The 56,666-nt window shown below is 54.2% G+C and carries 55 protein-coding genes and 3 tRNA genes (1 of these 58 running past the window's edge); 28 read left to right on the top strand and 30 right to left on the bottom strand.

The annotated features are described in order from the left end of the window. Positions 1-1,271: the 3' portion of a methyl-accepting chemotaxis protein gene (tsr, locus tag ACRCWW_RS18895; RefSeq protein WP_438683759.1), read on the top strand. 400 nt of this gene lie to the left of the window's left edge; only the last 1,271 of its 1,671 coding nucleotides appear in the window; its start codon lies beyond the left edge, outside the window; it ends in the stop codon at positions 1,269-1,271. Positions 1,272-1,341: 70 nt separating this feature from the next. Here the strand turns inward: tsr and opgB are convergent, their stop codons facing one another. From opgB to ACRCWW_RS18865, 6 genes are all read right to left on the bottom strand, one after another. Continuing rightward, positions 1,342-3,633 (bottom strand): phosphatidylglycerol--membrane-oligosaccharide glycerophosphotransferase, encoded by a 2,292-nt coding sequence (gene opgB / locus ACRCWW_RS18890; RefSeq protein ID WP_438683758.1) that lies wholly within the window; start codon positions 3,631-3,633, stop codon positions 1,342-1,344. Positions 3,634-3,818: 185 nt separating this feature from the next. Continuing rightward, positions 3,819-4,307 (bottom strand): DUF2501 domain-containing protein, encoded by a 489-nt coding sequence (locus tag ACRCWW_RS18885; protein WP_438683757.1) that lies wholly within the window; start codon positions 4,305-4,307, stop codon positions 3,819-3,821. Positions 4,308-4,367: 60 nt separating this feature from the next. Further along, complete coding sequence (gene dnaC, locus ACRCWW_RS18880; protein WP_438683756.1) at positions 4,368-5,105, bottom strand: DNA replication protein DnaC; 738 nt, start codon at positions 5,103-5,105, stop codon at positions 4,368-4,370. Positions 5,106-5,107: 2 nt separating this feature from the next. Further along, a complete protein-coding gene (dnaT, locus tag ACRCWW_RS18875; RefSeq protein ID WP_438683755.1) occupies positions 5,108-5,647 on the bottom strand; it encodes a primosomal protein DnaT in 540 nt (179 codons plus the stop codon). Positions 5,648-5,747: 100 nt separating this feature from the next. After that, on the bottom strand, positions 5,748-6,221 hold the full coding sequence (locus ACRCWW_RS18870; RefSeq protein WP_438683754.1) for a threonine/serine exporter: 474 nt from the start codon (positions 6,219-6,221) through the stop codon (positions 5,748-5,750). Next, entirely contained in the window at positions 6,212-6,970 is a 759-nt protein-coding gene (locus ACRCWW_RS18865) for a threonine/serine ThrE exporter family protein (RefSeq protein WP_438683765.1), read from the bottom strand. Before ACRCWW_RS18865 ends, ACRCWW_RS18870 begins: the two co-directional genes overlap by 10 nt. 294 nt (positions 6,971-7,264) lie before the next feature. Here ACRCWW_RS18865 and pobA point away from each other — a divergent pair, with 294 nt between their 5' ends. From pobA to bglJ, 4 genes are all read left to right on the top strand, one after another. Beyond that, on the top strand, positions 7,265-8,449 hold the full coding sequence (gene pobA, locus ACRCWW_RS18860; RefSeq protein ID WP_438683753.1) for a 4-hydroxybenzoate 3-monooxygenase: 1,185 nt from the start codon (positions 7,265-7,267) through the stop codon (positions 8,447-8,449). A gap of 15 nt (positions 8,450-8,464) precedes the next feature. Next, complete coding sequence (locus ACRCWW_RS18855; protein ID WP_438683752.1) at positions 8,465-9,337, top strand: helix-turn-helix domain-containing protein; 873 nt, start codon at positions 8,465-8,467, stop codon at positions 9,335-9,337. Positions 9,338-9,583: 246 nt separating this feature from the next. Beyond that, positions 9,584-10,303: a LuxR C-terminal-related transcriptional regulator gene (locus ACRCWW_RS18850; protein WP_438683751.1), complete on the top strand. Its 720-nt coding sequence runs from the start codon at positions 9,584-9,586 to the stop codon at positions 10,301-10,303. Beyond that, positions 10,267-10,923 (top strand): DNA-binding transcriptional activator BglJ, encoded by a 657-nt coding sequence (bglJ, locus tag ACRCWW_RS18845; protein WP_438683750.1) that lies wholly within the window; start codon positions 10,267-10,269, stop codon positions 10,921-10,923. Before ACRCWW_RS18850 ends, bglJ begins: the two co-directional genes overlap by 37 nt. Here the strand turns inward: bglJ and ACRCWW_RS18840 are convergent. After that, on the bottom strand, positions 10,920-11,378 hold the full coding sequence (locus ACRCWW_RS18840) for a YbaK/EbsC family protein (RefSeq protein ID WP_438683749.1): 459 nt from the start codon (positions 11,376-11,378) through the stop codon (positions 10,920-10,922). The genes bglJ and ACRCWW_RS18840 overlap by 4 nt on opposite strands. 341 nt (positions 11,379-11,719) lie before the next feature. Here ACRCWW_RS18840 and ACRCWW_RS18835 point away from each other — a divergent pair, with 341 nt between their 5' ends. Continuing rightward, positions 11,720-13,063, top strand: coding sequence for a PTS sugar transporter subunit IIC (locus ACRCWW_RS18835; protein ID WP_438683748.1), 1,344 nt, complete (start codon positions 11,720-11,722; stop codon positions 13,061-13,063). Positions 13,064-13,128: 65 nt separating this feature from the next. Here ACRCWW_RS18835 and fhuF read toward each other — a convergent pair whose 3' ends face one another. Together fhuF and ACRCWW_RS18825 are read right to left on the bottom strand one after the other, a co-directional pair. Further along, complete coding sequence (gene fhuF / locus ACRCWW_RS18830; protein WP_438683747.1) at positions 13,129-13,917, bottom strand: siderophore-iron reductase FhuF; 789 nt, start codon at positions 13,915-13,917, stop codon at positions 13,129-13,131. A gap of 95 nt (positions 13,918-14,012) precedes the next feature. Further along, the gene (locus tag ACRCWW_RS18825; protein ID WP_438683746.1) at positions 14,013-15,077 is read right to left on the bottom strand and encodes a GGDEF domain-containing protein; all 1,065 of its coding nucleotides are present in this window, start codon (positions 15,075-15,077) and stop codon (positions 14,013-14,015) included. A gap of 217 nt (positions 15,078-15,294) precedes the next feature. Here ACRCWW_RS18825 and ACRCWW_RS18820 point away from each other — a divergent pair, with 217 nt between their 5' ends. Beyond that, on the top strand, positions 15,295-15,573 hold the full coding sequence (locus ACRCWW_RS18820; protein ID WP_438683745.1) for a DUF1435 domain-containing protein: 279 nt from the start codon (positions 15,295-15,297) through the stop codon (positions 15,571-15,573). 38 nt (positions 15,574-15,611) lie between these two features. Here ACRCWW_RS18820 and ACRCWW_RS18815 read toward each other — a convergent pair. The 4 genes from ACRCWW_RS18815 to rsmC all read right to left on the bottom strand — a co-directional run bounded on the left by ACRCWW_RS18815 (position 15,612) and on the right by rsmC (position 17,126). Beyond that, positions 15,612-15,697, bottom strand: a tRNA-Leu gene (locus ACRCWW_RS18815). Positions 15,698-15,727: 30 nt separating this feature from the next. Next, a tRNA-Leu gene (locus ACRCWW_RS18810) sits at positions 15,728-15,814 on the bottom strand. A 28-nt stretch (positions 15,815-15,842) separates the two neighbouring features. Then, a tRNA-Leu gene (locus tag ACRCWW_RS18805) sits at positions 15,843-15,928 on the bottom strand. Between the two features lie 169 nt (positions 15,929-16,097). Then, on the bottom strand, positions 16,098-17,126 hold the full coding sequence (gene rsmC, locus ACRCWW_RS18800) for a 16S rRNA (guanine(1207)-N(2))-methyltransferase RsmC (protein WP_438683744.1): 1,029 nt from the start codon (positions 17,124-17,126) through the stop codon (positions 16,098-16,100). A 129-nt stretch (positions 17,127-17,255) separates the two neighbouring features. On the opposite strand from rsmC, the gene ACRCWW_RS18795 reads away from it, so the two are divergent. The 7 genes from ACRCWW_RS18795 (at position 17,256) to ACRCWW_RS18765 (ending at position 22,869) form a co-directional block, all read left to right on the top strand. Next, entirely contained in the window at positions 17,256-17,669 is a 414-nt protein-coding gene (locus ACRCWW_RS18795) for a DNA polymerase III subunit psi (protein ID WP_438683743.1), read from the top strand. Beyond that, entirely contained in the window at positions 17,638-18,084 is a 447-nt protein-coding gene (gene rimI, locus ACRCWW_RS18790) for a ribosomal protein S18-alanine N-acetyltransferase (RefSeq protein WP_438683742.1), read from the top strand. The genes ACRCWW_RS18795 and rimI overlap by 32 nt, the downstream gene beginning before the upstream one ends. Positions 18,085-18,098: 14 nt before the next feature. Next, complete coding sequence (gene yjjG, locus ACRCWW_RS18785) at positions 18,099-18,779, top strand: pyrimidine 5'-nucleotidase (protein WP_438683741.1); 681 nt, start codon at positions 18,099-18,101, stop codon at positions 18,777-18,779. A gap of 90 nt (positions 18,780-18,869) precedes the next feature. Next, positions 18,870-20,459, top strand: a complete 1,590-nt coding sequence (gene prfC / locus ACRCWW_RS18780) for a peptide chain release factor 3 (RefSeq protein WP_330982195.1) — start codon at positions 18,870-18,872, stop codon at positions 20,457-20,459. Between the two features lie 340 nt (positions 20,460-20,799). Continuing rightward, a complete protein-coding gene (gene osmY / locus ACRCWW_RS18775; RefSeq protein ID WP_438683740.1) occupies positions 20,800-21,408 on the top strand; it encodes a molecular chaperone OsmY in 609 nt (202 codons plus the stop codon). Positions 21,409-21,519: 111 nt separating this feature from the next. Next, positions 21,520-21,681 (top strand): DUF1328 domain-containing protein, encoded by a 162-nt coding sequence (locus ACRCWW_RS18770; protein ID WP_071777480.1) that lies wholly within the window; start codon positions 21,520-21,522, stop codon positions 21,679-21,681. A 114-nt stretch (positions 21,682-21,795) separates the two neighbouring features. After that, on the top strand, positions 21,796-22,869 hold the full coding sequence (locus tag ACRCWW_RS18765; protein WP_438683739.1) for a patatin-like phospholipase family protein: 1,074 nt from the start codon (positions 21,796-21,798) through the stop codon (positions 22,867-22,869). A 27-nt stretch (positions 22,870-22,896) separates the two neighbouring features. Here the strand turns inward: ACRCWW_RS18765 and ACRCWW_RS18760 are convergent, their stop codons facing one another. From ACRCWW_RS18760 to ACRCWW_RS18720, 9 genes are all read right to left on the bottom strand, one after another. Then, on the bottom strand, positions 22,897-23,964 hold the full coding sequence (locus ACRCWW_RS18760; RefSeq protein ID WP_438683738.1) for a fimbrial protein: 1,068 nt from the start codon (positions 23,962-23,964) through the stop codon (positions 22,897-22,899). Positions 23,965-24,007: 43 nt separating this feature from the next. Beyond that, on the bottom strand, positions 24,008-25,726 hold the full coding sequence (locus ACRCWW_RS18755; RefSeq protein WP_438683737.1) for an O-antigen ligase family protein: 1,719 nt from the start codon (positions 25,724-25,726) through the stop codon (positions 24,008-24,010). 4 nt (positions 25,727-25,730) lie between these two features. After that, entirely contained in the window at positions 25,731-26,432 is a 702-nt protein-coding gene (locus ACRCWW_RS18750) for a fimbria/pilus periplasmic chaperone (protein ID WP_438683736.1), read from the bottom strand. Further along, the gene (locus ACRCWW_RS18745) at positions 26,425-26,952 is read right to left on the bottom strand and encodes a fimbrial protein (RefSeq protein ID WP_438683735.1); all 528 of its coding nucleotides are present in this window, start codon (positions 26,950-26,952) and stop codon (positions 26,425-26,427) included. Before ACRCWW_RS18745 ends, ACRCWW_RS18750 begins: the two co-directional genes overlap by 8 nt. A 9-nt stretch (positions 26,953-26,961) precedes the next feature. Continuing rightward, positions 26,962-27,504 carry a fimbrial protein gene (locus tag ACRCWW_RS18740; protein ID WP_438683734.1) on the bottom strand — a complete coding sequence of 181 codons (543 nt, stop codon included), beginning with the start codon at positions 27,502-27,504 and terminating at the stop codon, positions 26,962-26,964. Next, entirely contained in the window at positions 27,501-30,083 is a 2,583-nt protein-coding gene (locus ACRCWW_RS18735; RefSeq protein ID WP_438683733.1) for a fimbrial biogenesis usher protein, read from the bottom strand. Before ACRCWW_RS18735 ends, ACRCWW_RS18740 begins: the two co-directional genes overlap by 4 nt. A gap of 94 nt (positions 30,084-30,177) precedes the next feature. Continuing rightward, the gene (locus ACRCWW_RS18730) at positions 30,178-30,882 is read right to left on the bottom strand and encodes a fimbria/pilus periplasmic chaperone (RefSeq protein WP_438683732.1); all 705 of its coding nucleotides are present in this window, start codon (positions 30,880-30,882) and stop codon (positions 30,178-30,180) included. A 59-nt stretch (positions 30,883-30,941) separates the two neighbouring features. After that, entirely contained in the window at positions 30,942-31,502 is a 561-nt protein-coding gene (locus tag ACRCWW_RS18725) for a fimbrial protein (RefSeq protein ID WP_438683731.1), read from the bottom strand. A 76-nt stretch (positions 31,503-31,578) separates the two neighbouring features. Continuing rightward, positions 31,579-32,133: a fimbrial protein gene (locus ACRCWW_RS18720; protein WP_438683730.1), complete on the bottom strand. Its 555-nt coding sequence runs from the start codon at positions 32,131-32,133 to the stop codon at positions 31,579-31,581. 436 nt (positions 32,134-32,569) lie between these two features. Here ACRCWW_RS18720 and ACRCWW_RS18715 point away from each other — a divergent pair, with 436 nt between their 5' ends. Together ACRCWW_RS18715 and ACRCWW_RS18710 are read left to right on the top strand one after the other, a co-directional pair. Then, on the top strand, positions 32,570-33,349 hold the full coding sequence (locus ACRCWW_RS18715) for a TatD family hydrolase (RefSeq protein ID WP_438683729.1): 780 nt from the start codon (positions 32,570-32,572) through the stop codon (positions 33,347-33,349). 161 nt (positions 33,350-33,510) lie between these two features. Next, a complete protein-coding gene (locus ACRCWW_RS18710; RefSeq protein WP_438683728.1) occupies positions 33,511-34,788 on the top strand; it encodes a NupC/NupG family nucleoside CNT transporter in 1,278 nt (425 codons plus the stop codon). On the opposite strand, the gene ACRCWW_RS18705 is transcribed toward ACRCWW_RS18710, so the two are convergent. Together ACRCWW_RS18705 and ACRCWW_RS18700 are read right to left on the bottom strand one after the other, a co-directional pair. Then, complete coding sequence (locus tag ACRCWW_RS18705) at positions 34,783-35,646, bottom strand: YjjW family glycine radical enzyme activase (RefSeq protein ID WP_438683727.1); 864 nt, start codon at positions 35,644-35,646, stop codon at positions 34,783-34,785. The genes ACRCWW_RS18710 and ACRCWW_RS18705 overlap by 6 nt on opposite strands. Next, entirely contained in the window at positions 35,618-37,156 is a 1,539-nt protein-coding gene (locus ACRCWW_RS18700; RefSeq protein WP_438683726.1) for a YjjI family glycine radical enzyme, read from the bottom strand. The genes ACRCWW_RS18705 and ACRCWW_RS18700 overlap by 29 nt, the downstream gene beginning before the upstream one ends. 228 nt (positions 37,157-37,384) lie before the next feature. Here ACRCWW_RS18700 and deoC point away from each other — a divergent pair, with 228 nt between their 5' ends. The 5 genes from deoC (at position 37,385) to yjjJ (ending at position 43,191) form a co-directional block, all read left to right on the top strand. After that, the gene (deoC, locus tag ACRCWW_RS18695; RefSeq protein ID WP_438683725.1) at positions 37,385-38,164 is read left to right on the top strand and encodes a deoxyribose-phosphate aldolase; all 780 of its coding nucleotides are present in this window, start codon (positions 37,385-37,387) and stop codon (positions 38,162-38,164) included. Positions 38,165-38,285: 121 nt separating this feature from the next. Next, entirely contained in the window at positions 38,286-39,608 is a 1,323-nt protein-coding gene (gene deoA / locus ACRCWW_RS18690; RefSeq protein WP_438683724.1) for a thymidine phosphorylase, read from the top strand. Between the two features lie 54 nt (positions 39,609-39,662). Then, a complete protein-coding gene (gene deoB, locus ACRCWW_RS18685) occupies positions 39,663-40,886 on the top strand; it encodes a phosphopentomutase (protein WP_330982204.1) in 1,224 nt (407 codons plus the stop codon). A 104-nt stretch (positions 40,887-40,990) separates the two neighbouring features. Beyond that, positions 40,991-41,713, top strand: coding sequence for a purine-nucleoside phosphorylase (gene deoD, locus ACRCWW_RS18680; protein ID WP_095280675.1), 723 nt, complete (start codon positions 40,991-40,993; stop codon positions 41,711-41,713). A gap of 149 nt (positions 41,714-41,862) precedes the next feature. Continuing rightward, positions 41,863-43,191 carry a type II toxin-antitoxin system HipA family toxin YjjJ gene (yjjJ, locus tag ACRCWW_RS18675; protein ID WP_438683723.1) on the top strand — a complete coding sequence of 443 codons (1,329 nt, stop codon included), beginning with the start codon at positions 41,863-41,865 and terminating at the stop codon, positions 43,189-43,191. Here the strand turns inward: yjjJ and lplA are convergent, their stop codons facing one another. Beyond that, on the bottom strand, positions 43,192-44,208 hold the full coding sequence (gene lplA, locus ACRCWW_RS18670) for a lipoate--protein ligase LplA (protein WP_438683722.1): 1,017 nt from the start codon (positions 44,206-44,208) through the stop codon (positions 43,192-43,194). 36 nt (positions 44,209-44,244) lie between these two features. Next, positions 44,245-44,892, bottom strand: a complete 648-nt coding sequence (locus ACRCWW_RS18665; protein WP_404657673.1) for a YtjB family periplasmic protein — start codon at positions 44,890-44,892, stop codon at positions 44,245-44,247. A gap of 104 nt (positions 44,893-44,996) precedes the next feature. Here ACRCWW_RS18665 and serB point away from each other — a divergent pair, with 104 nt between their 5' ends. The 3 genes from serB (at position 44,997) to nadR (ending at position 48,699) form a co-directional block, all read left to right on the top strand. After that, on the top strand, positions 44,997-45,968 hold the full coding sequence (serB, locus tag ACRCWW_RS18660) for a phosphoserine phosphatase (protein WP_438683721.1): 972 nt from the start codon (positions 44,997-44,999) through the stop codon (positions 45,966-45,968). A gap of 12 nt (positions 45,969-45,980) precedes the next feature. After that, positions 45,981-47,363: a DNA repair protein RadA gene (gene radA / locus ACRCWW_RS18655; protein WP_438683720.1), complete on the top strand. Its 1,383-nt coding sequence runs from the start codon at positions 45,981-45,983 to the stop codon at positions 47,361-47,363. A 103-nt stretch (positions 47,364-47,466) separates the two neighbouring features. Then, complete coding sequence (gene nadR / locus ACRCWW_RS18650; protein ID WP_438683719.1) at positions 47,467-48,699, top strand: multifunctional transcriptional regulator/nicotinamide-nucleotide adenylyltransferase/ribosylnicotinamide kinase NadR; 1,233 nt, start codon at positions 47,467-47,469, stop codon at positions 48,697-48,699. A 169-nt stretch (positions 48,700-48,868) separates the two neighbouring features. On the opposite strand, the gene ettA is transcribed toward nadR, so the two are convergent. After that, complete coding sequence (ettA, locus tag ACRCWW_RS18645) at positions 48,869-50,536, bottom strand: energy-dependent translational throttle protein EttA (RefSeq protein WP_438683718.1); 1,668 nt, start codon at positions 50,534-50,536, stop codon at positions 48,869-48,871. A 250-nt stretch (positions 50,537-50,786) separates the two neighbouring features. Between ettA and sltY the strand changes: the two genes are divergently transcribed. After that, a complete protein-coding gene (sltY, locus tag ACRCWW_RS18640; protein ID WP_438683717.1) occupies positions 50,787-52,724 on the top strand; it encodes a murein transglycosylase in 1,938 nt (645 codons plus the stop codon). Between the two features lie 88 nt (positions 52,725-52,812). Next, positions 52,813-53,142, top strand: coding sequence for a trp operon repressor (gene trpR / locus ACRCWW_RS18635; protein ID WP_404657667.1), 330 nt, complete (start codon positions 52,813-52,815; stop codon positions 53,140-53,142). Here trpR and yjjX read toward each other — a convergent pair. Continuing rightward, entirely contained in the window at positions 53,133-53,648 is a 516-nt protein-coding gene (gene yjjX / locus ACRCWW_RS18630) for an inosine/xanthosine triphosphatase (RefSeq protein WP_438683716.1), read from the bottom strand. The genes trpR and yjjX overlap by 10 nt on opposite strands. Before the next feature lie 53 nt (positions 53,649-53,701). Between yjjX and gpmB the strand changes: the two genes are divergently transcribed. Next, positions 53,702-54,349, top strand: coding sequence for a 2,3-diphosphoglycerate-dependent phosphoglycerate mutase GpmB (gpmB, locus tag ACRCWW_RS18625; protein ID WP_438683715.1), 648 nt, complete (start codon positions 53,702-53,704; stop codon positions 54,347-54,349). Here gpmB and robA read toward each other — a convergent pair. Then, positions 54,346-55,215: an MDR efflux pump AcrAB transcriptional activator RobA gene (gene robA, locus ACRCWW_RS18620; protein WP_438683714.1), complete on the bottom strand. Its 870-nt coding sequence runs from the start codon at positions 55,213-55,215 to the stop codon at positions 54,346-54,348. The two genes, gpmB and robA, sit on opposite strands and share 4 nt — an antisense overlap. A 208-nt stretch (positions 55,216-55,423) precedes the next feature. On the opposite strand from robA, the gene creA reads away from it, so the two are divergent. Further along, complete coding sequence (gene creA, locus ACRCWW_RS18615; protein WP_438683713.1) at positions 55,424-55,897, top strand: protein CreA; 474 nt, start codon at positions 55,424-55,426, stop codon at positions 55,895-55,897. Positions 55,898-55,947: 50 nt separating this feature from the next. Here creA and arcA read toward each other — a convergent pair whose 3' ends face one another. Continuing rightward, positions 55,948-56,664, bottom strand: coding sequence for a two-component system response regulator ArcA (arcA, locus tag ACRCWW_RS18610; protein ID WP_312626023.1), 717 nt, complete (start codon positions 56,662-56,664; stop codon positions 55,948-55,950). Positions 56,665-56,666: the final 2 nt, after the last annotated feature.

Here is a 56,666-nt window from a genome sequence, read left to right as displayed (position 1 = left end):
GTGCGCTGGCGGAGCTTATCCAGCTGCTGGGCGCGGGCAAGATCAACGATTTCTTCGATCAGCCAACGCAGAGCTATCAGGATGGGTTTGAGAAAGCGTACGTGAGCTACTTCCAGCAAAACGATCATCTATATGAAGTTGCTGTGGCGGATAACAGCAGTTCTTACAATCAGGCGATCTGGGTGCTGACCAGCGTTCTGCTGGCGGTGCTGGTGGTGATCGTTGGCGTCTGGGTGGGGATCCACAAGGCGCTGATCGGCCCGCTGAATCGCGTGATCGAAAGCATTCGTCATATTGCAGGCGGCGATCTGCTCAAGCCGATCGACGTGCAGGGCAGCAATGAGATGGGCCAGCTGGCGGATTCTCTGCGCCACATGCAGGGCGAGCTGGTGCGTACCGTGGGCGAAGTGCGTAACGGCGCGGATGCCATTTACAGCGGCGCCAGCGAAATCGCGATGGGTAACAACGATCTCTCTTCCCGTACCGAACAGCAGGCGGCTTCTCTGGAAGAAACCGCTGCGAGCATGGAAGAGCTGACGGCGACGGTGAAACAGAACGCCGAGAACGCCCGCCAGGCCAGCCATCTGGCGCTGAGCGCTTCAGAAACCGCTCAGAAGGGCGGCAAAGTGGTCGATAACGTGGTGCAGACCATGCGTGATATCGCGGGCAGTTCGCAGAAAATTGCCGACATTATCAGCGTTATCGACGGCATTGCTTTCCAGACCAATATTCTGGCACTGAACGCCGCAGTTGAAGCCGCGCGTGCAGGTGAGCAGGGCCGTGGATTTGCTGTGGTTGCGGGCGAGGTGCGTAACCTTGCACAGCGCAGTGCTCAGGCGGCACGTGAGATCAAGAGTCTGATTGAAGATTCCGTAAGCCGTGTTGAAGTGGGTTCTACGCTGGTTGAAAGCGCGGGCGAAACCATGGATGAGATCGTGAACGCGGTGACTCGCGTGACTGACATCATGGGTGAGATTGCTTCTGCGTCTGACGAGCAGAGCCGCGGTATCGACCAGGTTGGTCTCGCAGTGGCTGAAATGGACCGTGTGACTCAGCAGAACGCCTCGCTGGTGGAAGAGTCTGCTTCTGCTGCCGCCGCGCTGGAAGAACAAGCCAGCCGCCTGACGCAGGCCGTTGCGGTGTTCCGCATTCAGCAATCACAGCTGGCGGCGAAGCGTGAACAGGCTAGTGTTAAAACGTCTTCTCAGGCTCCAGCCACACTGCGTAAAGCGGCGGTGACGGACAACGGCGATAACTGGGAAACGTTCTGACGTCTGACTAATATGCCCGGCGGCGCTTGCCGGGCCTACAACATCCTATAAATCCTGATGTTATTCCGATTTACCCTTCCGATTTCACCACTTTAATTTCCACCATCCCAATCCCCAGCTGGCGCGGCGAGTGGCCGAGAATATTGCCTTCGTTGGTGGATTGCGGGTCCGGTGGTGCGATGGTCAGCAGGTTACTGCCGGTTGGGTTATCAAAATGCAGCGTGGTGGTGCTGATATCGTTGCTCAGCGTCAGCGTCTGCTCGCTATTACCGACGCGAACCGGGATCGGTTTATTCGCGTTCGGGCCAAAGGCTTTCGCGGTGATCACCAGATCGAACTTCGGTGGCAGCGGCGCTTTGTATTCGATTTTCACTTCGTTCCCGAGCTGCGCATTCGACCAGCGCCCCCAGTTTTCAGGACGTGAAATCCCGCTGAACTGCTTCACCTCTTCTGGCGCGCCCGCGACGTTGAAAATAAAGCTGTCGGCTTTGTAGCGGATATCGTTATCCACCACTTTCAGCGTGTCGACATTACCTTTATAGCGTTCCATGTCGATAATCGTGTCTTTAAAGGCGGCTTTGCCTTTCCATTGCGCTTTATCGACGTGCTGAACGGTTTGCTGCCCGCCAAGCTGGCCCTGAGAGACACACCAGTCCGTGGAGAGCGCCAGTTCCGGCTCCCACAGCTGGCCCATCTTGTAGCAACGGTCAATCCACATGAAGTTGTCGCGAGGGGCGAAATCTGCCAGCTGATAGCGCAGTGGCGCGGAGTATTCGCTTTCCGGCAGTGGTTCGACGCGGTTGTCGGAAACACGCAGCAGCAGCGGCAGGCGGAAGTGCGAGCCGGAAAACGCAATCATGTTTTTCTGCTCGTCGATGGTGAAGTCCTTGATGGTTTTCGGGAAGTTCCACAGACGAATGATGTCGGGTTTCCACGCCAGCACTTTCTCTTTCATATTGAGGAAGATCTCCGCCAGCGACTGCCCGGAAAGGCTGCTTCGGCCAAGGCCGATGTAGTTGTCGCCGCCGAGAATATCGAGCACCGTCGCGCCGTTATCCATGGTGCTGCGCTTGGTGGCCATCACTTCCTGCTGCGGCTTATCGCCACGGATCACGAAGAACAGGTTGCTGCGATCCTGTTTGTTGAGATAGTCCCAGGCGGTGTTTTTCATCGCCAGATGATCGGAAGAGACCACGATCACCGTGTTTTTGAAATATGGCGAGGCTTTGATTTTTTCGATAAGCGCAGCAACGTGTTCCTGGCTACAGGTGACGGCGCTGAATGACTGGTTAACCTTGCCGTCGATTTCATACTTTTTACGGTCGCAGGTGCGTGAGACAAAGCCATCAGGGTGGTGCGTGTCCACGGTTAAGGTGAACAGCGAGAAACGCTGGCCGGATTTCGACAGATCCTCGTATTTTTTCCACACTTCATCGAGCACGGTATCGTCGTAGAAACCCCAGTCGTTACGGTAGGTTGGGTCTGCTACGGTGGTCTTTAGCTCTTCGGAACCGTACAAATTGTCGAAGCCGTGGGATTTCAGGAACACATCTTTTCCGGCAAAGCGCAGGTTTGCGCCCTGCACGAAGTAGTTCTGGTAGCCGGAGTTTTTCAGGATATCGCCCAGGCAGATATTCTGCGGGAAGAAGCTCGACACCGACGCGGAGGCGTTACCTTCGAATGGCGCAAACAGCGGGATGCCGCACTGTGAGGCGACCATGCCCGCGATGGTGTAATCGGTGCCCGGCAGCTGCATGGTGTGGCTGAAATCGATACTTTCGTTTTTCAGTTTGCCCAGTTCTGGCGTGAGGTTGGGGAACGCCTCGTTATCAAAATAGGTGCGTTCCAGACTTTCGCCGTAGATATACACCAGGTTGAGTTTGGGGTTCGGGATAGTCTTCGACGGCTCTTTGTAATAGGCGGCAAAATCAGGATCGCCATCGCGAGACTGGGATTTGACCAGCTCCGTTATCTGGCGGAATGCCGGGCTGGCATCCACGGACGCCAGCGCCAGCACCAGCGCCAGCACGCTGTAGCCGAAATGATGAGGATGATGGCGACGGCGACGCAAGACCCAACCCAGGCCACCAAAAACCAGCACCAGCGCCAGCACAAGGCCCACCCCGGGAAGAATGTATTTGCTGACACCCGCACCGGTCAGGCTGTTGGTCAGGGTGTAGAGCACGGCGTCATTAATGCCGTCACCGGTGAAATAATCGCTGGCGTAGAGCGTCAGGTTCAGAACCACAAATAGGCCGAGCACCGTCAGGGTGGAGGCGAACCACCAGGTGTTTCGGCCCGCTTTCCATGCGTAGATCACCACAGAAGCGAGAAACAGAGCGATAGAAACAAGCTCGGACACAGCACATCCTCAGTTACTCTGGCCATCCGTTGACCAGCGATTCATTTTTCGACCGTACACTGTAATTGCAGTGCAATATTGCTGCAATTGTAGCGTCAAAAAAATGTGCTGTGTTTCAGAATTGTATTGAAAGTGAGTGTTTTTTGACCCGCTCACAGCCCCGGTGGGCGGGTCTTTGCGGGGGATCAGGAGAGGAAATTAAGGCCTTGTTTCATGACCAGATCGCAAGCCTTGGTTTTCACTTGTTTTCCTGACTCGGAGTCGCCCAGCGTGGTCAGATTAAGCTGCTGACCGTTTTGCGCATTGAGCAGGCCCTGAATACCGTCCATATAGTTGGTATCCGCTTTCTGTTCAGTCGGGGTATCGAGGCCGAGCTTGCCCAGCACCTGATTTTTGACGTTTTCGGCGTCCGTTGCGGAAGCCAGCTTCTGCTTAGCGCAGTATTGCAGGATCCCGGCGGCGTTGTTCATGTTGTCCGCGCTTAACGACTGGCTGTTGCCGAGCAGGCTGGTCAGGGAAGAGAGCGAAGGGCCGCCCTGAGTGCTTCCGCTCTGGCCGCTAAGCTGGCTTGCCGCGCTGGAGAGCGTGTCGGTGAGCGACACGGCAAAGACGCTGGTGGAAAGCAGGGCGCTGGTCAGCGCCGTTGTGCAAAGAAGGTGTTTAGCTGTTTTCATGAGATCGACTCTGTTGAACGAAACCCGCTCAGTATAACGCTGTGCGCGGTCGGAATCGTCTTAATACTCTTTGCCGGTCACGCGGCTACGGTAACTGTCCCAGTTGAAAATCACCCACAGGCTGTTGCCCAGACGCATACGATCCATGACGCGCTCGCCGAGCAGTTTGTTCATTTCGTCCATATTACTGTTGGTCAGCATCCCAGTCGGGCGTTTGGAGGACGAGCGCCGATCGACGATCTGGTTGATGATCACTTTTTCATAGCGGGATTCGGTTTGCACGCCGATCTCGTCGATCACCAACAGATCAACATTGCTCAGATCGTTCAGCAGCTGTTCTTCGCTGGTTTCGCGGTTGCTGAAGGTGTCCTTCATGGCGGACATGATGTCGGCCACGGTGATGATCAGCACGGACTTCCCGCGCAGCAGTAACTCATTACAGATGGCGGCGGCCAGATGGTTTTTGCCGGTACCCGGTTTACCGGAGAAGATAAAGCTCGCGATGTTGCCGTCGAACTCTTCGACATACTGGCGCGCTTTGGACAGGGCATTCATTTGACCGTCGCTTTCAACGCGATAGTTATCAAATGAGCAGTTTTGATGCAGCGGGCGAATGCCGGAGCGGTTAAACGTGCGCTGCATTTTCATCGCTCTGTTTTCACGTTCGAGCGATTCGGATCGCAGTTTTCCTTGCTCCTTTTGCCAGGCCAGCAGTTCTTCACCCGTTTTGAATGCCGGTTCGACATGTTTCGGCATCATTTTTTGCAGACGCTGCATCAGTGAAGCAACATTTTTCATCGTTAACCTCGGAATCCCGGCGGAATTTGACTGTCTGGCTCGGAAAGCGAATTCAGGTCGCGTCTTGGCTGCCCGCCGTTACTCGCACGCCCCATCTGCACGCTTCGCGCCAGTTTCTGCTGCCACTGAACGTGATGGAACACTTTGCCTTCCGCCTGCCAGTACGCCGTAAACGCGGCCAGTTCTTCTGGCGTGACGGGCTGGGTCAGGGCGATACCCCAGAGTGCTGCCATGCGCTGAAAATCTTCATCAGGCCGCCAGTCGGCATACATCGGAAATTTACCCATCGGCACGGCAATCGGCGTGGCCACGGGTTCCTCAAAGAATTGCCCGTCGAGCATGACGTCACTGCCTGGGCGAGCCAGATTTGCTTCCAGCGCCAGCAGCTGTTCCAGACGTTCAGGGGTCAGCGCATAAAACGCCGGGGCGTTGTTGGCGAATACCGCGATAGCACCGTTATCGGCGTTTTTTAGCACACCCTCGGGATCGCGCAGGAGCGCATCAATGCCGATAACACTGGACGTTAAGACTCTGGAAGACATGGCAGTTACTCAATAAAACGGGACAGGCAGAACATGGCCTGATAGTAGCACAGAGTGCGTCGCGGGAGGAGATTCCCGGCAGAGGCTCTGCCGGGCGGAGTCAGACGCGAGGGCGCTTGCGGTAGAGCCATAAACCGGGGATCGACAGGCCGACAGAAAGCGCGCCCACGATCGAGGTGGCTTTCAGGAAATTCTCCAGCAGCGTGACCATCAGCGCTTCGCTGTAGCCGAGGTGACTGATTTTTACGGCTGAAATCATGGCGGTATAGGCCGAAATTCCCGGAAACATGGGGATAACGGCGGCAACCGTGAAGATTTTCGGATGCGCCAGATACCAGCGCGACCACTGAATGCCAATGCTGCCTACCAGCAGAGAGGCGATAAACGTCGCCCATTCGATGTTCATGCCCGCCATCATCATGGCCATTCTTGAGCTGTGACCGATGGCGCCCAGCAATGCACACCATGGCAAAGCGCGCTGTGGCACGTTAAATACCATGGCGAAGCCGACGGCAGGAATGGCTGACAGAACCGCGTCCTGAATCAGCGCCAGGAAGAAGTGTATTACGCCCATCCTCGTAACCCCCATAACGTCATGGCCATCACGACGCCAATGCAGGTCGCGAGCGTCAGCAAACTGGCTATCGCCCAGCGAGCCAGGCCGGTATTGATATGGCCTTTGAACATATCGGCGACGGCGTTAATCAGCGGAAAACCAGGTACCAGCAACAGCACGCTGGCGGCCATCGCCACGGTTGAGGTTTGTTCAAAGTTGGGCAGGCGTAGCATCAGGCCTGAAACGGTCGTTGCCACAAAGGCCGTGATACAGAAGTTAATTTGTGGATGCATTGAGCGATGCGTCAGGATCTGGCGAATATACATCGCCAGCGTGCTGGCGCAGAGAGTGACAAACGCGCCATCCCAGCCGCCGTTATTGAGTTTGCAGAAACACGCACACGACAGGCCAACCAGCGTGACAACCAGCCAGCGCGGGTAGCGCAGGGGTTTTATTTGCGAGAAGCGTTTTTCAACATCATGGGCATCCAGCAACTTATGTTCAGCCATGATCACGATGTGCTGCACTTCAGTGACCACATGCATGTTGATGCCGCGATCGTTGTTTTTCCGCGTTGTGGTCAGGCATTCGCCCTGATGCAGCGTCGTGAGCACGATGGCGTTTGAGGAGATGGCACTTTCGACGCTGTCCATGCCGAGCGCTAAACCCAGACGCGTGGAGAGTTCATCCACCAGGGCGCTTTCTGCGCCGTGCTGCAACAACAGCAACGCGCACTGAACACACAGCCGCGTCACTTTTCGTTGTATGGCTTGTTCTGCTTCCCTCACTTCCCGCAAATCCCCGATAACTGTGTTTAAAACACCGTTGTACCTGAAGCCCGCGCCAGCCATGGCCCGGCGAGATCAAACAACCGACGGATAGGAAATTGCACGAGTGGCTGTTTTTTGAACTGCCGCACACTTTCGCAAGATCGTTGAAAAGTGCAGGTTTTGCTCTTTTTATGCCCTTCTTTTTCACGCTCTGCTTATCAAAAATGCATGAAGACACTTTATGGAAACATAAAACAAACAAATAATTAACCATTCTGGAGCGAAGCCATCATGAAAACTCAGGTTGCCATTATCGGCGCGGGCCCGTCAGGACTGTTGTTAGGGCAACTGTTGCATAACGCGGGGATTGCTACCGTTATCCTCGAACGCCAGACACCCGAGTATGTTTTGGGTCGCATTCGTGCGGGGATTCTGGAAAGTGGAACCGTCGATTTACTGCGTCAGGCCGGTGTCGCTAAAAGGATGGATGCGGAAGGGCTGGTGCATCACGGCGTGGAGTTTTTGTTTGATGGCGTGCGCATTCCCGTCCCGCTGAGCGAGCTGACGGAAGGCAAGAGCGTGATGGTTTACGGACAGACTGAAGTGACCCGTGATCTGATGGAAGCGCGTGCCAGCAGCGGAGCGCAGATCATCTATGGCGTGAGCAACGTTGAGCTGCACGACATGAAAACGGACAAGCCATCTGTGACCTTTGAAAAAGAAGGCGAAGTTTGTCGGCTGGAGTGTGACTTTATCGCGGGCTGCGACGGTTTTCACGGGGTAGCGCGGCAAAGCATCCCGAAATCCGTCCTGCGGGAATACGAAAGCGTCTGGCCGTTTGGCTGGCTGGGATTGTTGTCGGATACGCCTCCGGTCAATCCTGAGCTGATTTACGCCCATCACGAGCGCGGGTTCGTCCTTTGTAGTCAGCGCTCGCTAACCAGGAGTCGCTACTATTTGCAGGTGCCGCTGAGCGAAAGCGTGGAGGCCTGGAGCGATGAACGTTTCTGGCAGGAGTTAAAATGCCGCCTGCCAGAGGATCTGGCGAGTAAGTTAGTGACTGGTCACTCGCTTGAAAAAAGCATCGCCCCATTGCGCAGCTATGTGGTTGAGCCAATGCAATATGGCAGGCTGTTCCTGGTCGGTGACGCGGCGCATATCGTGCCGCCAACGGGCGCAAAAGGGCTGAATCTGGCGGCGTCAGATGTGAACTATTTATGGCGCGTGCTGTGCCAGTTTTACCATCACGGGCGCGAAGATTTGCTGGCGAGCTATTCCAGCTATGCATTGAATCGCGTCTGGAAAGGTGAACGGTTTAGCTGGTTCATGACGCACCTGCTGCATGATTTTCATGACAAGAGTCCGTTTGACCGAAAAATGCAGGAGGCCGATCGTCGCTACTATCTTGGTTCGCGAGCAGGGCTGACGACCATTGCCGAAAACTATGTCGGTCTGCCCTACGAGACCGTCCGCTAACCGCGCAGGAGAGTTATGGCGCAGCACAATATCGTTCCTGTTTTTAAGCTTTATGGCGAGCAGATGGGCTGGCCAACGCCTGAATTGCTGCATTGTGAGTCCATTCACCAGCGCAGCAGCCTCTATGAGTGGCATATCCGCGTGCATCAGCATGCGGAGCTGGTACAAATTCTCTATCTGCATAAAGGGCAGGCTGAGATTGAGGTCGAGGGCGAAAAAACCGTGGTCACCGAGGCCAGTATTCAGGTTGTCCCTTCGCTGTGTGTCCACGGTTTCCGCTTTTCGCCAGGCACGCAAGGCTATGTGCTTTCTCTGGCGCTACCCCTGTTAACCCGCTTTGAAGCCGAGTTTGGCCGCCAGATGGCCGTGCTCAGTCGACCACATTGCATCGCGGTGAAACACTCCCGTATGCACATTCGCACGCTTTTTTCGACGCTGCTGGATGAGTATCAGCAGGACAACGATGCGCGTGAACTGATGTTACATGCGATGCTGAGCGCGCTTCTGGTCTGGCTGAATCGTCAGGTTCAGGGCGCTTTGCCCGTTGAGGATAAAGCAGAGCGCAGGCGTTCAGTTATGCGGCAGTTTGCCCGCCAGATTGAAAGCCACTATCGCGAACATCTTCCTTTGTCTGATTACGCACAGGCTGTGGGGCTGTCTGTGACTCATCTCAACTATTTGTGCCACGAATTTTATGATTGCAGTGCATTGAACGTGTTACATCAACGATTAATGCTGGAAGCGAAACGCAGCCTGCAATACACCAGCATGACGGTTACTCAACTCTCTGATTATTTGGGATTTAGTGATGCAACGTATTTCTCCCGTTTCTTCAGGCGCTATGCGGGTGTCTCACCAAAAATATTCAGGGAAAATATGAAAAAATAATATTGTAGATAATAAAATAATAAGTGCGGTTATTACGTGTTCTTCCCTCAGGTATGGGTGATGGCGTGTTTATTTATTGTATGGTACTGTGAATATTCCTTATTCTCTTCGGCGTTGACTCGATCCTAAAAGGGATATTTCCGTTTTCTGAATAGATTAAATAAACAATGCCAGAAATAATTCAATGCGTGATTAATAAGTTCCGATTGTTTCAATAACCATCCAGCATAGTGCAAGGGAGGTGTTATGCGTGCGGTAGGCCGGAAGTCCTGTGTCATAATAAGCCGGTTGCCTGTTTACCAGTCAGGTATGACCACCATCCTGAAGGAAAATTTTCCTGAGTATAAGGTGATGGTCCACCGGAAAATCGATGAGCTGACGCTATTTCAACTGGATAACACAAATCTGATAATAATTGATTTGCCTGCGGAGTATTCACAGGGAAAAGCACTTTGTGAGAAGTATTCGGCGCTAATGAATCGCTATAAGAAAACCCGCTGGATATATATGGTTAATCAGGCGTTGTACCCGTTAGCGATTGAATACTTATTGCGCCCGGAAAGTACGCTGTTGTCCGATGCGGAATCTGTCTCTGATCTGATATATGCCATCCGCAGCAAAGGGAAACAAAGAGAAAGTATCAGCACCAGCCTTCTGTTTCCTGCCTCATTTTCGGCAAGCACAGGTGAAGAAACGTCGATCGCCTTGACCCGCTCCGAACGCCAGGTCCTCCGCCTGTTGGCGCAAGGCTGGACCGTCAATCAGAGTGCTGTCCTGCTTGGAAAGAGCAACAAAACGATAAGCGCCCAAAAGAACAGCGCGATGCGGCGTCTGGCCCTGCGGGGAAATTCAGAGTTGTATGCCTGGTTCTGCACGGCCCAGGGTATGAAGGAACTTAACCTTCTTCCTGCAGGGGGGGAACCAGCGCAATGGATAAGTCCTCAGACGACAAGCATGTCGCTGTGATAGATAACTGTGCGATGACGATCATCGGGTTTCAGCAGTTGCTGCGTCACGGTACGGCGTATTCCTGCCGGTTGTATTCATTCAGTGATAGCGACCAGTGGTTCGCCCAGGGGGCTCACCCCTTCTATGCGGTCGTGATTTATTCTGTGGCAGATACGCGTGGTTCCCGGCAGGCGTGTATCGAGTTCCTGGCGCACCTGGCGAAAACAGAACCCGGCACCGCCCGAATATTGCTGGCGGAGGATGAGCGTCAGGCGAGGCTGATTCAGCATTTGTCGCCGGTTTTACTTCACTGCGTGCTGGCGAAAACGATGGACGTTGATGAGCTGCTCAGCCAGTTAACGGTGCTGCTGGAGCGTACCCCGCAGCAGAATGCCTCCGCTTTGATTGGGCGGGTGATGTGCCTGAGCCCGACGGAGCGGATGCTGCTTCACTATATGGGAAGAGGGCTGTCAATCCCTGAAATCGCCGTGCAAATGGAGAGGAGCACCAAAACCATTCGCACGCATAAGTTTAATGCGATGGCGAAACTGGGGGTCAATAACGATACCGGTTTGCTGTGTGCGGCAGATATTCTTCGTTATCTGCCACTTCATAACCCTTTAGTCACAAGGCTCTAAAGGCAAACGTCAATCCAGGTCGCCTCGGCCAATTCCGCGAGTCTGTCAGGGGAGAGGCGAACAGCGCTATGCGTCGCGCCTGCGGCAGGCAATACCTCCGGGAAATCCTTTAGGGAAATATCGCAATAGACAGTCAGCGGATTTTCCAGGCCGAAAGGGCAGACGCCACCGACAGGATGCCCTGTCCATGTCACCACTTCGTCGCTGCTTAGCATACGAGCTTTCGCCCCGAACGCGGTTTTCAGCTTTTTATTGTCGAGGCGTGCGTCGCCTTTGGCGACCACCAAAATCACTTCATCTTTCACTTTGAGGGACAGCGTTTTGGCGATTTGCCCCGGCAGAACATTATGGGCGGCGGCGGCAAGGGCGACGGTCGCAGTACTCTGATTAAGCTCTATAATTTCGATATCGGGGGCGCGGTCGGCGAAAAACTCCCGCACGGATTGCAGACTCATAGCTCTCTCCTGACATAAACGAAATAAATCTGGCACAACCTCTTCATGCTGTAAATAAGAGTATGAGTCATCCCACTCTTTCATCGATTTCTCGATCCTCTTCACATTCACTGCAACCGGTTACAGTAACCGGTTGCAGAACGGTGTTCGGGCGATTAATACTGAGAGCGTAACTTCCTCTGTATCGATAAAAAAATAAGAGCCGTGTATGAAATGTCACTCTAAAAACTGCAACTCGGGACGACTTCCCGGCGTGGTAGTGAACTCACAGTTCAGGATTGCGCATCGCGGCACACTAACCGTCGTTGTGCTTACGTCTATAGCCTGTCAGGAGAGCTGCTATGTCTGCTAACCATGCCGCGTTTAACTTGATATTCCGTTTTGTAGAAAACTACGTTAGCCCCGTTGCTGGACGCATTTCATCCCAGCGTCACGTCATGGCTATTCGTGATGGCTTTATCTCCGCAATGCCGTTCATGATTGTGGGGTCGTTCCTGCTGGTGTTTGCTTATCCGCCATTTTCCCCGGACACGACCTGGGGCTTCGCGCGTGCCTGGCTGGATATGGCGAAGCAGTTTGAAGGCCGTATTCTGACGCCGTTCGATATGACGATGGGTATTATGTCCATCTATATCTGTGCGGCCATTGCCTATAACCTCGGCAAACACTACGAGAAAAGCGCTCAGATCGATCCCTTCATGAGCGCGATGCTGTCGATCATGGCTTTCCTGCTGGTCGCCGCACCGAAAACGGATGGCACTCTGCCGGTTCATAGCCTGGGCGGCACGGGGATCTTTACCGCAATCCTGGTGGCTATCTATTGCGTAGAGATGATGCGTTTCCTGAAGGTGCGTAACATCGGTATTCGCCTGCCCGATCAGGTTCCGCCGATGATCAAAAACTCCTTCGATCTGCTGATCCCGGTGCTGGTGGTGGTGTTAACGCTCTATCCACTGAGTCTGTTTATCCAGAGCCAGTTCGATATGCTGATCCCTCAGGCCATCATGTCACTGTTTAAACCGCTGGTTTCTGCGGCAGATTCCCTGCCGGCTATCCTGCTGGCGGTGCTGATTGGTCACCTGCTGTGGTTTGCGGGTATCCATGGCGCGGCAATTGTCTCCGGAATGCTGCAGATGTTCTGGCTGACCAACCTGGGTCTGAACCAGACGGCGCTGGCGCAAAGTGCTCCGCTGCCGCACATCTTTATGGAGGCCTTCTGGACCTTCTTTATTGTTATCGGCGGTTCTGGTGCCACCATGGGGCTGGTGTTCTGCTACCTGCGCAGTAAGTCCGCCCACCTGCGTTCGATTGGTCGTCTGGGCGTGGTGCCAAGCATCTTTAACATCAACGAACCGGTTATCTTCGGTACGCCGATCGTGATGAACCCGGTGTTCTTTATTCCGTTCCTGCTGGCCCCAATGGTTAACGCTACGCTTGCCTGGGCGGCAATGAAGCTTGATTTGATTGGCCGCGTGATCTCCGTCGTGCCATGGACTGCGCCAGCGCCAGTCGGTGCGGCGTGGGCTCTGGGCTGGGATTTCCGTGCGGTCATTCTGGTGGTGCTGCTGGCTTGTGTGTCCGCCATCATCTACTACCCGTTCTTCAAGGTGTACGAGAAACAGCTGCTGGCACAGGAAGAAGAAGAAGCGCAGCGCGCCGCTGAGGAAGCGAGTCAGGCTGCATAACTGAAGCAAAACAAAAAAGCCCCGGTAAGCGTGATGCTGCCGGGGCTTTTTGTATTCTGAAGTGCTTATTTTAAAGTGCAGTCACCGCACTGTTGCACTTCTGGCAAGCGGTAGCGCTGGCAGCAGGTGCGACGGACTAACACGCCTTCACGCATGACGACAGTTCGCCAGAGTGGGTTGTCCTGGCCATCAGACAAGTGTTTCGCGAAGAACAAATGTTCGCGTAAGGCACTGACCTGCTCATCACCCAGTAATGCTTTCATTTCACCCAGGTACCAGTTAATCAGATAGCCCGTGTTGCTCCAGATAAGCTTCCCGTGAATATCACCAGTCGCTTCAAGCGTGGTGACGACCGGCATCAGGGCTTGCGTCACCAGTCGTTCCATTCGCTCAATGGAGGAGGCCTGAGTGAGGGCACGATCTTCCTGCACATCGACCCAGAAGCAGGCCGCACGACCCGTTTCGTGAAACTCGACGTGAAAATGGTGCGGGGAGAGATCGAGTGCGCGTTCTTCCGTCAGCAACGAAAGCATCAGCGCGGGAACCTGCAGGCCGAAATACCATTGCGCCCACAACGAAAGCAGAGGTTTATTCTCACGTGCCTGCGTCAGGTTGTTGCGGTAAATATGGTCGGAATAGGTCGCCAGCAGGGAAGTGAGTTCAGCGGACTGGCTCCACGTTGAGAGCGTCATACTGCTGTGCGGAGGCGTTTCGCTGAACCGCATAAAGTCGAGCAGGTGTGGGCGATGCTCGGCCACTTTATCGCGCAGAGTGTCAGCGAGCGTCGGCCCCGGCTCAATGAGCGGTGCACGCCAGATGATCTCTTCACTGAAAGGGGCGGAACGATAAGCCATGGCTGCGATTGGATACAAATCTAAATGATAATGATTGCCAATCCTAGCTATAGGCGACAGCAATCGCAACTGTTTTTACGTTTTCCGGCAGGTTTTCAACGCCTGGTTAAGGCTTCGCTGGTGAGGATATTGTTACGCCCCAGATGCTTGGCTTCATAAAGCGCTTTATCAGCCTGTTCGAGCGCCGCCTCCACCTCTTCCCCGAACAACGGAGCAAGCCCAATGCTGACGGTGACATTGGTGGCTACGCTGTGGTTGAACATGTGTGGGATTTTAAGATCGTACACGCGCTGGCGGATACGCTCAGCGGTTTGCAATGCGGCTTCTGCGGTTGTTGAGGTGAGCAATACCATAAATTCTTCGCCACCGTAGCGGGTCACAATGTCTCTGGAACGCACGGCATCGCGGATTGCCGCTGAAACCTGAATCAGCGCCTGGTCTCCCATCATGTGGCCATAATGATCGTTGTAGGCTTTGAAGTAGTCGATATCAAGCAGCAGGACGTAATGTCCGCTGGCATCCAGCGAGAGCAGGGTATCAAGACGGTTTTGCAGGCCGCGGCGGTTGTACAGCCCGGTCAGCGGGTCGAGCATACTCAGGTCATTCAGCGTCTGCTTTTCTTCCAGCAGTCGGAACATCAGCCCCTGAGCAAAGTTGTCGTTGCGCTTCTGGATAATGCTCTGAATGCTGATCCCAATAACCGGCAAGGCAAAGCAATAGACCATGCGGACCCACTGATCGCCATCGCCGAGAAACAGGCAAACCACTAAAACCGGCAAAGAGTGTAATGTGAACGCGATGATATTATTAGAAAAAGCAATCGCACCGACAAACAGCACGCTTAATAAGGCAATCACCAAATAGCTGAAATTAGGCTGATGCATCAGCGGTGATTTAATGGCGATATGCCAGGCCCATAAACAGCCAAACAGGATCGAGATAACCGGAATATTGATTTTCTTTTCACTCCAGACCCAATGGCTCAGGAGCAAACCTGCGCTACCAAAGGTGATGGTGAGCAAAGGGAGTGTCACGGCAGCCACGTGATACACGGGGCTGACCATAGAAAAGAGCGATGATGTTAAATTAAGAAATAAAAACAGGCGTAATGAAAATTGATATTTTTTAATACGCAACGAACGCCAGGATTGTGCTGTCATGTCAGGAAATCATTAATTATTGTGGGATTACAGAAACACTAGCCTACAGAAATGACAAACTTCGCACGGGAACGAGTCGCGCGAACTATTGTTCAGAAACACTAATCTATTCGGATTATTCTTGCAATTTATCACCTTCAGCCAGGGCTGTCACTCGCGTGAAAGTAAAGAGTGAAAGGCTCTCTCACCTGAACTTGCAAATGATAAAAATTATCATATGATATTGGTTATCATTATCAGTTTAAGAGATGAAACCATGTTGCAGCGAGCGTTAGGCAGTGGGTGGGGCGTGTTGATCCCTGGCGGTGTGTTGACACTTCTGGGGTTTGCAGGTCTTTCTGTCGAGACCTGGAAAGGGCTTATTGTTCTGGGTTTACTGCTGACCTGCATCATGATTTGGCACCGACAATTACGCCATTTCGTGCTGCTGCCATCGGCGTTCGCGCTGATTGGTGGAATGATGCTGGTGATAATGAATTTGAAACTGATGGGGTAGTAAAGGCAAAACGAGAAGAGAGGAGAGGGATAAGAGACTGGTGCGAGGGGGGGGACTCGAACCCCCACATCCTAAGGACACTAACACCTGAAGCTAGCGCGTCTACCAATTCCGCCACCTTCGCACAGAAATCTTATCGTGATATTGCCCTCTTTGGTGCGAGGGGGGGGACTTGAACCCCCACGTCCGTAAGGACACTAACACCTGAAGCTAGCGCGTCTACCAATTCCGCCACCGTCGCCCAGTGTGAGCAATATCTTTGTAGTAGTTGGTGCGAGGGGGGGGACTCGAACCCCCACATCCTAAGGACACTAACACCTGAAGCTAGCGCGTCTACCAATTCCGCCACCTTCGCATACCATCGACTCTTGAAAGAATCTCTACTACGGAGGCGCATTCTAGTGGTTTTCGCACTTTCGTCAACAGTTAATTGCCCTGCTTTTTTTAATTGTTGCAAAAGTGGGCGCTGAACCGCAGGAAAAGCAAAACGCCCGGGCGCAAGGCCTGCGGGCGTTTCAGGACGACTACTTTTTCGCCTGACGGGTCATGACGGTGCGATAGACTTTGAAGCGGCCGGTTTGGGCAATCACTTCGTGGAAGCCAAAAATCTCATCCAGCACTTTCGGATAAGGCAAAAAGGCGTTGGCGACAATGCGCAGTTCACCGCCGCTGTTCAGATGGCGCACTGCACCACGAATCAGCTGCTGTGTGGCTTCCAGACTGGTCTGCAACCCGTCATGGAACGGCGGGTTTGAGATAATTATATCGAAGCGGCCGGTGACGTCGGAGAAGACGTTGCTGGCAAAAACTTCGCCTTCGAAACCATTGGCAGCCAGAGTGGCGCGGCTGGCTTCAACGGCTGGTGCGCTCACGTCGCACAGCGTCAGGCGAACTTTCGGCGAGTGGCTTGCCAGCACGGTGGCGAGCACGCCTGCGCCGCAGCCAACATCCAGCACTTTGCCTTTGGTGTGTGGCGTCAGCGTGGACAGCAGCAGCTGGCTGCCGACATCCAGGCCATCCCGGCTAAACACGCCCGGCAGGGTTTTCACGGTCAGACCGTCGAGCTGATATCCGCCCCAGGCTTTTTCCGGGTTAAATTCAGGCTGTTTTTCCAGACGTCCGTGATACAGACCACAGCGGCGAGCGCTGTCGATTTTGTTCAGGGGCGCGTATTCCGCGAGCATTTGCTCAGCGCTACGTACGCCGCTGCGGTTTTCACCGACCACAAAAATGTCTGTCCCGACAGGCATCAGAGACAAAATATTGGTCAGCTGATACAGCGCTTCCGGCTTGTTTTTCGGCCAGTAGTAAATCAGCGTATCGCAATCGGCAACGTCCGCCGCTTCAGCGGTCAGGCTGAAACGAACGTTTTCACCCATCTGGCGGCTAAGCACTTGCCAGTGGTGGTATTGCTGGGTGTGGGCGCGGCTAAATGCGCAGTCCAGACGAGCGGGCAGGTCATCCTGCAGATCACCGGCAAACAGAATACGGCTTTGTTCGAAATCATCACTGTGACGCAGCAAGACTTCACTTGCCGGAGATAAAGCAGACATAAAGAGGGATCCTTAGTTAATGACGGGCAAGATTATACACATTTACTGCACGACTGCCTCCCTGCTTTATTGGCGCAACTTCGCCGAATTTGCTATATTTCCGCGCCTGACAGACAGGAGAAACCCGCGATGACATCCCGACGAGACTGGCAACTACAGCAACTGGGCATTACCCAGTGGGCATTGCGTCGCCCCGCGGTGTTGCAGGGCGAAATCGCTATCTCTCTGCCTGAGCATATTCGTCTGGTGATGGTCGCCGAAACGCTGCCGTCACTGACCGAACCGCTGGTCGGAGATATTCTCCGTGCTTTGGCGGTGACGCCGGATCAGGTTCTTCAGCTTACGCCGGAAAGGGTTGCAATGCTGCCGCAGGGCGGGCGTTGCAACACCTGGCGCTTAGGTGACAACGACCCCGTGGCGCTGGAAGGCGCGCACATCGACAGTCCGGCCTTCGAACAACTCCAGTCCAGTGCCGCAGCCCGCGCTGCGCTCTGGCAACAAATTTGCGCACATGAACACGATTTCTTCCCTCAGTCAGACTGATTTACCGCGCGCCTGGCAAATTGAACAGCGCGCCCATGCTTTTCCCTGGAGCGAACAGACGCTCGCCAGTAATCAAGGGGAGCGTTATCTCAACCTGCAACTGACGGTCGACGGTGACATGGCGGCTTTCGCCATCACGCAAATCGTGCTCGACGAAGCAACCCTGTTCAACATAGCGGTCGATCCGGCGTATCAGCGCCGTGGCTTAGGCCGTGAACTGCTGGAACAGGTGATTGACGAGGTAGAAAAACGCGGCGTTGTCACGCTGTGGCTGGAAGTCCGGGCATCGAACGTTGCCGCCATCGCACTGTATGAAAGCTTAGGCTTCAACGAGGCGACGATTCGACGTAACTACTATCCGACCGCGGAAGGACGTGAAGACGCCATCATAATGGCACTGCCAATCAGTATGTAAGACAAGGGTTTACGATGAAGATGTGGGACTGGATTTTCTTTGATGCCGATGAAACGCTGTTTACCTTCGATGCTTTCAGCGGCTTACAGCGGATGTTTCTCGACTATAGCGTGACGTTCACCGCGGAAGATTTCCAGGACTATCAGGCCGTGAACAAGCCTCTGTGGGTCGATTACCAGAATGGTGCCATCACGTCTTTACAGCTTCAGTATCAGCGTTTTGAGAGCTGGGCTGCGCGTCTGAACGTCAAACCCGGCGATCTGAATGACGCATTCATGAATGCGATGGCAGAGATTTGTGCGCCCTTACCCGGTGCCGTTTCGCTGCTCAATGCGCTTCAGGGCAAGGTGAAGATGGGGATCATCACCAACGGATTTACCTCGTTGCAGCAAATCCGTCTTGAACGCACCGGGCTTCGTGAACATTTTGATTTGCTGATCATTTCTGAAGAAGTGGGCGTGGCAAAACCGGACTCGCGCATTTTTGATTACGCGCTGGAACAGGCCGGTCATCCGGATCGTTCGCGCGTGCTGATGGTGGGCGACACGGCCGCTTCTGACATTCTGGGTGGCATGAATGCAGGGCTTTCAACCTGCTGGCTGAATGCGCATCAGCAGGTACTGCCAGAGCACATCAACCCCACCTGGACCGTAACGTCGCTTGGCGAGCTGGAGCAACTCCTGTGTAAACATTGATTGTCAGCCCCTCCCGTACGGGTAAAATAGCCGCATTTTCGTATTCAACATGCGTGGCTTAGTGCCGCGTTTACTTAAGAAGAACTGACTATGACGTTGTCTCCTTATCTGCAAGAGGTGGCGAAACGCCGCACTTTTGCCATCATCTCTCACCCGGATGCCGGTAAAACGACCATCACCGAAAAGGTGTTGCTGTTCGGACAGGCTATCCAGACCGCCGGTACGGTTAAAGGCCGTGGCTCAAGCCAGCATGCGAAATCTGACTGGATGGAGATGGAAAAACAGCGTGGGATCTCCATCACCACCTCGGTGATGCAGTTCCCATATCGCGACTGCCTGGTGAACCTGCTGGACACCCCGGGCCACGAAGACTTCTCGGAAGATACCTATCGTACCCTGACGGCGGTTGACTGCTGTCTGATGGTTATCGATGCCGCGAAAGGCGTTGAGGATCGTACCCGTAAGTTGATGGAAGTCACCCGTCTGCGCGATACGCCGATCCTGACGTTCATGAACAAACTCGACCGTGATATCCGCGATCCAATGGAAGTGCTGGATGAAGTTGAGCGTGAACTGAAAATTGGCTGTGCGCCAATCACCTGGCCGATTGGCTGTGGCAAGCTGTTCAAGGGCGTGTACCACCTCTATAAAGATGAAACCTATCTTTATCAGACCGGTAAAGGTCACACCATCCAGGAAGTCCGCATCGTTAAGGGGCTGAACAACCCGGATCTCGACGCCGCCGTTGGCGAAGATCTGGCGCAGCAGCTGCGTGATGAGCTTGAACTGGTGCAGGGCGCGTCCAACGAGTTCGATCAAGAGCTGTTCCTGGCCGGTGAAATTACCCCGGTCTTCTTCGGTACCGCGCTGGGTAACTTCGGCGTAGACCATATGCTCGACGGTCTGGTGGAATGGGCTCCTGCGCCAATGCCACGTAACACAGACACTCGTCTGGTCGAAGCGAAGGATGAGAAATTCACCGGTTTCGTCTTTAAGATCCAGGCCAACATGGACCCGAAACACCGCGACCGCGTGGCGTTTATGCGTGTGGTGTCCGGGAAATATGAGAAAGGCATGAAGCTGCGCCAGGTGCGTATCGGCAAAGATGTCGTGATTTCCGACGCGCTGACCTTTATGGCGGGCGACCGTTCGCACGTGGAAGAAGCCTACCCGGGCGACATCATCGGTCTGCATAACCACGGTACGATTCAGATTGGCGACACCTTCACCCAGGGTGAAATGATGAAGTTCACCGGTATCCCGAACTTCGCGCCAGAACTGTTCCGCCGCATTCGTCTGAAAGATCCACTGAAGCAGAAACAGCTGCTGAAAGGTCTGGTTCAGCTGTCAGAAGAAGGGGCTGTGCAGGTCTTCCGTCCCATCGCCAACAACGATCTGATCGTGGGTGCGGTCGGGGTACTGCAGTTCGACGTGGTCGTTGCGCGCCTGAAGAGCGAGTACAACGTTGAGGCTATCTACGAATCCGTTAACGTGGCGACCGCACGTTGGGTTGAAAGCTCAGATGTGAAGAAGTTCGAGGAATTCAAGCGCAAGAACGAAATCCAGCTGGCGCTGGATGGCGGCGATAACCTGACGTATATCGCGCCAACCATGGTTAACCTCAATCTGACTCAGGAACGTTACCCTGACGTTCAGTTCCGCAAAACCCGCGAGCACTAATCCCTCCTCAGAGCACGGCCTGCGCCGTGCTCTCGCTTTTCTCCTGCCTGTTGATTCCGTTGCAGAAAGTTCTTAAATGAGCCCATTCCTGCCGTAAAAGGCCACTTTTTAACCGTCTGGCCGGGCAGCCTCAAAATTGTTGGCTATATTTAACAAAGTGATGACAAGTTTGTTGGCTTAATTGGCTAATAAATAAGTGCTACATGGCGAATTAACCCACTGTATTTGTCCATCACGATATTAAGAACTGTACGTTTGCGGTGATTTTCACCCCTACAGCAATGCGATCATGAAGATCGCCTGAGCTCAAATTCTGAGCAAACCACAGGAATCGATGATAATGACAAGCCAAAACATGTCCAAAACGCTGCTGGCTGTGATGCTGGGTACGGCACTGATGAGCGGCTCTGCTCTGGCGGAATCCACCATGGATAAAACGCAATCTGCGGCTGACAGCGCGGGCCAGAAAATCGACAGTTCGATGAACAAGGTTGGCGGCTTTATGGATGACAGCAGCATTACCGCTAAAGTGAAAGCGGCGCTGGTCGATCATGACTCCATCAAAAGCACGGACATTTCGGTGAAAACCGACGACAAAGTGGTCACCCTGAGCGGGTTTGTTGAAAGCCAGGCTCAGGCAGAGCAAGCCGTTAGCGTCGCGAAAGGCGTGGAAGGCGTGGCCTCCGTCAGCGACAAACTGCACGTCCGTGACAGCAAAAACCAAAGTATGCAGGGGTATGCGGGCGACACCGCAACCACCAGTGAAATCAAGGCCAAACTGCTGGCCGACGACATCGTGCCTTCCCGTAAAGTGAAAGTCGAAACCACCGACGGTGTGGTTCAGCTTTCGGGAACGGTCGATTCCTCAGCGCAGAGCACCCGTGCTGAAAGCATCGCCAAAGCTGTTGATGGCGTAAAAAGTGTGAAGAACGACCTCAAAGTGAAATAAGTCTGTAGAGACATACTTCCCCGGCAGTTTGCCGGGGGCACGAGTCTGTCGTTTTGAGTGCCTGAGCGTTCATCAAAGCGGTCGACATTAACTATGGTAAAGGAGAATCGTATGTTTCGTTGGGGCATTATCTTTCTGGTTATCGCGTTAATTGCCGCCGCGCTGGGCTTTGGTGGTCTTGCGGGTACGGCCGCGGGCGCTGCCAAAATCGTCTTTATCGTCGGTATCATTCTGTTCCTGATCAGCCTGTTTATGGGACGCCGGCGTCCATAGCAACGTTAAATTTTCGTAACAAAAGCCAGCCCAATGGGCTGGCTTTATCTGTTTAAGACAATCCTTATCTGCGTTAAGGTGAAGTAACAGAACAATCAAAAACGGGAAAGCAGTGTGGGACAGCGAATTCCGGTTACGCTCGGCAATATTGCGCCGCTTGCCGTCAAACCTTTCAAACCCGGCGAAATTGCGCTGGTGTGTGAGGGCGGCGGGCAACGTGGCATCTTCACAGCAGGCGTGCTGGACGAATTCATGCGCGCGCGATTTAACCCTTTCGACCTTTTTCTCGGCACGTCTGCCGGGGCGCAAAACCTCTCCGCGTATGTGTGCAACCAGCCTGGCTACGCCCGGAAAGTGATCACCCGTTACACCACGTCTCGCGAATTCTTTGACCCGATGCGCTTTGTGCGCGGCGGCAACCTTATCGATCTCGACTGGCTGGTCGAAGCGACCGCCAGCAAAATGCCCCTGGCGATGGATGTGGCGGCTCGCCAGTTCGATGCGGGAAAAGCATTCTTGATGTGTGCTTCAAGAGCAGACGACTACTCGCCAGGCTACTTCTCTCCTACTCGTGAAACCTGGATGGATCAGATTCGTGCTTCCAGTGCGATCCCGGGTTTCTATCGGCCAGGCGTAACGCTTGATGGGGTGAACTGGCTGGACGGCGGCGTGAGCGATGCGATCCCCGTGCAGGAAGCGGTGAAGCGCGGTGCCAAAACGGTGGTGGTGATCCGCACGGTGCCGTCGCAAATGTATTACACGCCGCAGTGGTTCAAGCGGATGGAGCGCTGGCTTGGGGAAAGCAGCCTGCAGCCATTTGTGAATCTGGTGCAGCATCATGAGCAGACCTATCACGCCATTCAGCAGTTCATTGAGAAGCCGCCGGGCAAAATTCGCATCCTTGAAATTTATCCGCCGAAGCCGCTCAACAGCATGGCGTTGGGCAGTCGCCTTCCGGCGCTGCTGGAGGATTACAACGTAGGAAGGCAGTGCGGGCGCTACTTCCTGGCAACGATGGGAAAAATGCTCGCCGACAAGCCTCCGCTGCGGCGCTTCAGGCCACGAGTTGCTACACCAGCGCCGGTGGTGGTGCCTCCGGCAGCGGTTGCCAACGATGTTACTGCGGCTGCACTGGTCAACGCGCCGCAGGCAAACGATGCGAATTTTGATAACGAAGGGCTGGCGTGACAGGCGAACTGCCACGCCGCAGGGCAATCAGTCGAAATCGACGCGCAGCAGTGCAAGAGAGGAAAATGTGCCTTCGCCCGGTGCTTTACCCGTGGTGCTAATCGGGTAGGTTTGCAGCGATACGTTGGCTTTACTGGATGCATCGAGCGTAAAATGCGTGCTGGTGGTGGCGTCGTTAGGCGCTAACACTTTGCCATCGCTGTCTGCTATCACAATACCAACATCCGGATTCCCGGTCTCAAGAGCCTGGGGTTGAGACGAAGATGGCGTGCCCTGCACCCTGAGCGACAATTGCGCATAAGCATTCACGCTGTTGCACTCCACCGGCACGTTAAAGGTCTTAGGCGTATAGTTTTTGGCCTTATCCCCCGCAGTGGTGAAATCGCCACTGAAAATATCGCCCAGAGGAACAACAATCTGCGTACCTGCGTTTACCGTACAGTTTTGTGGCACAGTGACGCTGCCTGAGATGTACATATCTACTGCGGCAATAGAGCCATGGCTCGGGGCGGCTACATCGCCGATGGTCCAGTAGGTGGAGCCTACATAAGTACTGGCCAGATAAGAGCTGCCGATAAAGGACTTCTTAATTCTCAGCGTGACGCGCAGCATGCTGCCTGTGTGCGTACTGCCGATTGCAATTGCGTTACTAGCACCGCATTTGTACGCTTTGGTAGCGGAGTAGTTGTGTTTGCCATCAAAGGGGAAGGAGTAGTAGGTCCCTCCGCTGGTATTGGACTCCAGTGCGACCTGAAGATATTCATTACCAGGCACGCCAAAGTAGTTGAGCCCATTGATGGTCTCTTCAAGGGGTAAAGTGGTATCTCCCCAAAGCCATAACCACTGATAAGGCCCACCCGTGCAGCTACAGACGATGTTAATCGAGCCACTCGGAGCCTGAAGCACAATAGCTGGGATGATGGTACCAACGGCATTTTGATCAGGTTCGGTAATGGTGTTGTTACCGTAGTCATAACTGGCTGAAACCGTCCCCCCTTCCGGGTTACAGGGGCCAGTATCAGCCTGGGCTACGCCCGATAACAGGCCGACCAGGCACAGCAGTGAAAGTGTTAAGTTGATTAATCTTCTCATCATAAGAGTGCAGCTTTTGTTAAACGTTAAAGTCATCATGGGCGGTTTACTGAAAGCGCTCATCCCACGGGAAAGTGCGTCGGGCTTTTTCCTTCCAGGCTTTGGCTTGATCGCGCCGTTGCAGGAAAGCCAGCACGGCTATCTGGTTTTGATACATATCGGCATCCGCATGGACGCTCAGCCATAAGGCATTGTTTTGCGTGAAAGTCTCCAGAGCCTGCCGATCCTGCTTTTGCCGGAATTCCATCAGCGTCAGTAAATCCAGGTCGTGGTGATAGCGCAGGCGGGCAGCCCAGGGAACAGACAATGTTCTGATGACCTGAGGCGTAGCGAGCTTCTGGTCCTCCAGTAAATCCATCACCTGATTAGCGTGGAAGGTCAGGGCGGCCAGGGCAGCACCGGCGATGGCAATGCTGGCCATCGCACCATGCATGATCAGACTTGCTGCGGAATGTTTACTGGTGGGTTGTGTAAGTTCTTCTTCACGCAGCGATAAGCGGAAAAGCAGCAACAGCGTGAGCCAGTGCGGAACCGAGTAGTAGAGCGGAAACTCAAGCTGGGTATGCAGCAGAACGGGTACCATCGCAAGCCAGGCTCCGGCCTGCTGTAAATTGCCGACTTTGAACCCCTGGCGCAACCACAGACAGAACCAGATAATTGCCCCGGCTAAGGCGACAAAGCCTCCCTCAAAGAACTGATACAACAGCTCATTGTGCGGATGGGCCATGATTTCCTTACCGGGATTTCCACCAGGTAACGCCGCCAGCCAGTTCTGATACAGGCCTTCATAGCTGCCAGCCCCATGACCGATAAACGGATGCTGAAGGCTTAACGTCAGCGTGTTTCGTAAGGTGAGGATCCGCTGAAGGTTAGAACCCTCATGCAGCTCAAGCGCCCGGGTGACCGACATATTGAGCAGCAGCAGCCCGGCCACCCCGCCCGCTACCAGCAGCAGGCAAAGTAATTTGCCGTTGTGTGCCTGATGGCGAAACGGCGAGCGAAGCACCAGAAAGATCATGCCAGCCGCCACGACTGCACAGGCCAGCCAGCCCGTGCGGGAATAGAGCAGCACAAGGATCATGGTGAGGAATGTCACCGCCGCACCGAGCACTGTCTGCCGCGCTTTTTCGAAGCGAGGATGCGTCAGGCGGGCTTCACGGTTGGTGAGTTGCAGCATGGCAACGGTCAGTGCCATCGCTAAAAAACTGCTGGTGACATTGACCTGCTGGAACACGCCCACGCCACCACGACCATACTTTGCAATGAAGGTTTGCCAGACTGCCGGGAGCCACTCCGGGCGGCCGTACAATTCCATCAGCACCAGGCTGCCCTGAATCATCCCGGCCAGCGCCATACAAGTGAGTAAAAGATGGCGGGATTTTCCTGACAGCGAGCAACGCAGCAGAGTCAGGATAAATAAACATCCTCCCCAGAGTCCGGCGATGGCCGTTGCGCCATTCAGCCGCATTTCGCGCGTGGGCGACCACAGCAGAGGCAGGGTGAGCAGCACTGAACCGACGAGCATCGCCGGGACAGGAAAAGTGGCTCTGGAACAAGAGGAAGGGAAGACCCAGAAAAGGGCAATCAGCGACAGAATACTGGCCCAGCTCAGGCTGTTGAGCGGAAGCTGAACGCCTCTCCCCCCGACATTGCTCAGCGGGAGATGCATGACGATCAGCCAATAAATCGCCATTCCCAGCACAAACAAAAAACTTGCCCCTGCGCGCGTAGTTGTGAAATGCGGGGAGTAAGTGGACATCGTCATGCTGTCACCCACGGCCCAGGGAGGCGGTGACGGCGGGCATCACTTTGCCGTAGTCGTTCAGGGTTTGCCATTGGATCTGGCACCCTGCACTTTGTGCGCAACCTTCCACTTTACGCTGACTAAAAGGCGCAACCACCCCGGCATCAGGCTGTATCTTGCCATTGATTTTCAGATTAAAGAGGGTGACGTAGTAGGGAGTTGGATTGGCGACCTGGAGTGCTTTCCCGGCCTGCGTCCATTTCAGCTGCTGCCAGGCTTTTTCCCCCTTTCCCTTCAGACCTGAGGGGCGGTAAATCAGCTTCAGGCCCGAGCGCACGGCCATCTGAACTGAATTCCCGTCGCTGTGGCCGGAGGGGATCGCCGCAATGCTCAGAGTAAAGAGCGATTCCCTGTCTTTGGGCAAATTCGGATCCACCTGAATGATGCGTAACGCATTTTCCCCGCCGGACCGGAGGGTAAACAGCGGAGGGATAGCGCTAAATGTTAACGGATTCTGCTTTGCCATCGGCGCGATGGTGCCAGCCCACTGCCCGTTGGTGTAGATATGGGTATTCACCAGCCATGGACGAGTGCTGGTATTACGCAGCGTTACGCCAAGGCTGGGCTGGCCTTCCTGATAGATAAAGCGGGTGCCGCCAATCACGATACCCGCGCGGCTGGAGAGCGTGAAGCAAAGCAAAAGCAGACAGAGGCAGAAATTACGCATAATGAAGGGTAAACGTCGCTGAGGCCGTGGCAGTACCTGCGATCACCGGCTGGCCGTTAGCCATAAAGTTGGCGTAAAACAGTAGCGCCACGGTTGCCTGATCGGGGATCAGTTTGGTGCTTTCTCCCACGGTATTGATTGGAATGAGGCTGTTGCTTTGATCGTAGAGAGCGATCCCGATCCCGCTGGCGTTACCCGCTCCGGCAGCGATGGCCAGCAAATCGGTATTGTTGGCATCCGGCGTACCTTCGAACGACACGCTGACGTTACTGGCCGAACCGCCGCACTTTTCCAGATTGATGGTGAAGGCCTGTGGCAAGGATGTCTTCCCTGCTTCGCTGAGGTCTTTGCTCGCCACGTCGCCGAGTTTGACGGTAATGTTTTCTGAGTCAACGGCGACAACGCACGTGTTGTCGAGAATATGGCCCGCTACATTGATGGTTCCACCTGCTGCGTGAGCAGTCGCGGAAAGTGAGAGACATCCGCTGATGGCTACCAATAAAAGCGCTTTCAGGTTCATCGTCAGTCCTTATTGATAGTTGAGGTCGAAATACATCACCGCAGTTGCCTCACCGCTGGTGACTGTGGCGGCCGTTGACTTGTAGCGCAGGGCAAAGTTGAGCTGGTTGTCGCCCTCCTGGAGGGCATAGACATCCGAATCAGCATTGTTTATCGGAATAACCTTTTGGCTACTGTCGAGGATCTGAACGCCGATGCCAGTTGCCATACTGCCGGTGCTGCCGGTATCGCTTAAGGCCAGCAGGGTCGGATCAGTCGCATCGGCATTGCCGGTAAAGGCCACTTTTGCGCCCGTAATGCCCGCTGTGCAGCCGGTCAGCTTGATTTGAAAATCTTTAGCGGTACTCACGCTGCCAACGCCTGGAAAATCAGACGGAGAAAAATCGCCAATGGTGACCGTCTGACTCTGGCTGTCACTTTCTACATCGCAGGTCTGGGGAATGATCGTCCCGGAGATTAATAAGTTGTAAGGAAGATCGTCCGCATAAGCGGTGCTGAGGGCACCGCCGATTAAGCTCAGGGCGAGCACGAATTTGAGGGCCGGGTTTCTCACTTGCACTCCCCCGTCAGTTTGGTCATCAATTGCTCTTCAGCATCGGCGGGCAGTACGTAGTCGAATTCGCACTGCGACTCGCTGCCTTCTCCCCACTGAGCCATGAGTTTTCCTTTCGGCGCCAGCGCGGTGAGATAGACCTGACCGTCGTCACCCACAAGACTGCTGCTGCCTTCGTCATCGCGAGAGACGGTCGCGCCAAACGGCACAGGACGCCCGTTGCGCATCAGCGAAATGAGTGCACGAATACCGACATGTGCCTTAAATTCCGCTAACACCAGCGCGCCTTTGGTTGGCACGACGGTCGCCACCGAATCCTCGATATCAACATTATTCTTAAGCGTATTGGTATCAATCGACATGCGGTTCATGCGGTAGTTGGTGGCGTAAGGCACTATGGCGTAGCCACGCCAGTCGGTGCGAAGGCCGTTATTGCCATCAATATGCACATCCGAAGCGCCAGGCGCTGCAATCAGCACGTTGGTATCACCCAGCGGTTGGCTGAAGGTCACACCATGGCGGTGGGCGACAATACCGCCTGACAGGCCATAGTTAACCTGTTGATAATCGCCGTGATCGCTATAGCTGTAACCCACGTTTGCCTGGTTATAGGTGCCTTTGTAGCTCATGTTGGCCGAGCCATTCAGCGCACCACCATGGTTGCTGTAGCCCTGCTGAATGCTGTAATCGAGGTTGTTATCGTCAAGCAGTGTACCGCCCAGACCGGCACTCTGAGACATGTTGCCATGCGCGTCAGTGCTGGTGTTCATCGTCGCGTACATATTATGTTGAGACATCGTTGTCCCGCCGCCCGGCGACAGCCACTGGCTTAACGGCAGGGAGAAATTGAGCGCGAAGATCTGGTCTTTATCCTCTGAACCCGGTGACTTGTTGTAGTTGTAGCTCAGGTTATAGTTGACCGAACCGATCGAGCCGCTGTAGCCCATCTGCACCAGGGTATTGGTTTCGTCAGTGTTCCAGTAGCTCTGGCGGCTGGCCGTCAGATACAGCGATCCATATTCATGCAGCTGCTGCGAAAGGTTCGCTTCAATCTTGCCGCGTTTGTTGTAGTAAAGGTTGTAATAGTCCGTCCACGAGGGTTCATACTCTTCCGGACCATCCTGCGTATCGACGGTATATCCCGACATATGACGATAGGTGGTTTCTGCAAGGCTGTAGTAGCCCTTTGTCGAGTAACGATAGCCCAGCAGCTGGATGTTTGTGCCTACCTCATTCAGGGATTTCGCGTACAGGAAACGCAAAGACTGTCCGCGGTGTTCAGTGTCATCCATCAGGGTGCTGTGGGCCTGGGTAATATCGGCGGAAACGGCACCGTAGCTACCCAGGTTAAAACCCAGTCCGAGCGCCAGCGAGCGGTAGTTTTTGGTCATCTGGGCGCCACCATAGGTGGTAATGCCGTGAGGTAAGCCCCAGATGAGGGTGAACTGCGCCAGGTCGACGTCATCCTGCTGATCGCTGCTGCTGCGATAGCGTCCACCGACGACGGAATATTTCACATGCCCTTCACGCTGTAATAAAGGCACGGAAGAGTAGGGCACGGTATAGCTATTGGTGCTGCCATCGTTCTCTTTGACTTCAACGACAAGGTCACCACTGGAAGAGGTGGCGTAAAGGTCATTAATTTCAAAAGCGCCGGGCGGCACATAGCTTTGGTAAATGGTGTAGCCGTTCTGCTTGATGGTGACCTGGGCGTTGGTTTTAGCGATGCCGCGCACGGTCGGGGCAAAGCCGCGCTGGCTGTCCGGAAGCATGTTTTCATCTGTTTCCAGCTTCGCTCCGCGGATGGTCATTCCGTCAAAAATATCAGAGTTGGTATAGGTGTCGCCTACAACCAGCGTGCTTCTGAATGGAATAATCGCTCGCTCAACGTAGGTGCTGATGTGTTCCCAGTCCTTTTCGCTGCGCCCGTTCTCTTTGTTGTAGCTGAAGGTAGAGGTATCGCGTAAGCGCCAGGGGCCAAGATTTAGCCCGCTGTTAAGGTTAAGAAAATAGCTGGTATCAGTGCCTTTTCCCTCTTCGGTACGCTTGTGGCTGTTTGAGCCGGTGAACTGGTAATTAAGCAATAACGCATTGATCCCATTGTCCCAGCGTTCAGGTGGGATATAGCCACGAATCTGGTTCGCTAAGGCGGCCTGGGGGATACTGAGATCAAGGCGTAATTGTTCAAAGTTTAAACTGGACTGCGCGGCAGGAATATACTCTTCGATATTCACGCACTCATCGTGCTGTTTACCCTTAAAGGATTCGATGGCGGAAACGTTAACGCCAGCCGCTTCCAGCGACTTGATTTTCAGGCACGGATAAAGGCCGGTACCATCGCCGGTTGTGGCCTTCGCGTTCTCCGTGGTGTCTGCGTTTTTTTCTCTGGCTTTAAAAAGGATATCGCGAGAGTCGAGAAACTTCTCATTCAGATAGATATCCACGCGGTAAACGCCCGGCGCCTGGCTGTCGCTTTCAAAATGCGATAAATCAGCCACGGCATCCGGATCTGCGGATAAGAAGGCCGGGTTGAAATAGTTCTCAGCCAGCCCCTCCAGTGGAAAAAGGCTGACCAGCATTGCCAGAGGCGTGAGTCGAAATAGCCTCGCAGGACAGAATAATCGATTCGTAGACATTGTTATCTATTCAACCCTTACCCATTAATATCACCCGCTACTGGGTACAGGTCTGTTTTGGTGTATTTGCGCCGAAATCATTCACCGATTCAAACGTCACGGTGCCCGTTTTCCCGCCAGGAATAGTGGTCTGTGCCTTTCCTTTTGGTGGCACCATGGTGTTATGGACTCTCTGGCCCCCGACATACAGGTTCACCATCGTTACGTGGTAAGGAGAGGCGTTTTTGATCACCAGATTGTTACCACTGACGCTGCAGGTCAGGGCTTTCGGCGCATCGATGGCCGGCGTCGGTAAATTTTTCGGGCGAACGAAGAGCTTGATGACGCTCTGAGTCGCAATTTGCAGGGTGTTGCCCTGCAGCTGGCTCTTGTCGACAGAAGGGATCGCCTTCACATTCAGGTAAAACAGGCTCTCTTTGTCCGTCGCAAGCTGTGGGCCGGTGTACATTATCCGTAAGGTATTTTCTTTTTTGGGATGAATGACGAACAGCGGTGGCGTCAGCACAAAGTCTGTCGACTTGGTTTCATCCGCTTTGGTTACCCAGGACTGAATGAGGAACGTCCCTTTATCGGTGGAGTTAATGATAGGGAGGGTGGCCTGCTTCTCACCCTGCATATAAATCACTCGGGTTGCGCCGAGGGCAATGCCGCCTGCGTGTGCGGCTTGCACGGAGAGCATGAGGGCGGCTGCTGCGAGTGTGATATTGAAACAGCGATGTGCGGTATTAGTCAAAGTCTTCATAGTAGCCTACAAAATATTCAGTTTTTAAGAGAGATGAATCCGAATAGAATGTGGCTAATCTATTGATATAAAATATTAAACCACACTTCTGTTTGCACAATGCCAGGCTTCACAACGAGGTCCGTGGACCGATATTTAGCGCTGTAGTGCAAGACGGTTTCTCCATCAAGAAGTCTTGTGCTTCTCAAAGGAGTCGAATTAGGAACAACGAGCGAACCCGTCGAATCAAAGATGCCAATCCCGATACCCTGGGCTGCATTTGTTGTTGCGCTGACCTGAAAAACCTGAGGATCTTTACCGTCAGTGAGTCCGGTAAACATGACCGCGGCATTTTTACTGACGCTGGTACTGCAATCTTCAAGCTTGATTTGAAAATCGGTGGGGGTCTGCCAGTCGCCAATACTGTGAAAGGCTTCTTTGCGCACCTGCCCCATCTGGACGGTTTGATTCGCGCTGGCTGCGTCTACGGCACAAGCAGCATCAGCCACGCCACCGTGAAAATTGAGTCTTCCACCCGCGATCCAGACTTCTTTGTTAGCCAGTCCTGCCGGGCTGTAGGCTGACAACGCGCAGCTGCCGACAACAGTAACCAGGGTGAAGAGTGCAGAACTGACACGCATCGCACGATCCTTTTGCAATAAACGTATGCCTGAGATGCAGCCCCTCAGACTTTTCCTGAAGGGGCTGCATAATTTCTTACTGGTAATGCAGGTCGAACGTGGTGGTGCCGCTTACTGTACCTGCGGTAGCCGCAGTACCTGTTGCGACATAGTCAACGCTAAAGTTCAGGTTGTTCACACCGTCGTGAAGCGTGAAAGGTGTGGTCTGTTCAACATTTGGCGTCAGCTCAGCACCTGCCTGATCGTACAGCTGCAGCGCAACTTGCTGCGCGGCACCCTGGCCTGCGGTGTTTGCCAGCGCAGTTAGCACAGTGGCGTCAGTGGTGCCCTTGAAGATCACAGCAACCTGAGAGCTGACAGAAGACTCACAATCCTGAAGGATGATGTTGAACGGCACTTTTGTACCGGAGGTCGCACCTTCTGAATCCATACGCTTCAGACGAACCTGGCCCATCTGTACGGTCTGGTTGATGGAGTCAGCATTCACAGCACAGGCTGCATCAACGACAGAGCCATTGAAGTTAACAACGCCACCAGAAACCGTGGTTTCAGAGCCTGCTGCCTGAGCAACATTGATGCTTGCACCTGCCAGAATTGCGGTAACCGCTACTGCTAAAATTTTATTCTTCATGAATATAACCATTCCATTTGATTTGATACTTGAGAGTGTACCTACAGCGTGAACATCGAAATGCATCTATGACGAAGCAGTCGTAAATATTTTCCGAATTCACTTTAGGAGGCGGATGATTAATTAAATTTCTTTGTGCGTCAATAATTGAACAATCATGCAATTTCAGTGTATTGATTTTACTTATTGAAAAATATAGAATTTACTCTAATGAATTTAATTTTAAATTGTTATCTATTTTAAAACCAGGGCGTTACTGTCTTTGGGTTGGGTAATTAGATTGAATTTAATTTTTTGAATACTCATATTTAATGAAATTGAAATTAAAAGAATATCTGTTCTTTTCTTGTTTTATAAGGGAAAAAGAAAGACGTCGCCTCAGGATCCTATACTTGATATTCTTTAAAGAAGTATTTTAACAGCCCTGAGGTGTAACGTGAGTTTCCAGTTTATCGACACCCATTGTCATTTTGATTTTCCCCCGTTTGTTGATGATGTCGAAGGCAGTCTGGCAAAGGCGGCAGCGGCGGGTGTGGAAAAAATCATCGTGCCTGCGACCGAAGCGTCAAGTTTTGAGCGTGTGCTTTCGCTGGCAGCGAAATACTCGCCTCTCTATGCCGCGCTTGGGCTTCATCCTGTGGTCGTTGAAAAACACACGGAAAGGAGCCTTGAGCTGCTGGCAGCGCAGATCGCAACAAAGCCGGAAAAGCTGGTGGCCATCGGTGAAATCGGCCTCGATCTTTACCGTGACGAGCCTCAGTTTGACCGCCAGGTCTGTTTCCTCGAAGAGCAATTCAAACTGGCGAAACGCTTTGATCTGCCGGTCATCCTTCATTCACGTCGTACGCACGACAAACTGGCGATGTTGCTTAAACGCCACAATCTCCCGCGAACGGGCGTTGTTCACGGATTTTCAGGCAGCCTTCAACAGGCTGAACGCTTCGTTCAGTTGGGGTACCGCATCGGTGTAGGCGGCACGATTACTTATCCGCGCGCCAGCAAAACCCGCGATGTTATGGCGCAGTTGCCACTTTCTACATTGCTTCTGGAAACTGATGCACCAGATATGCCGCTTAATGGTTTTCAGGGGCAGCCAAATCGTCCGGAACAAGCCGCTCGTGTTTTTGAGTGCCTGTGTGAGCTACGTTCCGAATCTCCAGATGAAATTGCCGAAACGCTTGCTGATAACGCATTGAAACTATTTGCGAGGTTATAATTGGCGCTAATTTCAGTGACGTATATCTCATAATTTATTATTGCATTCATTTTATTGCCTGAAACGTGTGACGCGTACACACAGAATAGTGACGGATCGTTATAATCGCCGGGCTTGAATTCGTCTCCTCTTTTATCACTTTCAATACACAGGGACTCTGTATGCAAATCCTTATGGGCCTGATTGGCATGGTGGTGCTGCTTGCCATCGCCGTGCTGCTGTCGAGTAATCGCCGTGCCATCAACCTGCGTACCGTTATCGGTGCCTGGCTGATTCAGATCGGTATCGGCGCATTGATTCTTTACGTTCCCGCGGGTCGCCAGGTTCTGCTGGCTATGTCGGAAGGTGTCGCAAACGTTATCGCCTATGGTAACGAAGGGATCAGCTTCCTGTTTGGCGGCCTGGTTTCCGACAAAATGTTCGAAGTCTTTGGCGGCGGCGGCTTTATCTTCGCGCTGCGTGTTCTGCCAGTTATTGTCTTCTTCTCCTCACTGATCGCCGTGCTCTACTACCTCGGCATCATGCAGTTTGTTATCCGTCTTCTGGGTGGCGGTCTGCGTGCAGTGCTGAAAACGTCCCGTACGGAATCACTGTCTGCCACCGCGAACATTTTCGTTGGTCAAACGGAAGCGCCATTGGTGGTGCGTCCTTATATTGCCACCATGACGCGTTCTGAACTGTTTGCAGTCATGTGCGGTGGTCTGGCGTCTGTCGCGGGTTCTGTCCTGGCGGGTTATGCCCAGATGGGCGTTCCGCTGGAATACCTGATTGCAGCGTCGTTTATGGCGGCACCGGGTGGCTTGCTGTTTGCGAAAATCATCCTGCCAGAAACAGAAACCCCAAGCGATTCCCCGGATCTGGAAAAACAGAACCCGGATATCGACAGGCCTTCCAACGTGCTGGATGCGGCGGCTTCTGGTGCTGCTTCCGGGATGCAACTGGCGCTGAACGTGGGTGCCATGCTGCTGGCGTTTGTGGCGTTGATTGCGTTGCTGAACGGCATTCTGTCCGGTATCGGCGGCTGGTTCGATTATCCACAGCTCTCTATGCAACTGATCCTCGGTTGGGTGTTCTCTCCGTTGGCGTGGGTGATTGGCGTGCCATGGAGTGAAGCGATGGTGGCTGGTTCGTTTATTGGTCAGAAGCTGATCATTAACGAATTCGTGGCGTACATGAACTTTGGTGAATACCTGAAAGAGGACGCGGTGGTCGCCGCTGCGGGTCTGCAGGTGATTTCGGCTCACACCAAAGCGATCATCTCCTTCGCACTGTGTGGCTTTGCCAACCTGTCGTCCATTGCCATTCTGATTGGCGGCCTGGGCAGCATGGCACCGAACCGTCGTCACGATATCGCTCAGCTCGGCCTGAAAGCGGTGGCGGCAGGGACGCTCTCAAACCTGATGAGCGCCACCATCGCCGGCGTGTTCCTTGCGCTATAAGTAAAGTGCCGGGAGGATAACGTTGCTTATCCCCCGCGCATTCAGCGCCTGTGCCAGAGGCTCTACGTCCTCGGCGCAGGCGCTACGCCATCCCTTCGCTTCACCATACACGCCGTGAGCATGAAACGCGTTCAGCCGTATCGGCAGTTCCCCCAGTTCCCGAATAAACAGGCTTAACGGCTCTATAAAGCGCAGATAATCGGTGTGATCCGGGATCACCAACAGGCGCAATTCAGCCAGCAGATCCTGTTTTGCCAGCCAGCGGATGCTTTCTTTGATTCGTCCGTTTCCTCGCCCGGTCAGCGCCAGGTGCGTGCCGTCTTCCCAGGCTTTCAAATCCACCATCACGCCGTCACACAGCGGTTTAAGTTTTTCCCAACCGTTTATCCCAAGCTCACCATTGCTGTCCACCAGGCAGGTGAGATGGCGCAACGCAGGCGTGGCTTTCAGCTCGGCAAAGAGTTCGCAGATAAACGGCAACTGAGTGGTGGCTTCACCGCCGCTGACGGTAATGCCTTCGATAAACGGTGCTGCGCGTGAAATCTGTTTCAGGACATCTTCCACCGACAGGGTTTGCGCCATCGGCGTGGCGGACTGCGGACACATTTTCTGGCAGGTATCGCACTGCTGGCAGTTCGCTTCCTGCCAGTAAACCCGACCCGCCTGAAACGTAAGGGCGTCGTGCAGGCAATGTACTGCGCATTCTCCGCAGTCGTTGCAGCGCCCCATCGTCCACGGGTTGTGGCAGTTTTTACAGCGCAGATTACAGCCCTGCAAGAACAGCGCCAGACGGCTACCGGGGCCGTCGACGCAGGAGAAGGGGATAACCTTACTGACTAAAGCGCATCTGCTGCTCATGGCTCACTACTCTTGGCTGACGTTCCAGAATGCGGGTGTTGCGTGCTGCTTCTTCGCCAAGCCAGGTGGTATTGGTTCGCGAACCTTCTGCGCGATATTTTTCCAGATCGGATAACCGCACCATGTACCCCGTGACGCGAATCAGATCGTTGCCGCTGACGTTGGCGGAAAACTCGCGCATCCCTGATGCAAAAGCGCCGAGGCACAGCTGCATGACAGCCTGTGGATTGCGTTTAATTGTTTCATCGAGCGTTAAAATATCGCTGATGCCGGAGGAGTAATACGCATGGTGGGGCGCAACGGTGAGCAAGTGGTTGACCGGGTCGGGTTCGCTGCCGTAAGGAATGCGCGCGCCCGGCGTAGTACCGCTGTCGGAGCTGATCCCGGATTGAGCATGCAGCAACGCGCGCTGCTGCCAGCCATATTTCACTGGGGTGTTTTCGACGAACGCTGCAAGCCAGGCACTGATGCGCCAGCCGAGGGTATTCGCTTCCTCATCATTCCCGTAGCGCGCCGCGCTGTTTGTTTTCTCACACAGCTCATTCACGGCTTCTGCGAGGGCATAAATGCCGAACATTGGCGCAAAACGCTGCGGATCCATAAGCCCTTCCGTCACCAGGAAGCTATTCTCAAAGAAGTGTGATTGTTCATAGAGGAACGAACAGCGCGCATCAATAATGCTGATTTGCTGGCGACAAAAGTGTGGAAGCTGGACGTTAAAGAAGTCTTCCGTTGAGGCGCTGCGTTTTGCCACTTCTTTCAGATTGAGGCGCACCAGCGTGCTGCCACCTCCGGCCAGCGGCAGCGAGTTGTAACAGCTGACAATACCGTAGTGGTTTTTTGTGAAAATTTTATCATTCACCGGTCCGTTAGCGATGTGCGGTTTGCTGCATTCGCAGATGTTTTTACTCACCTCCAGCAGCAGATCTTCCGGCGTAAGTTCGGGATCGTAGATAAAGGTCAGGTTTGGTGCAACCTGCTTGAGTTCGGCATCGGCACGTAAAATGGCTCGTGTTACTGGCGTATCCAGCGGGCCGATATTCACATGGGTAAAGGCGTCTGGCAGGACTCTGTCGAGATAGCGCCAGAAACGTTTTATGCGGATATCGATTTCTTCTTGTGTTAGAATTTTAACATACGGCGAAAGGATCTGATCCAGATGGCCCAGATACACCGGCATCGAGGTGACGGAAGGGACATGGTGGAAAAGGATCGTCAGCAGCGAGAGCGCGTCATCCAGATCTTTTGCGCCTTCAAGCTCCAGCCACTGCGAGCCGTGAGCCAGGAAGCGCGCGTAGTCGGGTAAGACATAGCGAGGCTTGAAAGGCGCATGTCCTTCAAACATATCGCAAATGACGCCTTCATCCAGCGCCGCTTGAGCACTTTGCGTTAAGGCCGGGTAGGGCAGAGCATTTTCAGCTTCAAGGGCCAGGAAATGACGTTTTTGTTCCGGGCTTAAGGTTTGGCTTGTCACAATGTTCTGGCAACGTTGTTCAAATGAGTCAGACATAGAAGATCCTCAGACGCGTTGGCGATGAGGGCATTGTAGAGAAAAGCAGCGGTGGGGCTTTTGATCCCATCCCGCCCGCACTGTGATAAAGAGTGATTTAACTCTCATTATGGTGATGCAAATATGCATGCATGTTTCATTAACTGTGATGAGGATCGAAGTGTAGCCGTGGGTCGGTGTTAAAATAGTCACAGACCCGCAAGGTAAACATTCAACACCGGAGATAACATGACTGAGTTAACGGCAAGCAGCCTGCGCGCGTTAAAACTGATGGACCTGACCACCCTGAACGACGATGACACTGACGCGAAAGTGATCGCACTGTGCCATCAGGCGAAAACCCCGGTGGGTAACACCGCAGCCATCTGCATTTACCCGCGTTTCATTCCGATTGCGCGTAAGACCCTGAAAGCACAGGGCACGCCGGATGTGCGTATTGCAACCGTCACCAACTTCCCACACGGCAATGACGACATCGAGATTGCGCTGGCAGAAACCAAAGCGGCTATCGCTTATGGCGCGGACGAAGTTGACGTGGTGTTCCCTTACCGTGCGCTGATTGCTGGTAACGAGCAGGTCGGTTTCGATCTGGTTAAAGCCTGTAAAGATGCTTGCGCAGCAGCAAACGTGCTGCTGAAAGTGATCATCGAAACCGGTGAGCTGAAAGAAGAAGCTTTGATTCGCAAAGCTTCTGAAATTTCTATCAAAGCAGGCGCAGACTTCATCAAAACCTCTACCGGTAAAGTGCCAGTGAACGCGACCCCGGAAAGTGCTCGCATCATGATGGAAGTGATTCGCGATATGGGCGTGTCCAAAACTGTTGGTTTTAAACCGGCAGGCGGCGTGCGTACAGCTGAAGATGCTCAGGCATTCCTCGCCATTGCCGATGAACTGTTTGGTGCCGACTGGGCTGACGCTCGTCACTATCGCTTCGGCGCATCCAGCCTGCTGGCAAGCCTGCTGAAAGCGCTGGGTCACGGCGACGGCAAGAGTGCAAGCAGCTACTAAGTTACGCCATTTGTAGGCCGGGTTAGCGTAGCGCCACCCGGCAAATTGTTTTAGTGCCGGATGGCGGCGACGCCTCATCCGGCCTGTTGATAGCCTTCTCCTTTTTCCCCTGGGGGTTACCGTGTTTCTCGCACAAGAAATTATTCGTAAAAAACGCGATGGTCACGCGCTGAGCGATGAAGAGATCCGTTTCTTTATCAACGGCATTCGTGATAACACCGTGTCCGAAGGGCAGATTGCCGCCCTGGCGATGACCATTTTCTTCCATGATATGAGTATGCCGGAGCGCGTCTCGCTGACCATGGCGATGCGGGATTCCGGGACCGTGCTCGACTGGAAAAGCCTGAACCTCAACGGCCCGATTGTTGATAAACATTCGACGGGCGGCGTGGGCGACGTGACTTCACTGATGCTCGGCCCCATGGTTGCAGCTTGTGGCGGGTATATTCCGATGATCTCCGGTCGTGGCCTTGGTCACACTGGCGGTACGCTCGACAAACTGGAGTCCATTCCGGGCTTCGACATCTTCCCGGACGACAACCGTTTCCGCGAAATCATTAAAGACGTTGGTGTGGCGATAATTGGGCAGACCAGCTCGCTCGCGCCAGCGGATAAACGTTTTTATGCCACTCGCGACATCACCGCAACAGTGGACTCCATACCGCTGATCACCGGCTCTATCCTCGCCAAAAAGCTGGCGGAAGGGCTGGACGCGCTGGTGATGGACGTGAAAGTCGGTAGCGGCGCATTCATGCCGACTTACGAACTCTCTGAAGCGCTGGCTGAAGCTATCGTTGGCGTTTCTAACGGCGCTGGCGTGCGGACTACGGCGCTGCTGACTGATATGAACCAGGTGTTGGCGTCCAGCGCAGGGAACGCGGTTGAAGTGCGCGAAGCCGTGCAGTTCCTGACGGGCGAATACCGCAATCCGCGTCTGTTCGACGTGACCATGGCGCTGTGTGTGGAAATGCTGATTTCCGGTCGCCTGGCGAAAGACGAAGCCGAAGCGCGTGCGAAATTGCAGGCGGTGCTGGATAACGGTAAAGCGGCGGAAATCTTTGGCCGCATGGTGGCGGCTCAGAAAGGGCCAACGGATTTCGTCGAAAACTACGCGAAATACCTGCCGACCGCGATGCTCAGCAAAGCCGTTTACGCCGATACGGAAGGATATGTTTCCGCGATGGACACTCGCGCACTGGGTATGGCCGTGGTGGCAATGGGCGGCGGTCGTCGTCAGGCCTCTGATGCGCTCGACTATAGCGTTGGCTTTACCGATATGACGCGTCTGGGCGACAGCGTTGACGGTCAACGTCCGCTGGCGGTGATCCACGCAAAAGACGAAGCCAGCTGGCAGGAAGCAGCGATTGCCGTGAAAGCGGCAATTAAACTGAACGAAGCCGCGCCGAAAGAAACACCAACGGTCTATCGTCGAATCACCGAATAGCAGTATACTGATCTGATCGCTTTTTAATAGAGAGCACAAGGTACGGAGAACAATATGAAACGTGCATTTATTATGGTGCTGGACTCCTTCGGCATCGGTGCTACTGAAGACGCAGAACGCTTTGGCGACGTGGGCGCTGACACCATGGGCCATATCGCTGAAGCCTGTGCAAAAGGGGAAGCGGATAAAGGTCGTAAAGGCCCGCTGACCCTGCCAAATCTGACTCGTCTGGGCCTCGTGAAAGCTCACGAAGGTTCGACTGGTAAGGTTGCTGCGGGTATGGACGGCAACGCGGAAGTGACTGGCGCGTATGCGTGGGCACATGAACTCTCTTCCGGCAAAGATACCCCGTCCGGACACTGGGAAATCGCCGGTGTACCTGTGCTGTTCGACTGGGGTTACTTCCCGGAGCATCACAACAGCTTCCCGCAGGAGCTGCTCGATAAGCTGGTGAAACGCGCCAACCTGCCGGGTTATCTGGGTAACTGTCACTCCTCTGGCACTGTCATTCTGGACGAACTGGGCGAAGAGCACATGAAAACCGGCAAGCCGATTTTCTACACCTCCGCTGACTCCGTGTTCCAGATTGCCTGCCATGAAGGCACTTACGGTCTGGATAAGCTGTATGAGCTGTGCGAAATCGCGCGCGAAGAGCTGACCGAAGGTGGCTATAACATTGGCCGCGTGATTGCGCGTCCGTTCATCGGCGACAAAGCAGGCAGCTTTGAGCGTACCGGTAACCGTCACGACCTGGCCGTTGAGCCGCCAGCACCAACCGTGCTGCAAAAACTGGTTGATGAGAAGGGCGGTCACGTGGTTTCCGTGGGTAAAATCGCGGACATCTACGCTAACTGCGGTATCACCAAAAAAGTGAAAGCAACGGGTCTGGATGCGCTGTTTGATGCCACCGTGAAAGAGATGAAGGAAGCGGGTGACAACACCATCGTCTTCACTAACTTCGTCGATTTCGACTCCTCCTGGGGTCACCGCCGCGATGTCGCAGGCTATGCGGCGGGTCTTGAGCTGTTCGACCGCCGCTTGCCAGAACTGCTGGAGCTGGTGGGTGAAGATGACATCATTATCCTCACCGCAGACCACGGCTGTGACCCAACCTGGACCGGTACCGACCACACCCGTGAGCACATTCCGGTGCTGGTGTACGGCCCGAAAGTGAAAGCGGGCTCGCTTGGCCACCGTGAAACCTTCGCGGATATCGGTCAGACGCTGGCGAAGTATTTTGGTACCTCTGACATGGAATATGGCAAAGCCATGTTCTGATGACAGTGCCCGGCGGCGCTTTGCTTGCCGGGCCAGCGGTTTTGTAGGCCGGGTCAGGCGCAAGCCGCCACCCGGCAAGAACAACGAATAAAAAGGAACTTAAGATGGCAACCCCACACATTAACGCAGAAATGGGTGATTTCGCAGACGTCGTACTGATGCCGGGCGATCCGCTGCGTGCGAAGCATATCGCAGAAACTTTCCTCGAAGACGTCCGTGAAGTGAACAACGTGCGCGGCATGCTGGGTTTCACCGGCACCTATAAAGGCCGCAAGATCTCCGTTATGGGCCACGGCATGGGTATCCCATCCTGCTCCATCTACACCAAAGAGCTGATCACTGACTTTGGCGTGAAGAAAATCATCCGCGTAGGCTCCTGTGGCGCTGTGCGTATGGACGTGAAACTGCGTGACGTGGTTATCGGCATGGGTGCCTGCACCGATTCCAAAGTAAACCGCATGCGTTTCAAGGATCACGACTTTGCTGCTATCGCAGACTTCGGCATGGTGCGTAACGCCGTTGATGCGGCGAAAGCGCTGGGCGTAGACGCTCGCGTCGGCAATATTTTCTCCGCAGACCTGTTCTACTCCCCGGACGGCGGTGAAATGTTCGACGTGATGGAGAAGTACGGCATTCTGGGTGTGGAAATGGAAGCCGCGGGTATCTACGGCGTGGCCGCTGAGTTTGGCGCTAAAGCGCTGACCATCTGCACCGTGTCTGACCACATCCGTACTCACGAGCAGACCACTGCCGCTGAGCGCCAGACCACCTTCAACGACATGATCAAAATCGCGCTGGAATCCGTTCTGCTGGGCGATAAAGAGTAAGTGTTGTGCTCAACCGGGCGGCGCTGACTGCCCGGTTTTCTCAAAAGTATCTATTCATCCTTCTCTTCTTTCCCCTCTATGTTTCTTTGTTGTTCAGCAAAATAGCGCTATAAATGTATTCAAGTATCTATTCATGAATCTATTCACTGATGAGCGCATTCACCGATCTGTTATTGCAAGGCCCACGCTCCGCCCCTGAGCTCAGAAACCACCTGAACATCAGTCAGGCGACGTTTTCACGCCAGGCCGCCGCTGAAGAACACGTGGTGCAGTTTGGCCGTGCGCGCGCCACACGTTATGCGCTTCGCCGCCCAGTGCGAGGCATCAACGAATTTCCTTTATGGCAGGTTGATGACGCAGGCAAGGCGTGGACGTTTGGTGTGTTAACCCCTTGCTGGCCGCGCGGGAGCTGTCTGGTGGCGCTGAATAATGGCGAATGGCAGTGGTTTTCCGGGCTGCCCTGGTATCTCAGCGATCTGCGCCCGCAGGGGTTTATTGGCCGTGCCTGGGGTCGCAGGCTCGCGGCTCAACTGGCATTGCCCGAAGATATTCGTTTATGGCAGGAGGACGATATCCTTTTTGCTCTCTCGCTTTTCAGCGGCGAAAATCAGGGCGGATGGCTGATAGGGGAAACGGGTTACCAGCAATGGCTGCAAGCCGCGGAGCCGACGCCCATTCCTGAAGAGGGGAAACTTCAGGCCTATGCTGAACTTGCCCGGGATGCGCTGGCGGGTGAAGTGGCAGGGTCTTCTGCGGGCGGCGAGCAGCCAAAATTTACCTGCCTTGCACAACGTGATTCGCAGCCCGTGCAAATGCTGGTGAAATTCACGGCCCCTCAGCCAGGTGCTGTCACCCGGCGATGGGCTGATTTGCTGATAGCGGAATCCGTTGCGCTTGATGTCCTGAGGAATGCCGGAATAGCCGCCAGTCAGGCGCAGGTGTTGCGTAGCGAGGCTGGACAGGTATTTCTCGAATCTCGCCGTTTTGACTGTGAGGGGGTCGTTGGTCGTCGGGCTCTGGTCTCACTTGAAGCGGTGCAAAGTGAATTCGGCCCCTCAACCAGCCAGTGGCCGCAAACTGTTGCCGGGCTTGAGAAGCAAAAACAAGTCACTCCTGAAACCGCGCAGAGCGTGGAAAAAGTCTGGGCGTTCGGGCGACTCATCGCCAACAGCGACATGCACGCGGGGAACCTGTCGTTTTATCTTTCTGACGCACCGCTTTTATTAACGCCGGTGTATGACATGTTGCCGATGGCCTTTGCGCCAACCAGCGCCGGGGCCATGCGGGAGGAGAGCCTGGCGCTGAAGATTGAGCCGTCAGTCAGTCGCGGGGCATGGATGTTTGCCTTTGAACAGGCCACACTTTTCTGGCAGCAGGTTGCAGACGATGCCAGAATCAGCGCCGCGTTCAGGCAGATAGCGAAAGCGATGCAAAAGGAATTATTGGCCGTGAAGCCGGTTATTGACCGGCTTGCCTGATCACCGAACGGCCTGAGCTATCCACGCGGAAAGTTCTTTTAGCTCTTTTTCCTGATCGGGAAAATCCGTCAACAGTGCATCGCACTCTTGTTGCAGGACATCGGCACGGTAAATGCAGCCCTGAAGGCGAGCGGCAAGGGCTTCCAGTGGGGCAGGATTCAGGCTATCGGTGAACACCTGCGTGCGGGTGATGTGGCCTTTCTCAACGTCGAAGTGCAGCTCAACGCCACCCCAGGTAAAGCGCTCATCCAGCAGATGGGAAAACGCCGGAGCCTGACCGAAATTCCACTCCCAGCTACTCTGCCGGGCAAAGGTTTCGGCAAAGTTCGGCAAGTCAGGCGTGTTATCCGGGGAGATCACTTCCGCCTCTGGTTTTTCGCCGTAGTGGGCAAAAAACGCTTCGGTAATGGCCTCGCAGATTTGCTGGTGGGTGATACCTGGCAGCAACTCGGTAAGATTCGCCACGCGACCGCGCACGGAGGTAATCCCCTTCGCCTGAAGCTTTTTCTTATCAGGATTCAGATAATTAGCCAGACGACTCAGATCGGCATTCAGCAGTAAAGTGCCATGGTGGAAGCCACGATCTTTGGTTTCGCGATAAGCTGATCCGGACACTTTGCGATCGCCTTCCGGGGTTTTGACCACCAGATCGTTACGACCAGACGCCTCAGCGGTGACACCCAGGGAGTTCAGCGCCTGCAGCACAATTGCGGTTGAAATGGTTTTGTCGTACTCGGGCTTGCCTGCCATAAAGGTAAAGCAGGTATTGCCCAGATCGTGGAATACCGCACCGCCGCCGCTGCTGCGCCGGGCAAGGCGTACATTATCTTCTTCCATGCGACGGGTGTTGCACTCTTTCCACGGATTTTGCGCGCGGCCAATGACTACCGTATCGGCGTTACGCCAGAGAAAAAGTACCCGTTGTGTGGCTGGCATCTGGCGGAAAATACACTCCTCCACCGCCAGATTGAACCACGGATCGTATGAATCAGAGATAAGCAGACGCAGCGTCGACATAACAGATTTCCTTTCCTGAATGATTCACTTAATTTATCACTTATCCTGCTTCTCGCCTTCATCCTCTTCTGGCACCGATTTATTGGCGGTCAGCAGGAAGGGTGATTGCTGCCAGCGCGTACGCTTGCCTTGCAGGAGGGTACGCGTCAGCACGACGCCGATTGCCAGCGAAAGTAACAACATAAGGCGCAGAATATTCGTGGTGTTATCCACCTGTTTGGCTTCTGTCGGCAGCGTGTGGGTGTCCAGCGTCAGGCGCAGATAGCCCAGAGGTTCATTCTTCCCCTGTATAGGTTCCACCAGTTGCTGATTGAAATAGCCGCCGGCTTTTTTGCCGTCCAGTGCCAGCCTGTCACGGACGTCGACACTTTCGCCCGCGTGGGTAATCAAATCGCCCTGTTCATCGTAGACGCTGGCATCCAGCAAGCGGCTGTTGGTGGTGAGCTGCTGAAGCAATTGATTAATCTTTTTCTCATCAGGCGTTTCTGAACGCATGTAGGGGGCGAGGTTCAGTGTCACCTGATGGGCCAGTGAGCGAGCCAGCTCTTCCATCTGTGGATTTCTCTGCCGCTGGTGGTTTTGACTGAACCAGGAGGCACCCTGCATCAGGGCGACCAGCAGGGCAAGACAGATTAGAACGATCACGGCGCGATGCAGCCGAAATTTCAGTTTTGCGCGAACCATATTCCACCTTTGAAAATTTGCAGCTTAATGTTGCCAGAAGCGCTGGATACAAGGTAGCCTCATGCGTTATTTTCCTGCCGAGAATCTGGATTACTGGAGCTGTAATGCCGAACAGTTTGACCTGGTGCGATTTGCCCGACGATGTTTCCCTGTGGCCAGGATTGCCGCTGTCACTCAGTGGTGATGAAGTGATGCCGCTGGATTACCACGCCGGACGCAGCGGTTGGCTGCTGTATGGCCGCCACCTCGATAAACAACGCCTGACCGATTATCAGCATAAGCTGGGCGCGGCCATGGTGATTGTTGCTGCCTGGTGCGTTGAGGATTATCAGGTTATCCGCCTTGCGGGGTCGCTGACGCCGCGTGCCACCCGTCTGGCACATGATGCCGCTCTGGACGTTGCGCCGCTTGGCAAAATCCCCCACCTGCGCACGCCTGGGCTGCTGGTGATGGATATGGATTCTACGGCTATCCAGATTGAATGCATTGATGAAATCGCAAAGCTCGCGGGTACCGGGGAACTGGTGTCTGAAGTCACAGAGCGTGCGATGCGCGGCGAACTCGATTTCACCGCCAGCCTGCGCCAGCGTGTGGCGACCCTGAAAGGGGCGGATGCCAACATTCTGCGCGAGGTTCGCGATACGTTGCCGTTAATGCCGGGCCTGACTTCACTGGTGTTAAAGCTCGAAACGCTGGGCTGGAAAGTGGCCATTGCTTCAGGTGGCTTCACTTTCTTTGCTGAGTACCTGCGGGATAAGTTGCGTTTGACTGCCGCTGTGGCAAATGAACTTGAAATCCGTGACGGCGTGCTGACGGGCAACGTTATCGGCGATATCGTCGATGCGAAATACAAGGCCAGCACCCTGAAGCGGCTCGCGGAAACCTATGACATTCCAGCGGCCCAGACCGTGGCAATTGGCGATGGCGCCAACGATCTGCCGATGATCAAAGCCGCCGGACTGGGGATCGCTTACCATGCCAAACCTAAAGTGAATGAGCAGACGGAAGTCACCATTCGGCATGCTGACCTGATGGGCGTATTCTGCATCCTGTCTGGCAGCCTGAATCAAAAGTAATAAGAGGTTAATGTGGCGAAAGCACCAAAACGCGCGTTTGTCTGTAACGAGTGTGGCGCGGATTACCCGCGCTGGCAGGGGCAATGTAGTGCCTGTCATGCCTGGAACACGATTACTGAAATGCGCATCGCCGCATCACCTGTTGTGGCTCGAAATGAGCGTCTGAGTGGTTATGCTGGCAGCGCGGGCGTCTCGAGAGTACAGAAACTGTCTGAGATAAGCCTCGAAGAGCTGCCGCGTTTTTCTACCGGATTTAAAGAGTTCGACCGCGTACTCGGCGGCGGCGTAGTGCCGGGAAGTGCCATCCTGATTGGCGGCAACCCGGGTGCGGGTAAATCAACGCTGCTGCTGCAAACGCTGTGCAAGCTTAGCGAACAGATGAAAACCCTGTACGTCACCGGCGAAGAGTCGTTGCAGCAGGTTGCGATGCGCGCTCACCGTCTTGGTTTGCCAGCCACGAACCTGAATATGCTTTCTGAAACGGGCATCGAGCAAATCTGCGCGATTGCCGAAGAAGAGCAGCCGAAGCTGATGGTTATCGACTCCATTCAGGTGATGCACATGGCGGACGTGCAGTCTTCGCCTGGCAGCGTGGCTCAGGTGCGTGAATCCGCGGCTTATCTCACCCGCTTTGCGAAAACGCGCGGTGTGGCGATCATCATGGTCGGCCACGTCACCAAAGACGGTTCTCTCGCGGGTCCAAAGGTACTGGAACACTGCATTGACTGTTCGGTGATGCTGGATGGCGACGCGGATTCCCGTTTCCGTACGTTGCGCAGCCATAAGAACCGTTTCGGTGCGGTGAATGAGCTTGGCGTCTTTGCCATGACAGAGCAGGGCCTGCGCGAAGTGAGTAACCCTTCTGCCATTTTCCTGAGTCGTGGCGATGAAATCACGCCGGGCAGTTCGGTGATGGTGGTCTGGGAAGGCACGCGCCCGCTGCTGGTTGAGATTCAGGCCTTAGTCGATCAATCGATGATGTCTAACCCACGCCGCGTGGCTGTCGGGCTGGAGCAAAACCGTCTGGCTATCCTGCTGGCGGTGCTGCATCGCCATGGCGGTTTGCAGATGGCGGATCAGGACGTCTTCGTGAACGTGGTGGGCGGCGTGAAGGTGGCTGAAACCAGTGCGGATCTGGCCTTGCTGCTGGCGATGGTGTCCAGCTTGCGAAATCGTGCTTTGCCGCAGGATTTAGTGGTGTTTGGTGAAGTGGGGCTCGCCGGGGAGATTCGCCCGGTGCCGAGCGGCCAGGAGCGTATCTCGGAAGCGGCGAAACACGGCTTTAAGCGAGCCATTGTTCCGGCGGCGAACGTGCCGAAGAAACTGCCGGACGGCATGAAGGTTTTCGGCGTTAAGAAGCTTTCCGATGCATTAAATGTCTTTGACGACTTATAATCATAACGTTATCTCTTTTTGGCGGGTGGCGCTGGCGCTTACCCGCCCTACGTTTTTGTAGGCCCGGCAAGCGCCGGGCAGACCCATCAGGCAGGAGGCTCCTTTGTCATCATTCGATTACATCAAAACCGCTATCCGTCAGAAAGGCTGCACCTTGCAGCAGGTGGCGGACGCCAGCGGGATGACCAAGGGCTATCTGAGCCAGTTGCTGAATGCCAAAATCAAAAGTCCGAGCGCGCAGAAATTAGAAGCGTTGCACCGTTTTCTAGGGCTGGAGTTTCCTCGCCAGCAGAAAAACGTCGGTGTGGTGTTCGGTAAGTTTTACCCGCTGCATACCGGGCATATCTATCTGATCCAGCGTGCCTGTAGTCAGGTTGATGAACTGCATATCATCATGGGTTACGACGATACGCGTGACCGCGCGCTGTTTGAAGACAGCGCCATGTCGCAACAGCCGACGGTGTCCGATCGTCTGCGCTGGTTGCTGCAAACCTTCAAATACCAGAAAAACATCCGTATTCATGCTTTTAATGAAGAAGGCATGGAGCCGTATCCGCACGGTTGGGACGTGTGGAGCAACGGTATCAATGCGTTTATGGAAGAGAAGGGGATTCAGCCTAACTGGATTTACACCTCCGAAGAGGCTGATGCGCCGCAGTTCCGCCAGCATTTGGGTATCGAAACGGTGCTTATCGATCCTCAGCGCACGTTTATGAATATCAGCGGCGCACAAATTCGTGAGAACCCGTCCCGCTACTGGGAATACATTCCGACTGAGGTCAAACCGTTCTTCGTACGTACTGTGGCGATCCTGGGCGGTGAATCCAGCGGCAAATCAACGCTGGTGAACAAGCTTGCCAATATCTTCAACACCACCAGTGCGTGGGAGTACGGCCGGGATTACGTCTTCTCCCATCTCGGGGGGGATGAGATGGCGTTGCAGTATTCGGATTACGACAAAATCGCACTGGGTCATGCTCAGTACATTGATTTTGCGGTGAAATATGCGAATAAGGTGGCGTTCATTGATACCGATTTCGTCACCACCCAGGCGTTCTGCAAGAAGTACGAAGGGCGTGAGCATCCGTTCGTGCAGGCTCTGATCGACGAGTATCGCTTTGATCTGGTTATCCTGCTGGAAAACAACACGCCGTGGGTCGCTGATGGCTTACGTAGCCTCGGCAGCTCGGTAGACAGAAAAGAGTTCCAGACGATGCTGGAAGTGATGCTCCATGAGAACAACATTGAATTTGTTCATGTGGAAGAGTCGGACTACGATGCCCGCTTCCTGCGCTGCGTTGAGCTGGTGAAGCAGATGATGGGTGAGCAGGGGTAAACAAGCAGTATCGAAACGAATGCCGGGTGGCGGCTACGCCTGACGCCGGCCTACGACACTCTGCGGATCGGTAGGCCTGGCAAGCGCAGCGCCGCCGGGCAATAAAATAAAAAAGCCGGAAGAACCGGCTTTTGATCAATCAGGCCCGGCAAGTTGCCGGGCTTTTTACTTACTTGGCAATACGCTTGTACTTGATACGCTTCGGCTCCAGCGCGTCTGCGCCGAGGGTGCGTTTCTTGTACTCTTCGTATTCGGTGAAGTTCCCTTCGAAGAACTCCACTTTGCCTTCATCCTGATAATCCAGAATGTGCGTGGCGATACGGTCAAGGAACCAACGGTCGTGCGAGATAACCATGGCGCAGCCCGGGAATTCCAGCAGGGCGTTTTCCAGGGCGCGCAGGGTTTCGATATCCAGGTCGTTGGTCGGTTCATCGAGCAGAAGGACGTTGCCGCCAACCTGCAGCAGTTTCGCCAGATGCAGACGGCCGCGCTCACCACCGGACAGCTCGCCTACGCGTTTACCCTGGTCGGTACCTTTGAAGTTAAAGCGACCGACGTAAGCACGGCTTGGCATCTCGGTGTTGCCAATCTTCATGATATCCAGACCGCCGGACACTTCTTCCCAAACGGTTTTGCTGTTGTCCATGGAATCGCGGAACTGATCCACGGAAGCCAGTTTGACCGTTTCACCCAGCGTGATGCTGCCACTGTCAGGCTGTTCCTGACCGGACATCATGCGGAACAGGGTGGATTTACCCGCACCGTTCGGGCCGATGATGCCGACAATCGCCCCTTTCGGCACGGAGAAGGTCAGGTCTTCAATCAGCAGGCGATCGCCGTAGGATTTGCGCAGGTTGCTGACTTCAAGCACTTTATCCCCCAGACGTGCTCCAGGTGGAATAAACAGTTCGTTGGTTTCGTTACGTTTCTGGTATTCGGTGTTGTTGAGTTCTTCAAAGCGTGCCAGACGGGCTTTGCCCTTGGACTGACGGCCTTTCGCACCCTGACGCACCCATTCCAGCTCTTTCTCGATAGATTTGCGACGAGCGGCTTCCTGAGACGCTTCCTGCGCCAGACGCTGATCTTTCTGTTCCAGCCAGGAGGAGTAGTTGCCTTCCCATGGAATGCCTTCGCCGCGGTCCAGTTCGAGGATCCAGCCCGCTACGTTATCGAGGAAGTAACGGTCGTGGGTAATCGCCACCACGGTGCCTTCGAAGTCGTGCAGGAAGCGTTCCAGCCACGCAACGGATTCTGCATCCAGGTGGTTCGTCGGTTCGTCGAGCAGCAGCATGTCTGGTTTTTCCAGCAGCAGGCGGCACAGCGCGACACGGCGGCGTTCACCACCGGAAAGATTGGCGATTTTTGCATCCCAGTCCGGCAGACGCAGTGCATCGGCTGCACGCTCCAGCTGCACGTTCAGGTTATGACCGTCGTGCGCCTGGATGATCTCTTCGTATTTGCCCTGCTGAGCGGCCAGCTTGTCGAAATCGGCATCTGGCTCGGCATACAGCGCATACACTTCTTCGAGGCCTTTCAGGGCGTTAACCACTTCTGAAACGGCTTCTTCAACGGATTCGCGAACGGTATGTTCCGGGTTAAGCTGAGGTTCCTGCGGCAGGTAGCCAATTTTGGTCCCTGGCTGCGGGCGAGCTTCACCTTCGATGTCGGTATCGATACCGGCCATGATGCGCAGAAGGGTAGATTTACCGGCACCGTTCAGGCCCAGAACCCCGATTTTTGCGCCAGGGAAGAAGCTCAGCGAGATGTTTTTCAGAATATGACGCTTCGGCGGAACCACCTTGCCGACGCGATGCATGGTATAAACGAATTGAGCCACGTTGGACTTCGCCTCTTTTATTTTGATGATGGAGTAAAGGCGAAGTGTAGCCTTTTTCAGACGCTAATCCCAGCAAGCGTTGGCGATAACAGTTCCGGGAAAAAAGTGTTCGAAACGTGGCGCGATTTTGGTTGTCTGATTAGCATAAAGAGAGGCTGCGTCCGGTAACTCTGCGAGATAGAAGAATTACCGGACACAGCTTTTTGAGACGGCATGATGCTGCATTGACACAATTTTGAGAGGAGCGCTTGTGGAAAAAGCTAAACCCGTGACGTGGCGTCTTCTGGCTGCTGGCGTTGCTTTGCTGACAGTCAGCAGCGCGGTGCATGCCGATTCGCTGGATGAACAACGTAGCCGCTATGCCCAGATTAAACAGGCCTGGGATAATCACCAGATGGATGTGGTCGACAGCCTGATGCCGACGCTGAAAGACTACCCGCTTTATCCTTATCTCGAGTATCGCCAGTTAACTGACGACCTGATGAATGAGCCTGCTGTCAGCGTGAGCACTTTTGTGCAGGCCAATCCGACGTTACCTGCGGCCCGCACGTTGAGAAACCGCTTTGTGAACGAACTGGCTCGTCGGGAGGACTGGCGTGGCCTGTTGGCGTTTAGCCCGGAAAAACCAACCACTACCGAAGCGCAGTGTAATTACTATTATGCGAAGTACAGCGTGGGGCAGACTCAGGAAGCCTGGGATGGCGCGAAAGATCTCTGGCTCACCGGTAAAAATCAGCCCAATGCCTGCGGCAATTTATTCACTGCGTGGCGCACCTCTGGCGCGCAGGATCCTCTGGCTTATCTCGAACGAATCCGCCTGGCGATGAAAGCGGGCAATACCAGTCTGGTGTCGTCGCTGGCGAACCAGATGCCTGCAGATTATCAAACCATTGCCTCTGCTGTGGTCAGTCTTGCAAACAATCCCAACAGCGTGCTGACCTTTGCTCAAAGCACGAGCGCGACCGATTTTACCCGCCAGATGGCAGCGGTAGCCTTCGCCAGCGTGGCGCGTCAGGATGCAGAAAACGCACGCCTGATGATCCCTTCATTGGTGCAGGCGCAGAAGCTGAATGAGGATCAAACGCAGGAGCTGCGAGATATTGTGGCCTGGCGTCTGATGGGCACGGATATTACCGACGAGCAGGCTCGCTGGCGCGATGATGCCATCATGCGTTCTCAGTCTACCTCGCTGGTGGAGCGTCGCATTCGTATGGCAATTGGTAATGGCGATCGCCGTGGGCTGAACACCTGGCTTGCTCGCTTGCCAATGGAAGCGAAAGACAAAGACGAGTGGCGCTACTGGCAGGCCGATCTGCTGATGGAGCGTGGCCGCGATCAGGAAGCAAAAGACATTCTGCATTCGCTGATGCAACAGCGCGGTTTTTACCCGATGGTGGCTGCCCAGCGTCTTGGCGAAGATTATCCGATTCGCGTCGAGAAGCCCGAGGGCACGGTTGCACCTCTGCTGGTCAGCGGCCCGGAAATGGCACGTGTGCGTGAGTTAATGTACTGGAATCAGGATAATACCGCGCGCAGCGAGTGGGCAAATCTGGTGGCCAGCCGCACCCGTAATGAACAGGGCCAACTGGCGAAGTATGCCTTTGACGAAGGCTGGTGGGATTTGAGCGTCCAGGCGACCATTGCCGGTAAGCTCTGGGACAACCTTGAAGAGCGTTTCCCGCTGGCCTACAAGGATCTGTTTACCCGCTATACCAGCGATAAAGGGATCAGCAAAAGCTACGCAATGGCGATTGCCCGCCAGGAGAGTGCATGGAATCCAAAAGTGCGCTCGCCCGTAGGCGCAACGGGTCTGATGCAGATAATGCCGGGCACGGCGACACATACCGTGAAGATGTTCAATATTCCGGGTTACAGCGGATCGAATCAGCTGTTGGATCCGGAGACCAACATCAACATCGGCACCAGCTATTTGCAGTATGTCTATCAGCAGTTTGGCAATAACCGCATCTACGCTTCCGCAGCCTATAACGCCGGGCCGGGCCGGGTCAGAACCTGGCAGGGCAACAGCGCAGGGCGCATTGATGCCGCAGCCTTTGTCGAAAGTATTCCATTCTCTGAAACCCGAGGCTATGTGAAAAACGTGCTGGCGTACGACGCTTACTACCGCTATTTCATGGGTGAGAAGTCGCAGATCCTGACGGACGATGAGTGGAAGCAACGTTACTGATCTTCAGTAAGTATGTTATGCTTGTACTCGCTAAAGAGTACATCCGGCGGATGGCCCTGTGCCGTCCGCCTCAACATGGTGGCGTAACATGACTCAACAATCCCCTTATTCAGCCGCGAATGCGGAACAGCGCAACCAGGAGTGGCTTCGCTTCGTGGAACTGATGCGCCAGGCCTTTGAAGCGGATCTGCACCTGCCGCTGCTGAACCTGATGATGACGCCGGACGAGCGCGAGGCGCTGGGTACCCGTGTGAGGATCATTGAAGAGTTACTGCGTGGGGAAATGAGCCAGCGCGAGCTGAAAAGTGAGCTCGGCGCGGGTATTGCCACTATCACTCGTGGCTCGAACAGCCTGAAATCAGCGCCTGCCGAACTGCGCCAGTGGCTTGAACTGACGCTGCCAGAGACTCACAAATAGGCTGCATTGTGGAACGGGCTTAATGCCAGAATCACAGCCTGATGATACACACTGCTGCGGGTGAGTTTACCCGCAGTGAACACGCCGATAGCCCCTTCTTTACGCCCGATTTCGTCGATACCCGTGTATTCAGACATCACCGGACCGAGTGCATCACCTGCACGCACGCGTTCGAGGATTGCTGCGGGTAAAGGTAAGGTGGCGGAGCGGGCTTCTCCTCGCTGCTCGCGAGTTTCAATCACGACCCAGCTAAACGTGCTGCCGTCATCAATGCCGGCTTCAATGGCGACCCAAAAGTCAGCATCAGGTCGGGCCAGTCGGGCATTTTTTACCCGATTCCGTGCGCCAGCGCGCGTTTCCTCATTTCCAAAGGGTTGTTCGGGCACGCCGCTCTCGACGGAAACGGCATCAATATGGCAGGATCCTTCGCCGAAGATCTCGTTAAAAGCCTGCAGAATAGCCTTAATTTTGGCGGGATTGGTGGTGGCTGAGACAACATTGTGCATAATCAGTACACTTACAACAGAAAATCATCATCGCAGTATAACGGATAATTAGCATGTTACAGGTATACCTTGTTCGCCACGGTGAGACGCAGTGGAACGCCGAGCGACGTATTCAGGGCCAGTCCGACAGCCCGCTGACCGATAAAGGTGAGCAACAAGCCCGTCAAGTGGGAGAGCGTGTCAAAGAGTTGGGCATCACCCATATCATCTCAAGCGATCTTGGCCGTACTCGTCGTACTGCGGAGCTCATCGCTGAGGCCTGCGGGTGTGGTGTGACCTACGATCCACGTTTGCGTGAACTCGACATGGGCGTTCTGGAACGTCGCCTGATTGATTCGCTGACCGCAGAAGAAGAGGGCTGGCGTCGCACGCTGGTCAACGGCACCGAGGACGGACGAATTCCTGAAGGCGAGTCGATGCAGGAATTGGGCGATCGTATGAACGCGGCTCTGAAAGATTGTCTGGAATTGCCGGAAGGTAGCCGCCCATTATTGGTGAGCCATGGCATGGCGCTGGGCTGTCTGGTGAGTACAATCCTTGGCTTGCCAGCTTACGCTGAGCGTCGTCTGCGTCTGCGCAACTGTTCGATTTCGCGAGTGGATTATCAGCAAAGCCCGTGGCTGGCTCCCGGCTGGATCGTGGAGACGGCAGGTGACGTCACGCATCTGGACGCCCCTGCGTTGGATGAACTGCAGCGTTAACGACGAATCGGGATCAGGTACTCGCAGCGCAACTGAATAGGCGGTTCCTGATTCATCGCGTCTTGCTGTGGGAAGAAACGCTCAATATCCTGGCCCTTACGACGGGTCAGGCTCAGCATTGGCATGCAGGTGCCGTAGACGGTCAGAATGAATTCCTGTAAGCCGGTCCCCAGTCCTTCATAGGTAAACATCACGTATTCACCGCCCTCCAGTTTCACCGGATGAGCATCCTGCAGATGACCATTGGCCATCTCAGGCGTTAATGCCGTGGTATAAAGCACTTCCTGCTCGTCATCTCTTTCAAGACTTGGCCGTGGTTCATGCAAACCGTAAAGCATCGGTGGAATTGACGGCGCATTGCCGAGGAATTCACGCCAGAACTGCACGCGCATCTGCTGACGGAATTGAGAAATCTCTTCCAGCTTGCAGGTATAGCTTTGCGTTACGCCGATCAGGTGAGTTTCTGGCAGCGTGATAAACTCATATTTCGGCATGGTGAATTCGCCCAGGCGCAGTGGCGGACGCATCCCGAAGGAGCTCCAGTCCGGTGAACGGCGATAGAGTGCAGGCGTCAGGTTGAACTGTTTTTTAAATGCGCGGGTAAAGGTTTGCTGAGAATCGAAACGGTATTGCAGTGCAATATCGAGGATGGGACGCGAAGTTAGACGCAGTGCAACCGCAGATTTTGACAGACGACGTGCGCGGATATAGGCGCCGATAGCGTGGCCGGTAACATCCTTGAACATCCTTTGCAGATGCCACTTGGAATAGCCCGCTTTTGCCGCAACATTATCCAGTGATAACGGTTGATCGAGATGCCCCTCAAGCCAGCTAAGCAGATCGCGAATTATCCCAGCCTGATCCATATAATGTCCTCATCCTTTACGCAGGTGCCTGTAACTAGGGTAGCGGATAATAACATTTTTTGATGTTTTAGCATTCAGTGTTTTTTTTGTTCTAACGTGCGTTTTTGGCCGAGTTTTGGATTCTAATTTTGTAAAGCTGTGATCTTTAAACCTTTTCTCTTAAGATGCTGAATAATCACGTAGCGTCATTTTTAAAAATGGTAACAATATGAAATACAAGAAGTTAATTGCAGGGTTTTTACTGACAGTGGTCGGCGGAGTTGCTCATGCAGAGCAGATCGGTTCAGTGGATACTGTTTTCAAGATGATCGGTCCGGATCACAAGATTGTGGTTGAAGCGTTTGACGATCCGGATGTGAAGAATGTGACCTGCTATATCAGTCGGGCAAAAACAGGTGGGATCAAAGGTGGGCTAGGGCTCGCGGAAGATACTTCGGATGCGGCTATTTCTTGTCAGCAGGTTGGCGCAATCGAGCTTAGCGATAAGATTAAAAATGGCAAAACCCAGGGCGATGTCGTTTTCCAGAAAAGAACGTCATTGGTTTTCAAGAAGCTGCAGGTTGTCCGTTTTTATGATGCGAAACGCAATGCGTTGGTCTATCTGACATACTCAGATAAGGTTGTTGATGGCTCACCGAAGAACGCGATTAGCGCGGTGCCTGTCATGCCGTGGAAAGAGTAAGGGCGAAAAAAAACGGCGCGACGCGCCGTTTTTTATGCTGAGCGGAGGAATTATTCCTGCAGCTCACCGCAGAAACGGTAACCTTCGCCGTGAATAGTAGCGATGATTTCCGGGGTATCCGGAGTCGATTCGAAATGCTTACGAATGCGACGGATGGTCACGTCAACCGTACGGTCGTGTGGCTTCAGCTCACGGCCGGTCATTTTCTTCAGCAGTTCTGCACGGGACTGGATTTTGCCCGGGTTTTCGCAGAAGTGCAGCATCGCGCGGAATTCACTGCGCGGCAGCTTGTACTGTTCGCCGTTCGGGCTAATCAGAGAGCGGCTGTTAATGTCCAGCTCCCAGCCGTTGAACTTGTAGCTTTCTACGCTGCGACGTTCTTCGCTCACGGTGCCGAGATTCATGGTGCGCGAGAGCAGGTTGCGTGCACGGATAGTCAGTTCACGCGGGTTGAAAGGCTTGGTGATATAATCATCCGCGCCGATTTCCAGACCGAGAATTTTGTCGACTTCGTTATCACGACCGGTGAGGAACATCAGGGCAACGTTGGCTTGCTCACGCAGTTCACGCGCCAGCAGAAGGCCGTTTTTACCCGGCAGATTGATATCCATGATGACCAGATTGACATCATTTTCAGACAGGATCTGATGCATTTCCGCGCCATCGGTGGCTTCGAACACATCGTAACCTTCTGCTTCGAAAATACTTTTTAACGTGTTGCGTGTTACCAACTCGTCTTCAACGATAAGAATGTGCGGGGTCTGCATGT

The organism is Scandinavium sp. (assembly GCF_051650185.1).
GTDB lineage: Bacteria > Pseudomonadota > Gammaproteobacteria > Enterobacterales > Enterobacteriaceae > Scandinavium.
Note: the sequence above shows the minus strand (reverse complement) of the source record. Positions and strands in the feature narration are given on the sequence as shown.

Coding starts and splice junctions, on each gene's coding strand:
- ACRCWW_RS18885 (WP_438683757.1), bottom strand. CDS start 4,307: ATGAAAACAGCTAAACACCTTCTTTGCACAACGGCGCTGACCAGCGCC.
- dnaC (WP_438683756.1), bottom strand. CDS start 5,105: ATGAAAAATGTTGCTTCACTGATGCAGCGTCTGCAAAAAATGATGCCG.
- dnaT (WP_438683755.1), bottom strand. CDS start 5,647: ATGTCTTCCAGAGTCTTAACGTCCAGTGTTATCGGCATTGATGCGCTC.
- ACRCWW_RS18870 (WP_438683754.1), bottom strand. CDS start 6,221: ATGGGCGTAATACACTTCTTCCTGGCGCTGATTCAGGACGCGGTTCTG.
- pobA (WP_438683753.1), top strand. CDS start 7,265: ATGAAAACTCAGGTTGCCATTATCGGCGCGGGCCCGTCAGGACTGTTG.
- ACRCWW_RS18855 (WP_438683752.1), top strand. CDS start 8,465: ATGGCGCAGCACAATATCGTTCCTGTTTTTAAGCTTTATGGCGAGCAG.
- ACRCWW_RS18850 (WP_438683751.1), top strand. CDS start 9,584: ATGCGTGCGGTAGGCCGGAAGTCCTGTGTCATAATAAGCCGGTTGCCT.
- bglJ (WP_438683750.1), top strand. CDS start 10,267: ATGGATAAGTCCTCAGACGACAAGCATGTCGCTGTGATAGATAACTGT.
- ACRCWW_RS18840 (WP_438683749.1), bottom strand. CDS start 11,378: ATGAGTCTGCAATCCGTGCGGGAGTTTTTCGCCGACCGCGCCCCCGAT.
- ACRCWW_RS18835 (WP_438683748.1), top strand. CDS start 11,720: ATGTCTGCTAACCATGCCGCGTTTAACTTGATATTCCGTTTTGTAGAA.
- fhuF (WP_438683747.1), bottom strand. CDS start 13,917: ATGGCTTATCGTTCCGCCCCTTTCAGTGAAGAGATCATCTGGCGTGCA.
- ACRCWW_RS18825 (WP_438683746.1), bottom strand. CDS start 15,077: ATGACAGCACAATCCTGGCGTTCGTTGCGTATTAAAAAATATCAATTT.
- ACRCWW_RS18820 (WP_438683745.1), top strand. CDS start 15,295: ATGATATTGGTTATCATTATCAGTTTAAGAGATGAAACCATGTTGCAG.
- rsmC (WP_438683744.1), bottom strand. CDS start 17,126: ATGTCTGCTTTATCTCCGGCAAGTGAAGTCTTGCTGCGTCACAGTGAT.
- ACRCWW_RS18795 (WP_438683743.1), top strand. CDS start 17,256: ATGACATCCCGACGAGACTGGCAACTACAGCAACTGGGCATTACCCAG.
- rimI (WP_438683742.1), top strand. CDS start 17,638: ATGAACACGATTTCTTCCCTCAGTCAGACTGATTTACCGCGCGCCTGG.
- yjjG (WP_438683741.1), top strand. CDS start 18,099: ATGAAGATGTGGGACTGGATTTTCTTTGATGCCGATGAAACGCTGTTT.
- prfC (WP_330982195.1), top strand. CDS start 18,870: ATGACGTTGTCTCCTTATCTGCAAGAGGTGGCGAAACGCCGCACTTTT.
- osmY (WP_438683740.1), top strand. CDS start 20,800: ATGACAAGCCAAAACATGTCCAAAACGCTGCTGGCTGTGATGCTGGGT.
- ACRCWW_RS18770 (WP_071777480.1), top strand. CDS start 21,520: ATGTTTCGTTGGGGCATTATCTTTCTGGTTATCGCGTTAATTGCCGCC.
- ACRCWW_RS18760 (WP_438683738.1), bottom strand. CDS start 23,964: ATGATGAGAAGATTAATCAACTTAACACTTTCACTGCTGTGCCTGGTC.
- ACRCWW_RS18755 (WP_438683737.1), bottom strand. CDS start 25,726: ATGACGATGTCCACTTACTCCCCGCATTTCACAACTACGCGCGCAGGG.
- ACRCWW_RS18750 (WP_438683736.1), bottom strand. CDS start 26,432: ATGCGTAATTTCTGCCTCTGTCTGCTTTTGCTTTGCTTCACGCTCTCC.
- ACRCWW_RS18745 (WP_438683735.1), bottom strand. CDS start 26,952: ATGAACCTGAAAGCGCTTTTATTGGTAGCCATCAGCGGATGTCTCTCA.
- ACRCWW_RS18735 (WP_438683733.1), bottom strand. CDS start 30,083: ATGCTGGTCAGCCTTTTTCCACTGGAGGGGCTGGCTGAGAACTATTTC.
- ACRCWW_RS18730 (WP_438683732.1), bottom strand. CDS start 30,882: ATGAAGACTTTGACTAATACCGCACATCGCTGTTTCAATATCACACTC.
- ACRCWW_RS18725 (WP_438683731.1), bottom strand. CDS start 31,502: ATGCGTGTCAGTTCTGCACTCTTCACCCTGGTTACTGTTGTCGGCAGC.
- ACRCWW_RS18720 (WP_438683730.1), bottom strand. CDS start 32,133: ATGAAGAATAAAATTTTAGCAGTAGCGGTTACCGCAATTCTGGCAGGT.
- ACRCWW_RS18710 (WP_438683728.1), top strand. CDS start 33,511: ATGCAAATCCTTATGGGCCTGATTGGCATGGTGGTGCTGCTTGCCATC.
- ACRCWW_RS18705 (WP_438683727.1), bottom strand. CDS start 35,646: ATGAGCAGCAGATGCGCTTTAGTCAGTAAGGTTATCCCCTTCTCCTGC.
- ACRCWW_RS18700 (WP_438683726.1), bottom strand. CDS start 37,156: ATGTCTGACTCATTTGAACAACGTTGCCAGAACATTGTGACAAGCCAA.
- deoC (WP_438683725.1), top strand. CDS start 37,385: ATGACTGAGTTAACGGCAAGCAGCCTGCGCGCGTTAAAACTGATGGAC.
- deoB (WP_330982204.1), top strand. CDS start 39,663: ATGAAACGTGCATTTATTATGGTGCTGGACTCCTTCGGCATCGGTGCT.
- deoD (WP_095280675.1), top strand. CDS start 40,991: ATGGCAACCCCACACATTAACGCAGAAATGGGTGATTTCGCAGACGTC.
- yjjJ (WP_438683723.1), top strand. CDS start 41,863: ATGAGCGCATTCACCGATCTGTTATTGCAAGGCCCACGCTCCGCCCCT.
- lplA (WP_438683722.1), bottom strand. CDS start 44,208: ATGTCGACGCTGCGTCTGCTTATCTCTGATTCATACGATCCGTGGTTC.
- ACRCWW_RS18665 (WP_404657673.1), bottom strand. CDS start 44,892: ATGGTTCGCGCAAAACTGAAATTTCGGCTGCATCGCGCCGTGATCGTT.
- serB (WP_438683721.1), top strand. CDS start 44,997: ATGCCGAACAGTTTGACCTGGTGCGATTTGCCCGACGATGTTTCCCTG.
- trpR (WP_404657667.1), top strand. CDS start 52,813: ATGACTCAACAATCCCCTTATTCAGCCGCGAATGCGGAACAGCGCAAC.
- yjjX (WP_438683716.1), bottom strand. CDS start 53,648: ATGCACAATGTTGTCTCAGCCACCACCAATCCCGCCAAAATTAAGGCT.
- gpmB (WP_438683715.1), top strand. CDS start 53,702: ATGTTACAGGTATACCTTGTTCGCCACGGTGAGACGCAGTGGAACGCC.
- robA (WP_438683714.1), bottom strand. CDS start 55,215: ATGGATCAGGCTGGGATAATTCGCGATCTGCTTAGCTGGCTTGAGGGG.
- creA (WP_438683713.1), top strand. CDS start 55,424: ATGAAATACAAGAAGTTAATTGCAGGGTTTTTACTGACAGTGGTCGGC.
- arcA (WP_312626023.1), bottom strand. CDS start 56,664: ATGCAGACCCCGCACATTCTTATCGTTGAAGACGAGTTGGTAACACGC.